Origin of the sequence: Spiroplasma endosymbiont of Polydrusus cervinus, assembly GCF_964019755.1 — a bacterium.
GTDB lineage: Bacteria > Bacillota_I > Bacilli_A > Mycoplasmatales > Mycoplasmataceae > Spiroplasma.
On the sequence record NZ_OZ026469.1, the window covers coordinates 980,415 to 1,038,085 of the forward strand.

Consider the following 57,671-nt stretch of genomic DNA (forward strand, 5'->3'; position numbering starts at 1 on the left):
TTATTTTTCATTCATTGTTTCATAAAATTAATTTCAATGTTAACTCATTCATTTAATTTATTCCAATTGATACTTTCAAGAATTAATTTTCCCATTTTACGTGTTCCAGTAAATTTATCTCATACTTGAATATCTGTAAATTGACATATTCCCATTTTTTCAAATCATTCCTGCCTTGTTCCCGGCAAAATAATGTCTATATAAATATTTTTCTTTTCACAATTATTTTTAAAACTTGTTTTTTGTGCTTCACTATATTTAGTTTGTTGTTTATTTCAATTATCTTCTAATAACTTCATTTTTTCAAATCTTTTTTGTTTTACTATTTCAAAACCTTTGCCATTGTTTGTTATTTCTTTTATGCCATTAACATAGTAAAAATTATATTTTGTAAATTCAGGGTTAACATTTTCGGGTATTTTAATTCTAAAATTATGCCGTATTAATTTATCAACGGCACCATTGATATATTTTTGATATTTTCCAATCGGTGGTGATGACTTAAATTTATATTCTTTTTCCATATTTTATTCCTCCTTATTTTGGAAATTTTTACCCTTTAAAATTTGTTAAATTTAAAAAGCCAAAAGTCCACTCATTATATCTTTTGGCTTTGCCAAAATATTTCAAAAATTTCATTTTTATTTTGTCTAATTAATTGTCTTTTTTTGGAAATTTATTACCATTAAAATATTTTAAATTTTCTTGGTATATTTGTTTTTTCTCGGCTTTTTTAATTAAACATTGTTTATTCAACGCCAACAAAAAAGGGTGCAGTTTTTCTCAATTAACCTCACCCTCAATTTTTCAATCTTTATTTTTAATATAAAAGTTTTGATTTCTAAAAATTGTAATAAAACAATAATCTTTGTTATATTGTAATTTAAAATATTTATTATTTATATTAATACTTGCATAAGGATACAATAAATCTTTTATCCTTAACTCAATTCATTTACTACCTTTATTATCATAATAAGGTTTTGTTAAAATTAAATTACTTGTCATAAGTTGATAACTTATATATTTTTCTGTTTCTTTCATTTTGATAGTTCCTTTCTTTTTAGTTTTTTATTTTAATTATCTTTTTTTCCAAATCCGGCTTTTTCTTTTTTGTTTGCTTGTATTTCAATCCGATATCTTTCAAATCCTGAAACAAAAAATAGTCCTTGTCCTTTTACACTACGAGCAATATAGTCTTTTTCTGCCGATGTTAATCCCCCATAACTTTTATATAAATTAATTACTTTTTCTAAGTCATTGGGTTTTAACCCCATAATAAATGAATATTGACTATTATTTATAATTGCTGTTGTTTTCTTTAAAACGGTTTCATTTTCTACAAAATCAGCGATATTTTGCGTTGCCACAACCAAAGCACCATTATATTTCCGAATCCTTTTTGTCATTTGGTACATAAAATTTAAAGCCACTGGATTATCTTTATCAATTGCTAAATGAGCTTCATCAACAATTATCACTATTTCATTATCATCTTTGAAACGATTTTCTTTTACTTCTTTTTTGATAATATTTAGCATTAAAATTAATTGTGCTGCGTTTGTTTTTTTGTCATCTAAGTCAAACAAATTATAAACATCATAAACAACAAAATTATTTTTAAATTTTATCGTTGTATGTCCATTTCAAAGTGCTTGATATTTTCCATCATTTAAAAAATCTGTGGTAATTAAATCCATAAACTCTTTTAAAAGTTGATTTTTATTATTTTTATATTCTTTTTCTAATAAGTCATAAAAATCACTCATAATTGGAAAATCAATGTTATTAATTTTGTTAATTTCGCTATTATTTGTAATGTTAAATTGGTGATATAATAATTTTAAATATTTTGTTAATAAATTAATTTCTCGCCCGTTAAAATCGGGATAAAGCGTTTTAAATCACTGCTCTAAAAATCGTAAATGATTTGATAATGGCGATGAATTAGCATTTTCCACATCATCAATAAAATTATTATCTAAAATTTGTAAGGGGTTTATTTTTCCGATCGAAGCATCTCCTGCATCAATTCAATTTCCATCATAATATTTGCATAATTCTTGGTATTCTCGTTCAGGGTCAATAACAATAACTTTACGACCCATCTTGATATGATGATTTATCATTTTTTTCATTGTAAATGATTTTCCCATTCCGGCTGTACCGAGAATAAACATATTATGGTTTGTTCTTTTGCTCGTAATTTTAAATTGATCTCACAACACAACATTACCCATATTATTCGTTCCTAATCACGCACCTTTTTTATCATATAAACCACTATCAATAAATGGAAATGATGCTGCTAGGGTACTTGTTGGCATTTCTCGGCCATATTTTTTTATTATGATTTTATTGTTATATGGTATAAATCCTTTTAAACCATTAAATTGTTGATATCACAATGGATTAACTTTAATATCCATTTCTTTTAATGCTTTTGTTAATCGTACTTGTGCTTGTGATAATGTTTTTTTATTTGTTCCATAATTTAAAAATAAAATATTAACATTTTTCAATAATTCACCGCCACCATTAACCTCATCAATTAAATGATAGTATGTTTCTAGTTCATAGTTATTTTCATTTGTATTAACATATGATTTTGTCATTACTTGTCTTGTTTGGGTTGTTTGAATAGCACTGTTTATTGCTTTTTTTGTTTCATCATAATTTAGAGGATTTATATTTCAAATGATAGTTTGTTCGTTTGAAAATAAACATGCCCCTCATAAATCATTAATAAATAAAGGATAGTCCTGAATGGTATTAATTGAATAATATAAATCATTTGCTATAAAATAATTTTTTTTAATATTTAGGTAGTTAAATTGCAATAATTTTGCTAAATTATCTTTATTTTTATTAAAATCTGTTTTATTTAATGGTTTTTCATGTGGATTTCACATTAATTTTAAGATTTTTGTTATTTCATAATTAGATAAAATATTACAATTAATTTTTCCTTTATATAATTTATCTTCTAAAAATAATATTTTTTCGTTTAAATCTTGTTCACTATTTCCGTACACAAAAAGAAAAAAACATTTTTCAGTTTTAATTTCATCGTTTATTTTAATTAATTCTTTTTTTAAAAAATTAATATTATTTTTAATTTGTTTTGTAATTTTTACAAATTGATTAAAACTAATTTCTTTGTCTTTATAACGGATTTGCGTTTTATTAATTTGTTTTTGTAAATATTTAATGTTATCATCAAAATTTAATGGTAATTCTAACTTTAATAAAGTTATTGGAAAATTAGCAAATTTAAAAATATCTTGTAAATCTCTTAATCTTATTATTTGCTCTTCACCGCTTAATAAAGTAATGTCAAATCCTTTTATTTGAATTCCTCCAATTAGAGTCTTTTTTAAAGTACCTTTTAAAATTCCGTGAGTTGTAATAAAGTTATTGGTAATAACTTTATTATATGGTACCAGTAAGCTGGTTTTGTTTTTACTATATTTCTTACAACTAAATAAGTAATTAATTTTATAATATAAGCATTGTCACCCCTTTAAATTAGTTTTTTTATTTGTAATAATTAGTGGTAAACTAATTAAAATCATTATTGATGATGATAATAATTTTATTCATAGTTTTCATTGAAAACCAAATATAAACATAATTGTTAATCCAACTCAAACGGCAATTATTAAAACATCTGTTATTGTTATATTGCGTCAAAATCGGTATTTGGCGTCTTTTAGTTTTTTTGGTATTACATTTTTCATATTTTGCGCCTCTTTCTTTTAAATTAAAAACGACATTTAAAATGCCGTTTTAAAAACTATTTTCATATTTATAATATTTTTATATTTTAATAAAATAACTTTCAGCGCCTAATTTACCCCTTAAAATGCGTAATAAGGGTATTAAATAAAAGGGGAATAAACAGATATTATTTATTGTTTTTTTATTTCCTTTTTGTTTTTACTTTTTTTATTTTCTATTTTGCCCCCAATTTTTTTATTTAATTGATTTTTAATGATAATTCAAGTTATAAACCCACCAACTATCCCACAACTAATCAAAGTCATAAAAAATAAATTAACTGGTTTTTTTAAAAACTTTTTTCAACCACTTTCATTATTTTCATTAGGTTTGTTAGGATCTGGTTGTTTATTTGGTTTTTCTGGTTTATTTGGATTATTATTTTCTCCATTCCCGTTATTTCCGTTATTTCCATTTGGATTATTGGGATCAATTGGTTTATTGATAATGTTAAGTATAATACCCTCTGTTGGGGGAATTTCATTTGGTTTGTTGGGGGCATTTTCTGTTATTGGGTTGTTTATTAATTTATATGAAGCATTCCCAATAACTTTTAAACTATTATCCAAAGCATAAATAGTAATTTTTAACTCAGCACCTTTATTTTCTTGAATCTTTTTCATAAATTCCTGTAATTCATTATCATTAATATTAATCTTTTTTCCGTTTACTCCTTGCAATGATATTTGATAATCAATATCTTGTTTTAAGATTTCATCTAATTTATTAATTTTAAAACCTTGTTTAATATATTCCATAATATAATTATTAAAAATATTATCTTTTGTTTTATCTTTAAAATTATATTCTTGATTTTGATATTTAATTTTACTTAAATCAATTACTTTATTTTCATCATAATTTAAGTTGTTAATAACTTTAAATTGGTTTGTTTCCCCAATTAGTATCATTGATGTATTTAGTGCTTTTATTTTTATCATTATTTCTTTTGTTTGTTCTTGTTGATTAGTTATTAGTTCATTTAAATCATCATCAATTAATTTTTGTCATTGCTGATTTTTATATATTTGAATAATATAATCTTTGTTTATTGTTGCTAATAAACTAAGTTTATTTATTTCTTGTCAAACATATTTGTTAATTTTATCTCTAATAGTTTTAATATCTTTGGCATTCATTTTTAAAGCACTAATATTTAAATCATTTAATGCCTTAAAATTATTGATACTTTCATTGATTGCTAAATGATTGCGAATATCTGAAACATAATCTCGCCAATATGATAACACTGCTTCATAATTTAATTTTGCTAAATCATTGTCTGTGTTTCACTTTTTATAGTTAATCATGTAATCTTTTAGATGTCTTCCTTGTGTTGTATTTCAAAAATCACTCGCATCTTTACTATCAACTGAATTTAAAAAATACTGATAATTTGAACTTTTATTTTTATCAACATAGATAAATTTGTGTTGATAAAATGGCGGTTGGGTATTACCATTTAAATCATTAAAGCGTTTTTGTTGAATAATAAAATGAAATCACCCAGCACTAGTGTTAACATCACCAGTTTTGTTTTTTTCTAATTGATAGCCATTTTCGAATTTAGTATTTAACTTTTCATTTGATAAATAACGAGTAAATTTTTCAATGTTGTCATTATTGTAAAAGTTTTCAAAACCAGCTCCGACTGCACTTGCTTCTGCTAAATAACCGATATCATAATCATTAATATTACTAGTTTTTATTAAATTTCCATCTTTGTCAATTGGATCTAATGGAAAAGGGGTGTTAGATTGATGTTGAACTCAGATTAATTGCTTTTTCGTCCCTGTTTCTTTATTAATTTCTTTATCATAATTAGGGTTTTTGATTGATTTATTTTCATTGCTAGGGTCTTTGATAAATTCATTTGTTAGTTTTTCATAGTCAATATTCTTTGGCCCTCATCCCATTAATTTTAATTGCAATGATGGGGTAATTGTTTCAATTAAAATTGTTAACTTAAAATTACCACCAACATCTCCCCCAATTTTAGGGTTTGGTCGGTGAATAATTTCAATTTCATATTTATTAACTTTTTCTTTATCATCAAAAGTATGTGTGTATAAACCATTAACAGCGTTTAAATTAACCCCATTTATTTTAACAATATCATAATCAGGATCATTATTATTTTCCTTTGGTTCGATATATTGAAAAAATGTTGTTGTATGATATTTTATTATTCCTTTATTGTATTTATTTTCCCTTCCCTCACCGTTATTAATAACTTCTTCGATATCATTAATCATTGTAACCCCATTTTTATCACTAATTTTTCCTGGTGTTATTAAAATTCGTTCTTGTAATTTACTTTTTCAATATTTTGCACTTAATGAAAAATTGAGTTTTGTTTTAAAAACTCAATTTTCTCATTGTTCTGTTAAATGATTAAAAATATTAAAACTTGTTTTAAGATAATAATTATTATTTTCTGTTATTAAAGCATAATTTGGTTTAATAAGTTTTTTTCATTCAATTATGCTTCCTTTTTTGCTTAAAACATTAAATATTTTATTATCTAAGATAGTTTTAATTGCATTTCAATTACTTTCATCTAAAATATTGGTTGATGTATCACTTTGATAAATAATTGTTTGTTTTAACTCGTTTTCTATTCTATTTTTGGCATTAGCAATATTATAATCGCTATTAAAATTTAAAGGTGTTTTAAATTCTCATATTTCAGAACTGCCATTTTGATAATTTTCAATATTAAAACTTGTTTTAAGATAATAATTATTGTTCCTTTTTTCTAATTGATAATTTGGGTTTAAAAATTCAATTCATTCCTGTGTATTATTATTATCATTTAGTGCTTTTCTGATTTTGCTATCCATTTGCTCTTTAATTTGATTTCAATTATTAGCACTTTGCGGGTTATTATCAATATTAGAATAATAACTAAGCTCTTTATTTAATTCGCTTATTAAACTACTTTTCATCTCATTAAAACTAAAACTCGTATTAAAAATCAATTTATTAACTTTTAATCAGGTTTTAGCTCATGTATTATGAGAATTTCATCCGTTTGTGGCTCTTGCATAAACCAAAAAATCAATTTTAATGCGCTCATCATTATTTTCTAATTGGTATCTTACATCTGCTCATCCTCATTCTGCATTTTGGGTATAACCTTGATAGTGATGAAAAATTTGGGATGTTTTGGCCATGCCACTTATTTGACTTAGATTGATATAATAGTAAGCATTATAATCAACCCTATCTGCTTGGTTATGATCAACATAACCCTCAAAATCTATTTGAATTTGTTTATACTTATTTTTAAAATCATTTCAACTACTTGCATAATCTAAAATATTAACATAATAGTATCCTGATTCTACTTTTTCTGTATAATCACCACTCCAAGTACCGCCAGTTTCGACATCAATATTATTATCTCAATTAATATTTTTCGTAAAACTTGGGGCTGTTGGGTTAAAACTTTTCTTTGCATTTTTATTTATAATTTGTTCTTGTTTTGCAATCGAAAAATTATCATTGAGGGATGATTTAAAAATAAGTGGTTCACTTATACCAATTGTGGCTGTTAATAACAATGGTACCAATATAGTTTTTTTCATATCATATAACCTCCTTTCTGTTTTAAAAAAATATATGTTTGTGTATTACTGAAATATAAAACCACGCAGATAAATTACCCCGCGGTAGATATTATGCAAATTCATTTTCTGAATTTATGAAATCTGGAATAACAAAAATTAGTAATTTTGAAATAACGGACCATAATGGTTAAGCTGGCTAACTATTAATGATAATTTAAATTCATTGACAAACTTTGTAAAAATTATTCAACAGCTTTAACAAAGTTTCTTTAATTTTGTAGAAAACTCTTGATATTTATAGAATATACCTAATTTTAGGTATATTTTTAATATATAGAGGTAAAAAATTGATGGAAAAAATAATTAAAGAATTAAAAAACAGTTTTACAGATGATCAATTTTTAGAATTTGCTGAAAAAATAAAAAAAGAAGAAGAGCTAATCAAAAAACAAAAACGTTTAAATGAAATTGATCAGAAATTTAGAGATAAAGGCATTATATGTCCTAATTGCAAATCTTTTCATTGTTAGGACAATCTAGCAAAATAATTTCTTGTTTTATTAAAACAACACCAAAAACCGCTTGGTATAATCGACAAAAACTAATCCAATCAAAACAATTAGAAAATACTCAATTAAAATTTAAAAAATTAAGTGGTCAAATCCAAATGGATGAAACTTTTATTAAAGAAATCCATAAAGGTAATTTTAAAGATAAATTTGATAAACGAAAAACTCATCTTGATCCATTTTCAACTAATACCAAATGTTGTATTCAAATGGCAGTTGATATCAATAATAATATTTTTGTTCAATCCACCAATACCAAACGATTACAAAAACAATGAATTATTAAAAATATGAATAAGCAATTAATTAAAGAAAAATCATTGATTTTTTCTGACATGCAACCATTATATTTATTAGTAGCAAAACAAACAAATTCTACTCTATATTCTACCAAAACTAGTATAAATCCTGATACTAGTTATCGAAAGTTAAGTAAGATTAGTAAATTACAATCTAGTCTTAAAGAAGCCTTAATTCATTATCATGGTTTAGGTTTCACTAATATTCAAAATTATTTAAATCTATGAAAATGAAAATACCAGCATAAAGGTTTAACACCAAAACAACAATCAACGGTATTATATTTCAACGTTTAAAAATTTAAAGCAAAATCATATTCTTACACAAAATTAGTTTTTAAATTGTCATATTGATGATTTTTTTTATTTCATCAAGAGTTTTCTACAAAATTAAAGCAAAGTTTTATTTTAATTACTTTTCCACTAACTATCTTATCATTTTTTTAAATGATGTCCGGTACATCCTAATCTAATTATTTGAAATATTTTATTTTTATTGCAATTATCACACATATTTTATTCCTCCTTTCTATTTTTAAAAATTATATATAGCTTTTTATTTTATAAAATATATGATCTATAAGATAAAAAAACATCAGCCGAATTGGCATAATAACAAATCATATTAACCATTCACTCGTATTGTAATTTTTAATTAAATATATTGAATTTGTTGCGAAAAAGTATATTCCAATTAAAAAATTGCCAACTCGAAAAACACATATTAAAAATATGAATTTTTTTTTTATTTTATTTCAAAGTTGGATATATTAATCCAATTCACAATCCAATTACTAACAAAAATAACACAAAACAACTTATACTAAAATATAATATTATTCGACAAGTTTTTTTGTATTTCGTTAACTCAATTTGTTTTTTCATTTTTTGCAATTTAATACCAAGAAACTTCCATAAACAAACAAACAAGCCGATTACGGCGATTGTTCCCATCATTCCAATTATTGTATTTAACATCATTTACACTTCCTTTCTTTTTTTATCTCTTATTTGTGGTAAATAACTTGTAAAGTATTCGTTTCAAAATGCTCATATTTTTGTTTGCATACTTTGTTTTGCTAATAACCAATATGCAAATCCCTCTGCCAATAACTCCTCATCATCACTCAATCCATAATTACTGTTAGCAAATATCCTTAACACTTTTTCTTTGTCTAGTTCTGCAAACTTATTTAAGTTATTAATTTTCTGTCCTAAAAATTGCTTTAAATAAAAAATATGATTGATTTTAAATGCTTCTCAATCATAAAAATAAAAGATATGTCCTAATTCACGGATTAAAATATGCAGAAAATTATTGGTTGTAAATTGTCCTTTGTGTCATTCACTATTTATTGTTTTTTCAAACGCACAAGATAAAACCTTTTTGTTTAGCAAAATAGTTTGGTGATTATTTGTTTGTCCCCAAACATTATCATCCCCATCAATCACATTTTCAATTTCTATTTTCCTTAAAATTGAATTAATCATTGTTTTATTTCAAATATTTGAAATAAAATTATAAAATAATAAGATAAGTTGTTTTAAATTATCTTGGTATTTTTGACAAATATTATTAAGTAAATTTTGTCAGTAATTTTGTTGTTCTATTTTTAGATAACTTTGTAGTTGTTCATAAGTACTAAATTCTGTTTTAAATTTAATTGCTAAATTATTATCTGCTTTGCTTAAAAAAACATTTGTTAACCGTTTGATAGTATCTGTCTTATATTGATTAAAGAAAGTTCCTTTATAACCTCGTTTTTGCATTAAAATAGGGTGGGATAAGTATCTTTTTTCTAAATCAATATTTGTTTCTAAATTAATTTTTAAATTATTTTTAAAATTATTTGGCTGTAAATGTGGTTTGTTGGTATCAATATTACCACAACCAATCAACGTCATTGTGTTTGCACATGACAACGAAAATATTACCAACAAACTAAGTAATTTTTTCATCCATTTTTTATCATCCTTTCTATTTTGCCAAAATAAAAAATGGCAATTTAATTAAATTGCCATTTTAAATATTTATTTATTAAAAATATTTTTCTAATATATCACAACAATCAGCCAAACTGGTTATACTTGTTCCAAATAAACTAATTGTACCTAAAATACTTAATATTTTTTTCATAAGTTTTCTTATTTTATACTACAGAGATAGTTACATCTGTTCTTATTTTGCTTTCTATTTCTGATGAAATAAGTGCTTTTCCATTAAAAGTTATACTATTATCTTCATTAATAATAATTTCATCTGGTAATAAACTATAATTTTGCAATATTTGTATTGCTTCTTTAATTGAAAATGTAACCATTTGTTCTTCATTAGAAGAACTAACTATTTTAGCAGTAACTGTCCCCATAACTTTTTGTTTTAAATTTAATATATTTTTATATTTATTAATTATTAATGGAGAATAATTAATTTGTAATTTTTCATTTGAGTTAAGTTCAAATTTATCACTAGACTCATTTAAATAATGTATAACTGTTTCTTGTTCTTGTTTATTTATATTTGATAAATCAAAATTATTTGATAATTCATTAATAATCTCATTATTTTCACTAACATTTGGATTTACAAATTCCACCAACTTCATTTCATCATCATAATTTATACTTCAACCATTTAATTTGTTTTCATTGTTTTTGTTAATTAGTCCTATTACAATTTGAAATGTTAATTTATATTTTGAATTATATACACAAACGGGTATATTAAATGATCTTACATTTGTAGTCTTATTAATAAATTCTTTATTAGAACATATACTTTTTTTATTAATAGATTTTGATAATGAATTTATTTTTTTTGTTACTTCAACATTTGAAAAAATTAAATTATTAGTATTAATATCTTTTATTTCTTTAAATTTTAAATTAGGATTTTCATCTCGAAATTTAAAAAATATTGCCTTTTTAATTAATTCATTTAAGTTAATAACATTAACCTCATCTTTATTTTTAATTATAAAATTAAAAATAAATTCATCAAAATATTTCTTGTTTTTTGATTTAATTGTAACTGATGTGTTTGTTTTGTTAATAACTTCTAATTGTGATATGTCTATATCGGGGTTTAAATAATTTAATTCATTTAAAATTGCATTATCAGAATTATCATTAATTTGTCCTAAATTTGAATCTAAACGGTACTCACTATATTCATAAACATTACCATCTGCGGATCCAAAATATAACTTATTATTGAAAACTACACCAGAAGATTCATTTCATGAATCTGTTGTAAATATAATTCTTTTTTGTCCTGTTACTGGATCATACTCATAAAAATTTTTATCTCCTGAACAAAAATATAATTTATTATTAAATATTACCCCAAAAGTTCGAATTTTTTCATTTGCTGTCATGACAACTTTTTGTTGTCCTGTTACTGGATCATATTCATAAATATTATAATCATCTGAACCAAAATACAATTTATTTTTGAAATCAATTCCGCCCCCATGAATTTCACCGTCTGTTCTAATAACAACTTTTTGTTGTCCTGTTACTGGATCATATTCATAAACATTTTTATCTGTTGCACCAAAATAAACTTTATTATTGAAAACTACACCAGAAGTTTGGACAGCCCCCTCTGCTATAATAACGATTTTTTGTTTTCTTGTTACTGGATCATATTCATAAACATTTTTATCTGTTGCACCAAAATATAACTTATTATTGAAAACTACACCAGAAAATCAAATTTCCCCCTCTGTTCTAATAACGATTTTTTGTTGTCCCGTTACTGGATCATACTCATAAACATTTTTATCTCCTGAACCAAAATATAACTTATTGTTTAAGCTTACACCAATGCCAAGAGATCTTATCCAATTACTTGCTGTCATGACAATTTTTTGTTGTTCTGTTACTGGATCATACTCATAAACATTATGATCATCTGAACCAAAATATAACTTATTATTGAAAACCACACCAGAAGATCAAATTTCCCCCTCTGTTCTAATAACGATTTTTTGTTGTACCGTTACTGGATCATACTCATAAACATTATGATCACTCGAACCAAAATAAACTTTATTATTTAATATTATTCCAGCAGATCTAATTATTCAATTTGCTTTAATTACAACTTTTGTTTTAATTATATTTTAATTATTGCTTCTTTTTTGTCTTTTATTTATTTTTGATTTTGTTTCTTTTTGATAAGGACTGGCAGCAATTGTTGTTGGTATAGTAGTTCCACTAATTGTTAATATACTTAATATACTTAAAAGTTTTTTCATTTTTATTTGTTTCCTTCTTTTAATTTTAGTTCTATTTCTAAAATTTCTTTTTTTAAGCGTAAATTTTCATTTTCAAGGGTTAAGTCAGGTTTCTTTTCTTGTTGTGTTTGTATTTCTTTTGCTTTCAATGATTCTAATTCTCTTTTTAATTTTGCAATTTCTGATTTTTGTTTAGTAATATTTTCTTCGTAGTATTTTATTAATTTATGTGTTGTTTTAGATGGTTTATCTATTTTATTTCATTTTGTTTTATTTTCACTTTTTCTTCATATTTCATAATATTCTATTTCTTGTTTATAAAGAACAAATTTACTTTCATCTTCTTCTAATTCTTTTTCGCGGATTTGAATGCGATATTTGAGAAATGGAATTGCTCCGCTTTTATATTCGTCGTATCATTCTCACGCTTGATCTCATCTTATTTGATTATATTCAAATCTTCTGGAATGTAAATTTCCAATACCATCAACTGGTTTTAATCATCGATATTTAGCGGTTGTTGGGACACTACGACCAAACTTTTCTAACACTCACATGACATTATTTTTGTCATCATCATTTAATCTATCAATGCTTAGCGGAATATTGATGGATGAACCCCCCCCGAGTGCATCAATAATTGCAGCATGAATTTCTCGCAAATGTTCTTTATTTTGCATTCTGGCAACGCATTCTCAGTTGACTTCGCCACCTAATAATCGTCATAATCCCATGATTTATCAATCCTTTTAATTAGATTATACACATATTTATTGTTTTTGTCAGGTGTTTTTTAAATTATGACTTTTTCTTTTCTGCTTTTTTGGTTGCTTGTTCTGTTCATTTTTTGTTTCTAGTATTTTGTTTTGTAATATGACTACCAATATTTTTATTAAATTTATCTTCTTTTTTATAAACTTTTTTAACTGGTTTATTATGTTTTGCTTGTTGCTTATTTTGTGGATTAACAAAAACAAAACTATTATTTGGAATGTTTAATTTATTTTTGACTTTACTTACTTTACCTAGTTTTTTATTTAAAGACTCAGTTTTTCAATCACTTAAATCTTTTGTATTTCTTTTGTTTTCTTGATTTCCTTTGCTAGTCAATTGTGGATTAAATCTTTTACCAATTGCTTTGAATGGTGTTGCAACTCCAATTCCAATTTGGCGGAAGAATCCTTTTGTTCCACCGCCGCGAGCAGCCCCCACTAGTTTACTTGTGGCAAGTGTTGTGACTCCAAGTCCGAAGCCTGCTAACCCGACAATCCCAGCACGCGAACTCATTCCCTCGGTAGCGTGTCAGAAATGGCGAAAGTCAAGTGGTTTTTCTTGGCGAGATTGACTGTTTGATGTTTCATTATCCCCTCAATCACCATCGCCATAACCCATCGCATTCATGGTTTTATCTGCCATACTAGTACCACCCATTGCCATTGCTCGTTTGGCTCTTTTACTTTTGGCAAATCCGAATGCTTTTCCTGCCATTTTAGCAGCCCCCATTGCCATCATTCCACCAGCAACAGTTGATTTCATTGAACTCATACCTTCCCGAACACCAGCTGCTTCACCAATTAAGTTGGCAACAACATCCGAAAACGCCATTACTGCCAATCCGCCACCACACATCATCAGAATAACAAACAATGATTTTCCAATTCCCTCAATGCCTAATCCTGCTAAATTAGTGCTTAAAATTGTTTGAATTGTTGTCATAAAAATAAAATATCCTGTTAAAGTGGCAGTTGATGCTAGAAATTTTGCAATTACCATATCTTTTCAAATAAATGCTCCTTTACCATTGTCAATAGTCATGGCAACCATTACTCATGGTGAAATAATAAATAAGAAAAACAATTCGATTATTTTTTGTACCAAAACAATTCCAATCATAAACATTGCAAATAACATAAATCATACTCCAAAAACTTCGGCAATCATATTAAAATCACCAATATTATCAGGATAGGAATAATTGCTTGGTATATTATCGCCACCACCATCTCAATTGGCATTTCCAATATTGTATAGGTAATTGGCAATATTTCCGTTTTCACCCCCAAACCCCGATGTAATCATTTTGGCAATGTTGGCCATTGCAAAATTTGCCAAAAAGAAAAATATTGGAATGAAAAAAATAAAAACAAACGCTTTACTACCATTTTGTAAAGCAACAATAAATTTTGTTTTTGTTTCGGTAGCATCTTGAAACAAAATTTTAATCATGGTAATTGTAAAAATTAAAGCAAATAAACAAACAGCACTAATTACAAAATATCAGAATGCCATTGGGATATTTTGAAAACTAAATTCTTGTTTTGATCCAAACATTAAATCACCAACCACACCGCCCGTTAAATAATTTAGGACGGTGTTAAATGATGCGATTAATTGCAATGGCCCTTGTACAAAAATTGATCATATTAATTTATACAGTGCATTAACTATCATTTTTTATCACTTCCTTTCATTTTTATATAAACTATCCGCCAATCGCGGGATTATATCCTTTATAAGCTTGCAGAAAAACATTAATTATGGCAATTACTACCAAAGAAGCAATAATTCTGACAATTGGTCATTTTAAAGCACCTAGATCATTTGCTCGCGCCTCTGGATTATCGGCATTTCGCATTATTGAAATTAAAATAATAATTAATTTTCAACCTGCAAATATAACTTGCAATGTTAGAATAACTCCCAAAACAATATTAGTTCACATTATGGCAACATCAATTATTCCGCTAAAATCTGCTGTGTTGTTTGCTTTCACATTTTCGTCCTCCTTTGTTATTTTAAAAATTTTCTTTTGTTAAATTTATTAATTTTTTTATAAAAATTATTTTTCTTCTTTTGATAATATTGTTGTTGATTATTAAAGTAATTTTTAATATTGTTTTTCTTAGCCATTTTTGTCTTTCCTTTCGAAAGGTAGAAAAAATAAACGCAATAATAAATCACCTAATATCAGATCACAATCAATTCCAAGGGAAATTAAAAACAAAATAGGGGAAATTACTAGCAACAAAATTCCGATTATAATTGTCAAAGGATATAAAATCCATTTTCATCAAACTTTTCTCTTATTTTGCATCTTTAATTTTTCCTTTCTATTTGAAACATTGCTGTAAAAATTCTTTCTAGCACATCCACAACAATACTATTGCCAGCTTGTTTATAAAGTTGGGTTTCTGAAACAACTTTGCTTGCTTTATCAAAGTCTTTATTACTAAATCCCATTAATAATCAACATTCTTTTGGAGTTAATACTCGCAAAAAATATTCTTTTTCATTAATTAAAAAAGATAGTATTTTACTACTATCTTGTTGTTGTAATTTATGTTTATCAACGATGATTTTATTGATATTACTTGCTGCGATTGTTCCCATATAGTTATTTTCTGTTTTTCAAAACCGATTATATGAACCATTAACTAGTAAACCATCTTTTGCTCGTGGTAAAACAATAAAATTTCTATAATTTTTAATTGGAGTTGCAATTTTTGCTGATTTTGAATTTGTAGTTAATGTATCTAGATATGTATTTTCATTACTAGCATCATATACTCTACTTTCTTGTTGATAAGAATTAAAGTCTATTTCCATTTTGCCACGAGCATTAAATTTTATATCATTGGGAATTGCAATAATTCCAGCGTTTCCTCATCGCATTTGTTTTGTTGTAATTGTATAAGCACATTGTTCAATAATTTTAAGTTTATTGTTTTCAATTGCTTTTTTCATTGATTCTTGTCTAATAAAATATTTTTCATTTACATTATTTTCTAAAATATCTTTTACCAAAAATTTTAAATTACAAGGTTGGGGATATTGAAATGTAAAATCTTGCTTTAATGTTGAAATCATAAACAATCTTTTCCGATTTTGGGGAACTCCATAATCTTTGGCATTCATTGTAAAATATTGGTTATAATATCCTAATTCACCAAGTTGATTTTGAAGATTTTGAAATCCGACAAAAAACTTTTTATTTAATAAATTTGGTACATTTTCCATTAAAAGATATTTTGGTTTAGTTGGCATTGTTTTTATTAAATCAACAACCTTGTAAGCTAAACCACTTCGCTTGCCATTTAATCCTCGCCCATTATTATTGGCATTTGATATGTCTTGGCATGGAAATGATCAAGTTATTAAATCAGCATACGGTAAAGTTTCTAGTTTAGTAATATCTCCTAAATTTTGTGTGTCATAATCATTAAATATTGCTCGATATGATTTTTCAGCGTATTTATCGTTATCACAAAATGCAATTACTTTGTGGTTAATTCCAATCTTTTCTAAAGCTTTTCTTTGACTTCCAATCCCAGCAAATAATTCAATTATTTTAAGCATAACAAACCATCGTTCTTCTAATTTTTCTTTTATCTAAAATGATTCATGGATTGGGATGCCTATAAGAACAAAAAAATAATATTTGGGTATTGTTTTCATTATAAATATGATGGACATATTTACACAACGGACAATTTATCATTTCTGCACCTCTTTCTAAAAAAACAAGATATTAGTTATCTTGTTTTTGTGTTATTTTTATTATTTTTGTTTTGTTTTTTATTTTCAATTAGTTCTCAAATACAAAATAACAAATCAAATATTATTTTTCCAATAAAAAGAATATCCACAACAACAAGGATAATGTATATAATTAAACGGAAAAAAGCAATCTGTATTCCTCATTCGTTATACTTAAAACTAGATGATGGCCATATTTTAAAATAAAAAACAAAAATGTTGTTGTTATTGTTATCAATAAACTCGTTAAACAAATTTTAAAAATATCATTTTTTCCTCCTTTTTTAAAAAATTTTTTCACATTAAATTTATTCCTTTCTTTTAAAATTTATATATAATTTATTTAGATTTATATTTTAGTATTTTATTAAAATCAAATTAATGGGGTAAAAATGAAAAAAAGTACTAAGCATTTGTTTGTTTGAATTTTATATTGTATTTTCATATTTTCGAGTTTTATTATTATTGCTGTGCCTTTGTTTTCTATCTTATTTTCTTTATTATTATTAATTTCAAATTTTTTAATTAAATTAGAAAATCAAAATTGATTATTATATACTATTTCAATAGGAATTCCATTTTTTTTCAATATATTGTTGGTTTATAGTAAAGAGTAATTTTGGAATAATAATTGCTAATAAATTTTGAATATTAAATAATCATAAAATATTAACTATTAAACATTTAGATATGTATATAGAATTAAAAAATAAAATAAAAAATCAATGTATAGAATATGAAATTAATATTGAAAATCATTATTTTTTAAATAAAATAGATAAAATTATAACTAACTATTTAAATTTTTTGAAATAAAGTAATTACTTATCTTGTTTTATTTTTTTGTTGTCTATAAATTCTGAAATTTCACTCAAAGTAAATACTATAAACAAACCAACAAAAGCAGAATTATAACAACAGAAACAAATATATATTGAAAAAATTAATAAGTTTTCACTTGAATATCATTCTCTACATAAAATTAAAACTGTGGTCATTAAAACACACATTATAATTGATATGCAACTAAAAAATAATCTTAATTTATTAATTTTATATTTTTTCACATTAAATCATTCCTTTCTTAATTGTTTTTAATTTCATCTAAAATAATTTTTGTATTTTTAAACTTTGTTTGAATTTTTTCTAAATCTTTCTGATCAAAATCACTATTTTTAATTTCGTTTAGTAAATTTAAAGCACTATTTAAGTTGTTAATTTGGTTTTCTAACAACTTAATTGCTTGTTGTTTTTGTTCCTCAGTAAATTTGTTTTCTTTTTGACATAGTAAAATTTGATATTCACAATTATTTAGTTCAGACATTTTAATAAATTTTTCTGCTTGTGTTTGTTTTAGTTCTGTTTGATAATCTGTTTCGTTTTCATAATCATTTTTACTATTTTCAAATTCTTTAATTATTTCATCATATTCTTTGGTTTCTGCTGTAATTTCTTGTTTTAATTTTTCATAGTAAAAAACATCTTTTATTATTGGTTTATTCGGTTTTGTTGGTGGTAAGTATGGTTTGTTGTTATTTGCAATATTACCACAACTAATCAAATTCACCGTGTTTGTATACGATAACAAAAATATTGATAACAAACTAATTATTTTTTTCATATTTGTTGTATCCTAAATAAAAACCATTATCTCAATAATTGGGGTTATCAATATTTTCTAAATCTTCTAGTAATTGTTTTAATTGTTCTGATGTTAATTTTTGTTGTGTTGTTTTGTTATCATAATGATTGTTATATTCATTTAGTAAATCATTATTAGCATAATTTTTGCTTTGTAAATTAAACTGTTTTTCATTTTCTTGTTTTAATTTTTCAAAATATAAAATTAAATTTTTTCCCACAATATTACCATTTTTATTATTAACCCTACTATGAACCATATAATTTTTATTTTCATCAATTTCTAAACTAAAATAATTTTGATAACTTGATAAACCTAAACAATTTTTATCTAAAACAACGCAATCTTTTTGTTTGTTTATTAAAATGTGTGTTTTATTATTTATTTCTTGTGAAATTATATTTTGGTTTAAATAAATTTTTTTTATCATATTTAATACCTCACTTTATTTTTTACATTTTTGGCATTTATAGAATTTATTAAGCGTTAATCATTCTGAATTTAAAATAGCGAACTCTTGTTCACATCTAATACAGTCAATAATTATATTTCCATTTAATTTTGCTTTTGGTTTTGAATAATCTTTTTTATGATAATCACCTCGCTTTTTTGCTTTTAATTTTATTTTTCCTAAAATTAATATCCAATAGTAGTTTAAAAATAAATAATTAATTAAACCATAGAACCGCTTCATAACGAACTGGTTCTATATTTTTGTCTGGATCTTTTTTCAATTAATATCAGATAAATGATTTACCACTATATAACCAAATTTATCTTCAACATAATTTTCTATAATTTCATTTCACGATTTTTCTTGTAATTCTTTAAACTTTTTTATTAAATATTCATCAATATCTTTTATATTATCTATCATTCCGCTTGATCAACAATATTCCGTTCAATATTGTTCTAAACTAAATTTATATCAAAAGTTTTCTTTTTCTTAATGATCGGTATTTTTTGAAATTAAATCCGTTATTTTATAATGATCTTTTATATTATCTGAATCTTTTATAACTAAATACATGTTTTATCCTTCTTACTAGGTAATCTGTCATATAATGAATTATCTTTTAAATTAATTATTCTTTCTCATCCACAAGTTCGACACTTATTGTCAAAAGGAAATTCTTCACCTCTACAATTAATACAATATTTATATACTGTAAAATTTTCTTTATATAATTGTGTTTGTTGTAATTCATATTTATCACATACAAGAATTTCTCATTCTTTTTCTAAATTTTTAATTTGTTTATCTTTTTCAACAAGTTCTTTTTTAAGTTTTTCATTTTCTTCTTTAATTTTATCAAATTTAATTGATTCTGTTATATTCATTATTTGAAACCCTCATTTCCAATATAATTATTTTTTGAAAAAAAATAATTATTACTGTATCATAAATCTTTACAATCGTCGTCTATTTTATAAAATATTAAGTTTAAAAAAATAAAATTTTAATATTCAGTATAATAAACATCTTCAAATCATTCTGTTTTTTCACGATGGTTAACTTTGTGAAACTGATTTGGTGTTCCACATTTTTTGCATTTAATAAAAGTATTTTCAGACATACTTTTTCATCTCCTTTATTTTTTATTTATCAAAAATAAAAAACCAACTAATTTTAATAAATAGTTGGTTTAATTTTTTTATCTTATTTGATTTAAGATATTTTCAATATTGTTAACTTTGTCAATTAAAGCTTCCATAATTTGTTCTAAATTGCTTAAATTGTTTTCTGTTGTTGTTTTAATTTCGTTAATTAAATCACTAATTGTATTTTTGATATTATTTTCGAGCATATATATTTTCCTTTCCTCATTTATTTTTTTGTTATATAAAATAGAGAGTAAACAATTGTCTTACTCTCTCTCTTTTCTTTTTGTTTATCATTAGTTATTTGTTAAATAACTTTATTGCTTTTTCTCATTTAGGTAGAGTTTCCCTTAGGCATTGGTTTGGTTAATCACTTGCGACTACTCTTCTGCCCCGTGTAGTAATAATTTAATTAGTTGATTAACCTTATCAGATATCCTCCCACTTCGTTTATTTTTTAGTGTTCCAGCTTGACCACTTTGTGAAATTTCTTACATCTATATATATTTCCTAATTTTTGATATTAATAATTTTCCATTTATTTTGTTCAAAAATTAATTTTTTAATAATTTGATGATTATTTTGGCATTGCAAAGTTAAAAATCAAAGTTTAGCATTTATTTTTTGTTTATTAATAAATTCTAACCTTGCTAAACAATGCCGAGCATATTTTTTACAATATCAACCACCTTTTCTATTTTTGGTTAATTTTGTAAAGTACTCATTGATATAACACTGACATTTATTAATTGATATTGTCTTATTTGCTAATTTAATTTTTAACTCTTTTCAACAGAGTTCTTTTAAAGACACTTTCAAAACCTCCTTATAAATAGTAAGATTTCTAAATTTTTTTATTGTGGAACACTTACCATTTGACCATTGCAGGTTAAAGATTTATCCCCAAACCACGATAACTCTTTTATATTGCCTAAAAGAATTGCCTCCATTATGTCGTAGCGGTACGGCCACCCCTATATTGTTTATCCTCGCTTGCTTGGTTTAACGACATTCCAAGTAGGAGAGTTTTATTCGGTTGGTTTTGCTATTATTTTTTTAAACTAAGCAAGGTTAACGACAATTTTAACCTAATTAAAAAAGACTTATTTTATCTCAGTCTTTTTCTTAGTAGTTTTTTTAAAATTCTCACCAAACGATTTCTTTATGCGGTCAAATTGAAATTAAAATGGCCAATCTTTAAATTATTAATAAACCTTTTAATTTGTTGTAATTTTTGAATATGTGGTAATGTTAATTTAATATTTCCTTTTGGATATTTTTCTTTTAATTCTTGTGGTAATCGTTTTTTAATATAATCTCTTAAATGACTAGGTAATCATTTTCTTAATCAATAACGCCAAAATAAAGTTCCTGCATTAGACACAGCATTACTTAATAATTTTCAAATTTCAACTGGAACACTAGGATAAACATATGGACCATAAAATTTCGGATGTTTTGCTGTTTTTGTATATATTAAAATAGTTAAATTACCTGTTAAAGTTAACTTATTTGTTATATTAAACATACCACTATTAAGCCAACTACTATTTAAAGGTTGTCAATTAGTATTTAGATAATTTTCTTTTTTAAATTGTTCTCTATTTTTAATATTGTTATCTTTTTCTAATTTATTTAATATTTGCTGTATTTCTTTTTTATGATCTTTTTTAATTAAATTTAAATAAGTATAAGGATTTAATCACTGATAAATATCTTCAATTTTATTTGTAATCTTTTGAAAAGGATTAGCATAATATGAAGCAAACTTATTAACCTTATTAATTAAATTAACAAACTTATTTATTAAAGGTTTATTTCCTAAATTTTCTGTTAATAAAGTTAAAATTCGTAATATTAATAAATTCATTGTTTATTAAGAATTTTTAATTACTACTTCAATTGACTTTGTTTTACCAGTTGCTTTGTTTTTACCTTCAATTAAAACTTCAACAATTTTATCATTTGTAATATCAATTGGTCAGTCTTCACCTTTAGGATTAATAGAATAATCAAAATCATTTTCAGTTAAAGAACTATCTACTGTTTTAACTGCTTTTAAAACAACATCTTTAAATTGTGGTTTTAATTCTTCTGGTGTTGTACTTGCTGTGTTTGCAACATGAATGATTGGTTTGTCTATTTTATTAATTTTACTAATATCTATTTTAGCAACGTCTGGTGTTAAAATTGCATTAGATTTTGTTGTATTTATTGGTGTAGAAATTTCATAATCAACCGGCACTCTAAATGTTTTATTTAAATTACTTTTAGCAGTATTTATTTCTTCTTGTGTTGGTTATTTTTCTAAAATAATCTTACATGTTTTTGGATATAAAATTGTTGGTGTTGCATATTGTACTTTACCAATTCATTTAGGGTTAGCAGTATCATTATCTAAAACTTGTTGAATAGTATCCATATTAATTGGATATGCTCATACTTGTTTATTAATAAGTAGACCATTTACATTAGTAAAATTATAACCCTTATCTCGGTTAACTTGTCCTTTTGTATATGTTTTTTCTAAATGAAAACTTTTCGATACCGGAATACCCATTGCGGTATTTTCATATAATTCACCATTAACCATTGCTTTTAATTGAGCTTGTGAACCAATTACTTTTAAATAAGCAGGTGTTAATCCTAAATAGGCTCTTCGACCTAAAACCATAAAAATTTTATCGGTTGGCAAACCAAAATATAGATTACTAATTTGATTAGTTAATTCAATCAAAGTTTCATTTAATGTAAAGAATGCTTTATTTGCTTCATCAGCACTATCGGCTGTATAACTACGAAATGGAATTACTTCATATTGACCATCTGCTAAACAATAATCATAAATAGCTTGAATTAATTCACATTCTAAGTTAACAAATTTATTCTGTACAATACTAGAAATAGCGTTAGCAATAACACCATTTTTAATATTTTGTTCTATCATTGCTAAGTCAAATGCTTCATTCATTAATTTTAAATTAAATCTTTTATTAATAGGCACCGGAATTCTTGTTAATCCCATAGTTTGAGTTGCCCCACCATTTGGTAATGAATAATCATCTTGTCATACCACACGATGAGTTAAATTATATAACGCTTGTCCTGCATTAGGTAATCAAGCAACTTGTTCAGCAGTTGCAGTTGCATATTGCATAATACTTGCATGCTCATTCATTAATGGTCCTCTTAGCATAGCATTAACCATATCAACATAGGCTTTTTGACCTGTTGTATTACCTTGTAATGTAAAATGTGCTTGTGGCAAATTAATTGTTGCCATAATATTTCACTCCCTTATTATCTAAGGTTTTTAAGTGTATAATCAGTTAATTTTTTAATTTCCTCAGGAGTATATGCTCCTTTTTCTTTAATAGTTTCAATTTCATCATTCTTATTTTCAACCGAATTTTCAATCATTTCTTTAATAAAATTAGTGGGTGAAACTGATTATTGTTCTTGCACAAACAAATCAGGTTTTAATTCTTTTAAAGTTTGCATTTTTTCAGATAAAGAACTACCACTAACTTTTTCTAAATTAGTTTTAATATCTTCAATTTTAGTAGATGGAACATCTTTAAAGGCTTTTAATTCATCTAATTCATTAGATAATTTAATAAAGTCTTCTTTTGATATAACATCTTCGCGTTTTTGCACACTTTCTCTAATTTGTTTTGCTTCATTATTAAACTGATTTAAGATATTTTCCGCAATCCCTTCACTTAAACCTTATTCGATTAATTGTTCTTTTATAAGTGCCATTTTTATAAACTCCTCTTTTTTTTATTCTTGTTCGATTAACAAGTCAGCATAACTCTTTTTTACGGAAAAAGATTAAACCTATGAATTAATTATATACTATTATTTTACCAATACAATACTTTTTATACATAAATACTAAACTTAATATATTTTATTACCATTTTAGGTCTTAAAACGCGTGATAATGGTTATTTAACAAAATAAAATTTTTAAAATAATTCATAATTTTGCTTGTATATATATATATATATATATATAATGTCAATAGAAATTGAAAAAGGGAGAAATATAAGTATGAAAAAATTACTAAGTTTATTAAGCATATTAACAATTAGTGGAACTGGTGTGCCAATAATGATTGCTGATATTCCTTATCAAAAAAATACTATTAAAGATTTATCTGAATTAAATTGAACAGGTTTAAATATAAATAAAAATAAAAGAGACACAAAAAACAATCAAACTAAACATATATTTAAAACTAATGGAGCTGACAGACCAACTGAAAAACAAATAAAAAATAAAGTAAAAGAATTAAATCCGCAATTAAATATTAATAACATTAATGTTACAAAAATTACTGAAAATAGCGCGGTAATCACTCTAACTGGTTTTAGTAATACGAAAACAATTAATTTTATAATTGATAAATCTGTTGATTTAAATACTATAATTCCAAATAATACTAGTTTAGGTCAAATAATTGATAATGAGGAGGGTAAACAAAATATTGTAAATATAAGTGAAATACAAATTAAAGATAAATTAAAAAAATTATTTCCGTCATTAAACATTTCAAAAATTAATATTAAACTACTTAGTACACATTCTTCTAAAATTACTTCAAATGATATAAACGTTTATACTGGTGAAACAGATGTTAAATATACCTTACCACTAGGTTTTTATATAAAAAATAATAATTTGGGTGTAATAAAAACTAATGGTCTAAGTATACCAACAGATAATCAAATTAAAGATAAAATAAAAGAATTATACCCTATAATGTTAAAAAGTAGCTTTTTAAATTTTTTGAACATTAATATTATAAATTCTACAAATGCAAAAATTAGTTGTAGACCAAATAATGATACTGTTTCTGATATATTAGATATCAATTTTACAGTTGATAAATCTGTATTACTAAGTACAGTTATTAATAATAATACTTTAGGCGAATTTAAAACTAATAATTTATCTAACCCAACAGGACAACAAATCAAAAATAAAGTAAAAGAATTAAATCCACGGGTAGATATTGATAAAATAAAAGTTGAAAATATTAATAATAACAAAGCAACTATTAATTCTTCTGATTTAACTGTTTATATTGGAAATATAGATGTTAATTATTCTATTTCAATAGATTCACTTAATTGATAATAAAAAAATAATTAAATGAAAAAAATATTAGTCTCCTTAATAACAATCACTTTAATTGGAATAAGTACAGCCAGTTTAGTTGCTTGTAATAATGTAGCAGAATATACACCCGAAGAATTAGCAAAACTAAAAGAAGAAAATCAAATAGACACAACGAATGAAACTGTTAAAAAAAATTTAGAATGAATAGCACCACAAGAAAAACCATTCAATCAAGTTGATGATAAATGATATTTTGTTGTATGGCGTGTAAATAAAAATGATGATTGAAAAATTATTAAATTTTTAAATGATACTTTTTTATCTGATGAGCAAACAAAAGAAATAGATTTAAAAAATAATTATGAATTATTTTTATATAAAGCCCCATATTTTCCAATAGATTTAGTGATTGGTAAAATTAATAATATTGTTTCTATCGTCCAATGACGAGAATATATAAAAAATAAAACTTACTTTAAATCAATATACCGTTGAAATTTAGAAGAAAATAATTTACCTTATTTAGTAATTGATAATAAAGGTAATATAAAAGTTAAGGATGAATAGAAAAAAAGAGATTTAACAATCTCTTTTTTTATTTTTTTATCTTGGTTTAATTGTAATTTTAACTGGGTTAATACTTTTGTTTATAATTCCCAATACATTCGGATTAGAAACATCTATTACAATTTCTTTATCATTACCGAAATTAATTTTAGTATTTGGTCTTCCTATTAATTTAGCAATCAATACTTTTGAAAATCTAATTTTTAATTTTACATCATTAGTATAATATGCTTGTAAATATGTTTCTTTAATTTTATCGTTATCATTATTATATAGTTTTGTTATTTGTAATAAAAAGTAAATTTTTCAAAGCCCCAAAGGAGGTTTATTTTTAGGTTCATAAGTGTTTTCATAATATTTTTCTGGTAATCCATTAGTTTTAAAAGTATCAAGCGTTTTAATATCATTAGTTATTTCTTTTGTATCTATTGTAACGGTATTTGGGAAATTAACTTTATCAGTTTGTGAATAATTACTTTCTAATAAATTTAAATCTTCTAACAAGCATATTGTTTTATTACAATTTGTATATCCAGTTAATAATTTAACATCTCTATTAGGAATAAAATTATCTATATCACATGGTCCACACTCAACTTGTAAATTACCTAAATTACTTATTTCAATAGTTTTATACGCGTCTTGAAATTTACTGATATTTTTAATTGTTGGGTCAATTTGTTTTAAATCAATTTCAACCCCATAATAACCTTTATATTCTGTTGTATTATCAAATAAATTAACATCATCAAATGGTGATGGTGCAAGTTGACATTTTGGAGTTGCAGTAATTTTAGTTTTTAATGGTTGTACTACACCAGCGGGCATAATATCTTTTGTATAAGTTTTATAGTTATATGGAGCTGGTGGTAAAACATATTCAGGGTAATTAAATGTTGGTATTTCATAATCGTGCGGTAATAAGAAACTATTTTTATAATTAGTTGTCATATCTCGTAAATAATTATTTAATGTACTTTTTGTTTTACCTCTAAAACTTCATACTGATAATCTTAAATAATCTTCTTCATTATTTGTATATGGGTTATCAGCATAAAAGATAATTTCAAAATTACCTTTATATAATGCTTGGATTGAAAACATATCAATTATATAACTACAATTTATCCCATCGGGTGTTTGTAAGAATTCACAATCATTATCTTCTTCACCGTCACTAACTGGTGTTTGAGCATCTACTGCTGTTGTAAGTTCATTAATTAAATAAATTCGGTTAGTTTTTTGATTTAATTGTTTTAGATTATATGTTGAATAAACTATATTATTTGTTGGTTTACCATCCTTAGTTAAAACAGTACCTACTAATTTATCAGTTAATAAAGTAGTAAACCCAAAGCTAGTGGCATTTGCTCCAAAAATAGCACCAACTTTATCATTACCTTGTTCTCTAAATATTTCAAATGGTAAATAACCTTTACCTTTTGAGTTTTCAGATCAAAAAGCATAATTATAAAAACTATAAATATTAGCACTCATAAAACCATTTAATCATTGAAAATTAGGTCATGATTTTTCATTTTGATTAATTACTCAACCCCAGGGAATACCAAAAGAAATAAAGTTTAAAAATTTACCAACCCCGCCAGGTATCGTAAAAGGATTAAAAACTAATTTTTGTGTATAGTTTAAAGGTAATATTGTAATTTGACGATTAATAAAATTATTCATATTTAAAATATCTCAAACATTACATGCACCCATTTTATTATATTCAATTTGAACACTACCAACAGTATTACCAAATTCATCTTTTCTTCTAAAATATGATGATGCTTGGGTACTAATTATATTATCAACTGTACCACCGTTTGTTTTTATTTTGTTTGGTGGTTTTATTTTTCAATATTTAGACCAGTAAAACTTAGAATCTTTATCTTCTTTATGAACATATCTACCAACAGTAGAATTAGATTCTGATGTAGTAAAAGGGTCCGTTATAACGATACCTTCACTATTTTTCTGTTTTCAAAAGCCATACCTACTTTCCATATCTTTTTTTCAACTTTCATAACCAGTTATCATTGTTGGTTGAATCCCTTGAATGTTATATCAACTTACTTCTGGTGATGCATAAGTATTGACTTTATCGGGTGGACAAGGAAACATATTATACATTAATAAATCTCGGGAATTCATTACTTTTTTATTAAACTGACCTTTAATAATTGGTCGCCCAATAACAGGCATATCAAAAAAGATCGGATTACCATAAAATTTAACAGCCATCGCTCTAACACCGGGGTCTTTTAGTAAAACATTATCTAATTCAATGGTTGATGTATTTGTCTTTTCATTATAAATTATTTTAGGAAAACAATAACCTTCGCCAGGGGCACTTGTTTGAATAAATTGTCGTACTGATAAACCGCTATTACTAATTTTGTCATTAATACTTGAAAATGTAATTTCTTGTCATAAAAAACTACCATCATACGGTGAATAATAATTAATAACACTTGATGGATATAATCATTGTCTATCTTGCGGTGCAATATTTATATTACCACCACCAATATTTAAATCATGGTCATTAAAAACAGTATAAAAATTATAATAATCATTAATATTTAATTTATTGACGTCCTCATCTAAAATTAATAAAGTATATTGTCTTTCGGTTGATTGCTGTGTAAATACTTGCTCAAATTTGGCTTCACCAAATTGAATTGAACTTCTATCATCAATCATATAGGCATCTCAATATTTACCAACTTTAACTTCTTTTGTATAAAAGTTATCGGCTTTATTATCATTATTAATAAAATAACTTAATTTATATTGCTTTAAGTATTCTAACATTCTATTAATATCATAAATGTTTTCACCATCAATTAATTTTCAATAAACATTGCTATTTTCATCTTTTAATTTTATAGCGAGCGGTGTCTCATTATTTGCTCATATCGTTGAGTTAACTGGTTGATTTTTAAAATCACTAATCGTTAAGATATTAATTTCTTCACCTTTGTGTTTTTGGACTATTTTTAAATTATCTTGTCATTGAGCAATCGTACTTTCCATGTTATCAAATATTCTTGAATAACTACCATAATCACTTGGCTTTGCATTATTAGGTTTTCAACCTGTTTCAGTATCAGGAATATATGAACTATAAACATTAAAAGGAAATGCCATTCAATGCCTGTTATCTTTTATGTTTTCTCTGATATCTATTAAAGTATCATTGGCTTGTCTTCTTAATTCTTCTATAACCCCGGGGTTAATTCTACTCATTTTTTAATTCTCCTTAATTTCTGTTCTACCTTGCAAGGCATTTTGATTATTACCAGTTTCATCATATTCTAGTAATTTATTATTATGTTCGATTTCTTTGGCTTGCATTTTATCTTGTCATTGTTCTACTTTTTCAAAATATTTAGTTGCTTCTAATTCATCAACATTATCATATTCCGTTATTGCTCTTATTGGCTCCATTGTACCATTCTCTAATCTGGCAGTAATTAATTCATTTTGTCGCATTTGGTCAACTAAACTAGCACTAATAAAATCAAATCCATAAGGGCGTTCACCATTTCCATCTCATAAATCATAATATTTTAAAACAGTATCAAACATCTTAGTATAATATTGCTTACGATATGCTTGTAAATATGCTTGTTTTTCTAAGTCTTTTGTTTTAGTTAATAATGACTGTGTTTTATTCTGGTCATTATCTGATTTATCACCAAAAGGACTAGAAAAATGACATGCTAAATATACTTGCTCAATAATTGATTTTTGATCTTCGGTATATGTTTCTAATGTTGGTGCACCTTGTACTACTTGTAAAGATTGTGATGATGTCCCATCTGCTGTCGTTTGACCTGATTGAATAAAAATATCATCAAATACATTAGACTGCACCCAAAAAAGTAAGTAAAGAAAAAAAGTCTTTGCTAACTTTAGACTGCATCCTGTTTAGTAAGTATTAATAAAAAGGTTTACAAACTTTCATTTATTATATATTTTTCTTTTTGGTTTGAATATCATTTATTTCATTTTTTAACATCATTAATATATTCATTATGAGATTTATAATTTTTATTATGGATTGTTCCTTTTTTAAGTAATGAATGAAAACTTTCAATAATAATGTTGTCTGCACAATGATAATTTTTACCCATTGAAATTATAATTTTGTTATCTAAACATTTACTATTGTAATCTTTAGATGTATATTGATATCCGTGATCTGAATGAATTATTATTTTATTTAAATCTTTTTTTATTTTTTTAATTTTATTAATTGCATCATTTAAATTATCAATTACAAGTTTGTTATTATTAAATTTTGATCATTTTACATCAATAATTTCTTTAGTATATCCATCAAGTATTGTTGATTGATAATGTTTTTTACCATTTCAAATTAAATAAGTTACATCAGTAAATAAAATTGAAAATCTTTCTTTAATATCATTAAAATTACGATTTACTAAATCAGGATATTTAATTATATTTTTATTTCTATTTTGTTTTATTAATATTTTTCTACGCATACGCTTTACATATTCAGCTTGAATATTATTTTCTTTCATAATTCGCAATACTTTCTTAGCATTATAAATAATGCCATAATCTTCTTTTAAATATTTGGTAATTCGACGATAACCAAATTGTTTTAAATTTTCTTCATAGACTTTTACAATATTTTTTAATGATTCGCTATCCTTACCATTACTTGAATAATTTTTATATTTATCTCAATAACTACGCTTTAAATCTGTTATATCAAGTAATAAATTTAGTGGATATTTATTAATGTTTTCTTTGATAAAAGATACAATTTTTCTTTTATTTAATTGTAAAAGTCATGAAGCTTTTTTAGTAATTCATACCTAACTTTGTAATAGTTTAAATCTCTTTTTTCAAATGATTCTTTTGGACCTTTATTGGTGTTTAAAATTCCTTTCTTAAAATTTTCATACCATGAAGCAACAGTTTTTTTATTAATTTGATATTTTTTTGCAATAAAACTTATACTATTATTTTTAACCTCGTGTACTATCATTTTTCGAAAATATGCTGTATATTTATTAAATTTTTGTCCTTTTCTTGCCATATAAAAATGCACCTCCTTTAAAGTTTAGCAAAGACTTTTTTTCTTTACTTACTTTTTTGGGTGCATTCTATACACTAATGAGGTTTTAACAAAATTTAAAGATATGATTGTAAGTAATAATTTAATGGGTAAAATGAAAGGAATAATAACAGACCGCGGGAAAGAATTTAGTAAGTGAAGAGAAATGGAAATATTTGCTGAAACACAAGTATATTTTTGTGACCCTGCTTCACCACAACAAAAACCATTAATTGAATATATGAATGGTGAATTTAGACATTGATTTAAAAAAGGAACTGATTTTAATAATGTTAGTCAACAAGAAATAGATTGAGTAGTTGATGTTATAAATGATAAACTTCGACCGTATTTAAACTGAGTAAGTGCAAAAGAAATATTTTTACAAAATATTAAGTAAATTTTTATTAATTAAATTTAATAAATTATTTTTTAGTGTGTCAAAATATGTTCAAAATAATAACAATTTATAAATAATTTATTTTTTTTAAAAAATAGTTGCATTTATTTTAAATAATGTTATTATCAATTTAACAAGAGATACAAATTTGGAGCTTGTATCTACACAATGCCCTTTTTTTATTTTTTTAATTTTATTAATTGCATCATTTAAATTATCAATTACAAGTTTGTTATTATTAAATTTTGATCATTTTACATCAATAATTTCTTTAGTATATCCATCAAGTATTGTTAATTGATAATGTTTTTTACCATTTCAAATTAAATAAGTTACATCAGTAAATAAAATTGAAAATATTTCTTTAATATCATTAAAATTATGATTTACTAAATCAGGATATTTAATTATATTTTTATTTCTATTTTGTTTTATTAATATTTTTCTACGCATACGCTTTACATATTCAGCTTGAATATTATTTTCTTTCATAATTCGCAATACTTTCTTAGCATTATAAACAATGCCATAATCTTCTTTTAAATATTTGGTAATTCGACGATAACCAAATTGTTTTAAATTTTCTTCATAGACTTTTACAATATTTTTTAATGATTCGCTATCCTTACCATTACTTGAATAATTTTTATATTTATCTCAATAACTACGCTTTAAATCTGTTATATCAAGTAATAAATTTAGTGGATATTTATTAATGTTTTCTTTGATAAAAGATACAATTTTTCTTTTATTTAATTGTAAAAGTCATGAAGATTTTTTAGTAATTCATACCTAACTTTGTAATAGTTTAAATCTCTTTTTTCAAATGATTCTTTTGGACCTTTATTGGTGTTTAAAATTCCTTTCTTAAAATTTTCATACCATGAAGCAACAGTTTTTTTATTAATTTGATATTTTTTTGCAATAAAACTTATACTATTATTTTTAACCTCTCGTACTATCATTTTTCGAAAATATGCTGTATATTTATTAAATTTTTGTCCTTTTCTTGCCATATAAAAATGCACCTCCTTTAAAGTTTAGCAAAGATTTTTTTCTTTACTTACTTTTTTGGGTGCAGTCTAGTCTATAGTCTATAACCTGCTTTTTTATTAGAGTTTTTGTTATTTTAAATTTTGTAAAATTGATTCAATACTATTAGCATTATCTAATGAATGATCAAAAATAAATTCTAAATCAGGACAACGATAAATTTCTAATTTATGCGCTAATTTACTACGGATTTCATTTTTATAATTTTGCACAATAGGATTAAGCTCTGCTTCTGCTTTATTTAATAATGATGAATAATAAACCTTGGCATGGCCTAAATCATTTGATAATTTTACCGCATGCACTGATAAAGTATTTAAAATCTCATCGCGAATTTCGCGTTGCATAATAATTGTTAAATCACGAGCAATCAAAGATTGTATTCTTTCAACTTTAATTTTATTTGCCATTGTCTCACCTTTTTTCTAACTTATTAATATTATAGCAAAGCATTTCCTAAAAACAAATAATTTTATTACGAAACAAAATTATTTTAAAACAAAAAAGGACCCAATGGATTAGTTAGATAATATAACTAAAAAATAATTTTTATGATAATATGTAAATATATCACGGAGGGATTATGAAATGTTGAAATTATCGAATTTGATACAAAGATTATCTTTGATATTATAAAGTAATAATTGCTATCTTAGCTTTTGCTTTTTTAACTTATGGTTTTTATATGGATATTTTTAAAGAATTTTGATATGTTAAAGGAAGAAATTTTACCAGTTTACAAAATTATGATATCTTATTAAGTTTTTATTCAGTGCAAGTTAATATTATAACGATTGTTTGATTAGTATTAGCCATTTTTAATCATCATCGTGAACAAAAAAGTTTATTTTTCTCCACCAATGCAAAATTGAGTATTCTAAATTGAAACTTATTAATATTTTTTATCTTTTGAATTGGCATTATCATTGGTTATAAAAACGGAGCAGTAATAATTGCCGATTATAGTAAAGCTCAAATTAGTTGTACAATTGTTACTCATTTTATTATGCCAATTCTCTTTTTTGGTTATACCTTCTTATCATTTGGTGATCATTATTTGAGTTGAACAAAAGAATTTTTGCAAAAAGACTGCTGAGTTAGTTTAAGTTATCCATTTTTTTATTTAATGTATGTTATTGTCCGAGCAGCCGCTTGAATACAAGATGGAAATATCGATTGGGCTTATCCTTATCCATTCTTAAATATTCATAATAAACCAATGATTCCGGGCGCATCGCGAGCACAAGCAGCATGCTTTATTGCTTTTATCTTCATTATTGTTTTCACTATTTTTCACGTTGGGTTACAAAGTCTTAATAATGCAATGTATCGGGTTTTTAACCATTATCAAGACAAAACACTATGATATGAAAAAGGCTACCAAAGCAAAAATAAAAATAAAAAAACAAATCAATAAAATAGTGATTAAATAAATAACTTTATTTAATCACTATTTTCGTTTTGCAGTGGTTATAAAATTGATTATCACCGTTAAATATTCCGTTGGGCTATGATATATGCCCCGCACATGATCACAATCAAATACAATCCGGCGACTAATTTTCTGTTTTTAATATTTCCGTTTATTTTGATAAGCTTCGCGGCCCATTACATATGGTGTGGCATGATCACGTTTATTTAAAATGTATTATGTAAATTCAAGCAGCAAATTCTGTCTCTTGTTAGTATGATAATAACATCATTTAAAATAAATGCAACTATTTTTTTAAAAAAATTAAAATATTTGTAAATTTAGTCTATTTTAAGCATATTTAAGCACACTGAAAAATAATTTATTAAATTTTTAAAATAAAATTATCTAAAATTATTTAAAAATAATTCTTTAGATGTTCTTTAATTTAAACAAGGCCTTAATTTTTCATTTATAACATTAATTACTCAATCTATTTCTTGTTGAGTAACATTATTAAAATCCGTTCCCTTAAGGTATCGTTTCCTAAATTCACGGTTCATTCTTTCAATTAAGGGTTTTTGTTTTGGTGAACCTGGGTCACAATAATAAACATTAGAACCAGTAATCTTTTCCATTTCTTCAAACTTACTAAATTCTTTTCCTCTATCAGTTATAATTCCTTTAATTTTTCCAACTAAACCATTAATTCTAACTAATTCTTCAAGTTTTTCTAAAACTTCATTAGCAGTATTTTCTTCTAATTTCATTGCAAAATAATTTTTACTATTTTGTTCAACTAATACTAAACAACTAGATTGATGGTCTTTACCAACTACCGTATCCATTTCAAATCAACCAACATCAGTCTCTTTATTTTCAATATCTCATATTGACCTAAATCTTTCATTTAATTTACCACGATTATCAGGTCTTTTCTTTGTTCTATTTCTTCTGCCACCATTTAATAAATTTTTCTTTAACAAACCCAAAAGACCTAAATAAATTCATTTATAAAATGTTTTAAGGCAGGAAGGAAATTTGACACTAAACTTTATTAAAAATCGCTGAATAATTTCTGCTGGTGAATCACAAAAAATATTAAATCGTAAATTTAAAAATTCTTGTTGTTCTTCTGTAAATGTAGGTAGTTTTTTAATAGATTTTTTACGCTTTTGTTTATAATCTTTTTGCGCTTCATATGGATTATAATCTTCTATATTTTTAAATCTATTAATTTCTCTTTTAACAGTATTAACTGCACGACCCGCTTGTCTTGATATTTTAGATAAATTAAGTATGCCATTTTTCTTTTTACAAGTATCAGATAAAAATAAATCTTTAAACAAATATCGCTCATCAAATTTTACATGTGTATAGTATTGCATTTTTCTGTCTCCAATCTTTTAATTTATTTATAACATTAAATTAAAAAAATGAAATTATTATATTGACAAATATTTTTATAGGTATATAATTTAAACAATAAACAGTAAGTAAATTCTGTCTCTTAAAGCTGTTTATAAAAAATAAAGTAATTAAGTTTACTTTTTTTTATTTTTATATAAAATATAAATAATAAAAAAGAACCAACTCGGTTCTTTTATACATTTCTATTTACTCTTTTATTTAATCATATTCATTAAATAATAGCAATTTTAATATGCAAAAAGGAGTAAAAAATGAAAGAATTTAATCCAAAAACAGCAAGTTTGGCAACTTTTTATCGTAAAATAGAGCAATTTTGAGAAAATAAATCACCTAATAAACCATATACTTTAAATGATTTATTCAATGGATTCAACCTTTCTCGCAAGTGAAGATATGATACTTATGCGAGCAACAAGATAGTTCCTTTGATTGAACGACAAGTTGATAAAATTGAAAGTGAACTTATTAAACAAATGGTTAAAACGCCTGATGGGGTAAAAACATATTGACAACGAGCATTTAATTATAAATATTCCTTACAAGAAAAAGAACTTGAAAAAGAATTAAACTTAAATAATCAACAACCAATAATTGTTAATTTACAAACGGATATTAGAGATATTAAAAAATAAAGTGATAATAATGCTTAATCATTTTACTTATTTATTAGAAACGTCTTATTGGTTATTACAAAATAGTAGTATTGGTAATAAATATCCCTTTGCTAAAAAGTTTGAATTAGTAAGTGAAATTAATCAAATTGGGACACGATATAGTGGTAAGACTATATCAAATATTAAAATGTTTGGTGAATTATTAAAAATTAGTTTATTAATTAGAGAACCAATTTGTATAATTGCTAGTATGTATTGGAGTAAAGATTTAAAAGATAGTGTCTTTCAAAATATATGAAATATGTTAGATGAAAATAATATACCTTATAGTATTAATTTATCAAATTTTACTTTTACTTTATCAAATGGTAGCAAAATATATTGTAAAGGTTTACATTCACCAAGTCGAAAAGAAAAATTAAAAGCATTTGCTGATTTGAATAAATATAAATTAGTAATTGATTGAAGAGAAGAATGTGACCAATTTCAACAAAAAGATTTAAGTGATTTAGAATTTGCTATTCGTGGTTATAAAAATAAAATAACAATTAATACGTGTAATCCTGAAAGTTTAAAAAGATATATTGTTGGCTATTGTAATGAATTATTAGCTTTTAATGAAGAAATAATGCGTAGTAAATATGAACAAATTAAATATATTGAAAAATGAAATATGAAAATTATTATTCATTATTCTAGTTGAAGACTTAATTATAAATTACCACAAGATAAAGTTAATGAACAATTAAGATTAGAACAATTAGATATTGAAAGAGCAAGAGTATGGAGTTGAGGATTGCCCGGTAATACTAGTGGTTCAATTTTTGCAAGATATATTGATATTATGCAAGCAACAGATATTATTCAACCAACGAAATTATTAGGTGGTGTTGATATTGCTAATGCTACTAGTCTAAAAGGACACACTACTGCCGCTAGTTTTTGACTATATAATTCATTTGATAAAAAAGCATATAAAGTCACAGAATATACTCATTCAAATGCTACACAGCAATTTAAAACTGAATTAGAACAGGTAAAATATATTTTAGAGTTTTATAATAATCAATTAAATCAATATTTTAATTTAATACAACAAGGTATATCAATAAATGTTGATGATAGTGCTTATTCAACATTACAAAGTTTAAATCGAGAAAAATATAATTATTCTTTTGGTCAATATATGACATTTAAACCAGCACAAAAACAAAAATTTAAAATACGACATCGTATTGAGGAATTTACAATGTTAATAAATACAAACCAATTAAAATGATTATGAGAAAAATGTCCTGTAAGTAAAACACAATATGAATTAATTCAATGAGAAGATAAGTCAGATGCCAGAGAAGAAAGAATGTTAGATTTATATGATGATACATTTGATAGTGATTTTTATGCTTTACACTTTGAATTAATACCAATGGTTAAACATAATAGTTCAGCAGATTATAAATTATGACAACAAAGGGAGTGAATGACTTAATGAAAAAATATATTTATGTAATACATGATGAGCGTGTATTAAATGCAAAAAGACCTTATATGTCTGTTTGTGGACAAGTTAAAAAAAGACTTTGTCAAGAATTAAAAAAAGATAATATCGCAATATGTAAATTAAGTTTATATAACGAATATATTAAAAAATATCAAAAAATTAAAGTATGTGTACAAGTTTTAGCAAATGAGCCAAATTTATTAACAGTAAATATTATTAATTATGCACTTATCTTAAAATTAAAGAAGCAAAATAATCATGAATAATACTTTCCCCAGTTTACCAAACTTAAATGATATTAATAGTGTTTTAAAATTTTATAACTATGATTGAACAATTAATTTAGCAAATATTATTGCTCGCCATCAAATGCGATTAATAAATGGTAAAGATATTTTATTTAAATCGCATCGTAAAGACATTTTAGAAAAATTAAACTGATGATATGAAACTTATAAAATAAAAGAAAAATTAGATAAAAATGAATTAACAGCAAGTTTAATGGGTAAAACTATTTTTGGTTTATTAGAAACTAGTGATGGAAATATTGATTTATGAATTAACCCTTTTAACTTTACATCTCGTGTAAGTAAAATAAACGAAATTGAACAAGATGCTGATATTTGATTAAATTATCACCAATCAGACAGTGAATTTATTTTAAATTTAATTTGTACCAAAGATAAAATAGTTATTAAAGGTTGGCCAAAAAATAACGAAATAGTTGTTGGACAAAGCAAAACACAAATTGAAGATAATGTTAGACCTGTATTAATACAAGAATTTAAAAACAAATTAGGTATTGTACCTTTTTGAGAAATGATTAATGAGCCCAATCCATTATTCTTATCAACATCAACTACTTTAAATCCTTGACCTACTATGACAAATTGTTATAAATTACAATTTGATTTAGAAGATAGTTTTAATATTAAATCAAAAGAAAGATAAGCAAATCGTACCCATTGATATGGTCAATTAGATGAAAGTTTAATGAATGCCTATAACAACGGTAATAAAAAAGCATTACAAGATGTATTTGATGATATTTTTGTTCAATCAAGTTCATCAACAGTAGATGGTCAATTATCACAATCTTTACAAGTAGTACAAGGGACACCAACCTTAGAAACATATACAGAAGACCAAAAATTAATTATTGAACAAGTATATTTAGCCTGTCATTTTTCTAGTCCATTTGGGGATAAATCAGATAATGACCAAAATAAAACACAATCATTATTAACTAAAACAAAAGATTTAGAAAAACAAGCATATTTACAGGCATATCGTAAACAATATTATACAAAAATGTTTGATGTTGTTTTAAAATATTACGGTTTATGAGATGGGAATGGTGAACGCCCTTATGGGTTTGATTTTGTTAGTGCTAGTTTAGTAGACCAAATGCGACAAAATGAATTAATTACTACTAGATTAGATAATCGCACAATGGAGCCAATAAGAGCAATAACTGAATATGATAATGTTGATGAATTAGAAGCAACTAAATATTATGAAAAAATTGAAAAATACTGAGAAAAAATAGACACAAAAGAAATCGAACATAATAATAAATTAATGGAATATGATGAAACTAGTAATAATCAAAATGCCTTACAAGGTAGAACAGAAATAAAGGAGAATTAACAAATGAGTAGAATTAACCCAGGGGTTATAGAAGAATTAAGAAGACAAGCCCACGATACTTTAATAGATATCAGAGAAAACATAAAAGATAACAGACATTGAATGGTATTTCCATTTAATGTTTATAGTTCATATATACCTGATACTGAAACAGGTTGAAAACCTAATAATGCAAAGCCAAGTGATTATGGTAGTTATTCAAGAATATTTGATAATATGGAAAGCACTATTGCTCAATGACAAGATAGTTTAAAAATAGTTCAAAAAGATAAAGGTGAAGAAATTAATATCTTAACGATTGATGATTTTAGTAAACAACCAATTAATTCAACAATATGAGCCAATAACGAAACACCTTTTGCAATAAAATTAAAAGATGAAAATAGCAATGTTTATTGAAAATTAATTGATGGTGAAAACATTTATGATATTAATAGAATGTTAGAATACTTAAAGCAATATAAATTAAGTTATTTTATTAATAATGATAATAAAGCCGATAACTTTTATACAAAAGAGGTTAAAGTTGGTAAATATTGAGATGTTTATATGATTGATGATAGAAGTTCAATTCAATTTGGTGAAGCAAAGTTTGAACAAGTATTTACTCAACAATCAACTGAAAGACAATATACTTTATTAATTTTAGATGAAGATGTAAATAAATTAAATATTAATGATTATTATAATTTTTATACTGTATTTAATGACCGTGGATTAAATATTGGTGGTGGTAATATTAATTCTGCACCTCAAGATAGACAGTGATTATATCCCTCAAATGTTATTAATTATTATTCGCCTTATGATGGTAGTTTTTTATGACAAGAAATTACTTTTTCAAGTATTAATGACAAAATTAGTAATAGTGGTTTATCTGTTAGACAATTTATTCAAACAAGTGCCCCGGGCGAGGGTTATTGTTTTCCTAAAATAACTTATGATGAAAAGACAAATACATCAACTATTGAATTAGATGATATGTTATTAAAAGATCCTGGTGTTAGGGCAATGGCAGTTAAATTTTATGGTAATCCGATCTTTTTTGATATGCCTGTTATTGGGCGACCAATTATTAAAGGTCAATTTAATCAAAAAGTAATGAATTCACACGATTTATTAATGTATAACATGTATCCTTGTCCACCCGATAAAATAAACACTTATGTTTCACCAGAAGTAAGTTGATATAACATTCAAGGTATTCAACCAACAATGATAACTGGTTATGAAAGTTGAAAAAAAGATATGGAAAGTAGGTATGACTTTTGAAAACAAAAAAATAGTGAGGGTATTGTTATAACAGATCCCGCTACTACATCAGTAACTAATCCTACTGTTGGTAGATATGTTAATGAAGAATATAATAATTCTGAATTTTACTGGTCTAAATATTGAAAAATAACACCACCAAACAAAATAAAAACAAACGGTGGTACAGTTGATAATATAATTAGTACCCAAGCATCATCATATTTTAGAAGAAAAGATGAATTTGGTAATACTGTTGGTAGTGTTCAAATTGAATATAATAAAATGGGTGCATGTAATGTTTGAGATATTTTAAATATGAATAATTTTATTAATCGTCAAATTACAATATTACCTTTAAACTATACACAAAAATTAGTTTTTAATCCTTTTACGATACCTGGTGGGATTGGTAAATTTTTAAACTTTATTTCTTTTGGTATTCCCTGGGGTTGAGTAATTAATCAAAATGAAAAATCATGACCTAATTTTCAATGACTTAATGGTTTTATGAGTGCTAATGTTTATAGTTTTTATAATGATGCTTTTTGAAATGGTGAGGCAAAAGGTAATGGTTATTTACCATTTGAAATATTTAGAGAACAAGGGAATGATAAAGTTGGTGCTATTTTTGGTGCAAATGCTACTAGTTTTGGTTTTAATACTTTATTAACAGATAAAATACAAGGTACTATTTTAACTAAAGATGGTTCACCAACAAGTGAATTAGTATATTCAACATATAATTTAAAACAATTAAATCAAAAAACTAATCGAGTTTATTTAATTAATGAATGTACAAGAGCAGTAGATGCTCAAACACCAGTTAGTGGTAGTGAAGAAGATAATGATTGTGAATTCTTACAAACACCTGATGGAACAAATTATAGTTATATTATTGATATGTTTTCAATACAAGCATTATATAAAGGCAATTTTTAAATTATCTTTTATGCTTATAACCCATATACAAATAATGAAGAAGATTATTTACGATTATCAGTATGGAGTTTCAGAGGTAAAACAAAAAGTACCTTAAATAATTATTTACGCGATATGACAACTAATTATAAAACTAGTTTCTTATTACCACATGATTATGAAATACCAACCTTTAATTATCCACAATATGTTTTGCCACCAAAACCATCAAATCAAAGTAATTGAAAATTAATTGATAAAAATAATTCAATTAATAATGATAAATTTGATAATGAATTTAGTAAAGAAAATGATAAATGATATCTATTTAATAATAAAAATGATTTATATCTTAATTATTTAGTAAAAAATAACGGTAATATAAAAAGGTTCAAAAATAATATTTGAACTCTTAATACATATAATAATGATTATGCATATTTTAACACAGCAAATATAAAATCAATTTATCGATAAGATAGTAACGGTAAGCCTGAAAAATCAACAATAAACAAAGATACTGGTGAAGTTATTGATTGAAAATAAACAAAAGAAACCAAATTGGTTTCTTTTACTTTACTTAATAACGCAAAAAAATCTAATTAATTAGGTTTTTTAATAATTTTGTTTAATTTATTTATTTATTTTTATTTATAATTTTTATAAAAAAATTGATTTTATTAGATTTTTAATGTCAGCAAATATTTTATACAAAATTAAAATAATCTTATATAAATTAATTTTCTAATTTAAAATAGTATAATTATTAATTAATAATTTCAAAATTAAAAATATTCTTGTATAATACAAAAATAGAATATAAAAAAATTATTAATTGATTTTATTGAATTATATTATAAATTTTAGTAATAAGAAAATTATTTTTTTTGTTTATTTTCAATCAATAACTTCACCAGTATCTTTGTTTATTGTTGATTTTTCAGGCTTACCGTTACTATCTCATCGATAAATTGATTTTATATTTGCTGTGTTAAAATATGCATAATCATTATTATATGTATTAAGAGTTCAAATATTATTTTTGAACCTTTTTATATTACCGTTATTTTTTACTAAATAATTAAGATATAAATCATTTTTATTATTAAATAGATATCATTTATCATTTTCTTCACTAAATTCATTATCAAATTTATCATTATTAATTGAATTATTTTTATCAATTAATTTTCAATTACCATTCTCTGGTGGTAGTTCTGGTTTAAAATTAGGTTCTTTTTTGCTATCTTTTTTATTTTCTCCGTTAGTAACTTTATCACAAGAAACTAAACTTGTTGTGCTTGTTCCAATTAAAGTGATTGCTGCTAAAATACTTAATATTTTTTTCATATTTATCCTTTCTTTTTTATATAGTTGTGTTTGATAATTTAATTAAAAATGAAAATAAAATTTGCTTATTTTCATTTATTTATGTTTAATAATTGTTTTAATTTACTTATTACTATTAAATTAATTATTTCTAATATCAATATTAATTTGTGTTTCATATGAATTTTGTTTTTTTTCAGTATTTTCTATTGTTTTATTTATACTTTTTAAAAATTGATCTTGGTCTAATGAAACATATTTAACAGGAATTTTTTTAAATTCCTTTCTACAAATCTCTAGTGCTGTCTTAAGTTTATTAATTTGAATTTTATTTTTATTTATTATAGATCTTAAATCTTTATATATATAAACTCCTGAACTTACAAGACTTGTTCCAAAATACACATTATCATTATCATCTACAGTTATTGATCTTGACACAGGTATTTTAGTTATTTTTGTTATATTATTTTTTTCTTGATTAAATATAAAACCACCTGCTTTATTATCGTTATTTTCTCCTCAAACTGAAAAATAAATTTTATTATTTGAATTAACTGAAATTGAAATAACACTTCCATTACAACTAATATGTTTAATAATTTTTAAATCTTTTAATATATAAATATTATTGGTTCCACCGATATAAACAGAATTATCTTTATTATTAAATCATATAAATCATACACCTTGCGCAGGAATATCAAGCGACAGAGCAATTGTTTCACCCTTTTTAATAATAAACACACTTTATTAGCACTTAAAAAACCTAAATACAAATTATCATCTCTATCAATTGCTCGGGCAACAATATCAATATTAACATTATTATATCTTGTTAATACATTATTTTCCCATTTAAATAACCCTCTTGAATAAATAGAAAAATAACAAACGTTGTTGATATCTGTAACAACTCAACGAACACTTCCTTCTGTTCCATCAATTTTTGTTGCATTTTGTTCATTTGATTTTAATAAATAAAATCCTTTATCTGTAGCAAAATACATATCATTATTAATTTTATTAAAAGTAATTGACCAAACATTTGTATTTGGTATTCCATCAATTTTTGTTATATTATTTTCTTTTAAATTATAAACAAATGCCCCGGCATTTACAGTTCCTAAATAAAGTTCATCATAATTTTTTTCATTAAAACATACAAAATAAATATTATAACCCAATAATTTTTCTATTTTTTCAATATAAAAATCATCGTCAATACTTTTTTTGCTTCTTTTTAAATTTCCTAAATTATTTTTTTGTAAAGAATTAATTTTACTATTTTCTAGATTAATTTTTTCTTCTTTTTGATAAGGACTAGCAGCAATTGTTGTTGGTACAGCAGTTCCACTAATAGTTAATACACTTAATAAACTAAGTAATTTTTTCATACTTGTTTTTCTCCGTTTCTTAATCTCTAAACTTTTTATCAAGATTTAATTTCATTATATATATATATATATATATATATATACAAACAAAATTATCACTTATTTTAATAAATTTATCTTTCCAAATAATTCCTATTACGTTTTTTAACCGCTAAATTAATAATAAAATATATTAAGTTTAGTATTAGTTTATAAAAAGTATTGTATTTATAAACTATTGATATATAATTAATTTATAGGTTTAATCTTTTTCCGTAAAAAAGAGTTACGCTGACTTGTTAATCTGACAAGGATAAAAAAAGAGGAGTTTATAAAAATGGCACTTACAAAAGAACAATTAATCGAACAAGGTTTAAGTGAAGAGATTGCAGAAAATATCTTAAATCAGTTTAATAATGAAGCAAAGCAAATTAGAGAAAGTGTGCAAAAACGCGAAGATGTTATTTCAAAAGAAGACTTTATTAAATTATCTACTGAATTAGATGAATTAAAGGCTTTTAAAGATGTTCCATCTACTAAAATTGAAGATATTAAAACTAATTTAGATAAAGTTAGTGGTAATTCTTTATCTGAAAAAATGCAAACTTTAAAAGAATTAAAACCTGATTTGTTTGTGCAAGAACAACCATCAGTTTCACCAACTAATTTTATTAAAGAAATGATTGAAAATTCGGTTGAAAATAAGAATGATGAAATTGAAACTATTAAAGAAAAAGGAGCATATACTCCGGAAGAAATTAAAAAATTAACTGATTATACACTTAAAAACCTTAGATAATAAGGAGTGAATATTATGGCAACAATTAATTTGCCACAAGTACCTTTTACATTACAAGGTAATACAACAGGCCAAAAAGCGTATGTTGATATGGTTAATGCTTTATTGCGCGGACCTTTATATAATGAATATGCAAGCATTATGCAATATGCAACAGCAACAGCCGAACAAGTTGCTTGACTGCCTAATGCAGGACAAGCATTATATAATTTAACTCATCGTGTGGTATGACAAGATGATTATGCATTACCAAATGGTGGAGCAACTCAAACTATGGGATTAACAAGAATTCCAGTTCCGATTGATAAAAGATTTAATTTAAAATTAATGAATGAGGCTTTTGATTTAGCATTAATAGAACAAAATATTAAAAATGGTGTTATTGCTAACGCTATTTCTAGTGTTGTCCAGAATAAATTTGTTAATTTAGAATGTGAATTAATTCAGGCTATTTATGATTATTGTTTAGCAGATGATCAATATGAAGTAATTCCATTTCGTAGTTATACAGCAGAAAAAGCAGATGACGCAAATAAAGCATTCTTTACATTAAATGAAACTTTAATTGAATTAACTAATCAAATTAGTAATCTATATTTTGGTTTGCCAACCGATAAAATGTTTATGGTTTTAGGACGAAGAGCCTATTTAGGATTAACACCGGCTTATTTAAAAGTAATTGGTTCACAAGCTCAATTAAAAGCAATGGTTAATGGTGAATTATATGAAAATACCGCAATGGGTATTCCGGTATCAAAAAGTTTTCATTTAGAAAAAACATATACAAAAGGACAAGTTAACCGAGATAAAGGTTATAATTTTACTAATATAAATGGTTTACTTATTAATAAACACGTATGAGCATATCCAATTAATATGGATACTATTCAACAAGTTTTAGATAATGATACTGCTAACCCTAAATGAATTGGTAAAGTACAATATGCAACACCAACTATTTTATATCCAAAAACATGTAAAATTATTTTAGAAAAAGCACCTACACAAGAAGAAATTAATCAAGCAATTAATAACTTAAATAAAACTTATCGTGTTCCTATTGATTATATTAGAACAATAATTACACAACATAATTTAGGAAAAATTATAATGTCAGGAGAAACTCCTAGTGTTTCTGAATTAGAAACAGCAATTAAAGCAAAAAACATTAATTATCAAAATGGTGATGCAATATTTACTAATATAACAGCTACTGGTGCATTAGCAACCGCTAACCCTAATAAATATAGTGAAACCGTTAATTTAACTTATTCAAAATAAGTAATATGTAATTATGAATTTATTAATATTACGAGCTTTAACTTTATTAGCAGAAAATTTAGGAAATAAATATTTAATAAATAAGTTTGTTAATTTAATTAATAAGGTTAATAAGTTTGCTTCATATTATGCTAATTCTTTTCAAAAGATTACAAATAAAGTTGAAGATATTTATCAATGATTAAATCCGTTTACTTATTTAAATTTAATTAAAAAAGGTCATAAAAAAGAAATTCAACAAATATTAAGTAAATTAGAAAAAGATAACAATATTAAAAATAGAGAACAATTTAAAAAAGAAAATTATCTAAACACTAATTGACAACCTTTAAATAGTAGTTGGCTTAATAGTGGTATGTTTAATATAACAAATAAGTTAACTTTAACAGGCAATTTAACTATTTTAATATATACAAAAACAGCAAAACACCCGAATTTTTATGGTCCATATGTTTATCCTAGTGTTCCAGTTGAAATTTGAAAATTATTAAGTAATGCAGCATCTAATGCTGGAACTTTATTTTGGCGTTATTGATTAAGAAAATGATTACCTAGTCATTTAAGAGATTATATTAAAAAACGATTACCACAAGAATTAAAAGAAAAATATCCAAAAGGAAATATCAAATTAACATTACCACATATTCAAAAATTACAACAAATTAAAAGGTTTATTAATAATTTAAAGATTGGACACTTTAATTTTAATTTTGCTGGTGAAATTAATAATAAAAAATGGTATCGAGAGCGAAAAAGCGATGTTAAAAATATTAAGAATTTATATAAAACACCAGTTAAAAGTATGTTTTATAAAACTAATCAAACTATTAAAAAAATTAAAAAAGTACAAAGAAAAGTTAATAGTTATAAACTATCTAATTTAAGAAATAAATATCGAAATCAATTAAGGGGTGTTTTATATGGAAAATAATTTAAGTAATTTGTTATTTATAACAGTTGAAGGTGTTAAAGCAAGTAAACTTTGACAACCTATTAATGATCGTAAGCAATCTGCTTATAATGATAATTTAATTTATAATGCTATTTTAAAAACTAGTTTATGAATGGATAGATTATCAGGTGGCACAATTTCAGATAAGATTAATAAAAAAGATTTATTTCCCTGAGTGAAAAAAGATAATACTGGTTTAATTGAATATGATAAATGATTAAGTTATATTCAATCTGCTTGTTTATTAGCAGTTATGAATTGATATTTACCAAAAGGAGTTAATGATTTAACTGGTAGTGCTTCATTTTCGCAAGGTGGAGTTGCTTATTCACAAACTAATGACCCCGAAGCAAATGAAAATATTACTAGAGATGTTAAAAATGCTTTAAAATTAGCTGGTGAAATAATTGATATTATATCTAGTAAAACGGTTGATAGACCATATAATTATCATTTAGGGAATTATGCTCATCCTTGAGAAGAAGAATATAAATATATTACGAAAAAAACATTTTATGAAACTTTATTATTTTATTTAAAAGAACGAGTACAAACCGATAATACTATTAATATTACTCATCCAGAAATTATTGATTATAGCAAAATTGATTATAACGAATATATTAAGCTTATTGTTCCGTTTGATAAGATACTATTTATTATGATAACGGGGTTTGAAAATCCCAAAAAAGTTCTGATATTAAGATTGATAATAAAACTATCATTAAAAATGATAATGATGAAATTGTAGTTTCAGATTTTAAACAAGATAAATTAATAAGCGGATCAAATATTAAAACTATTAATGGTAATTCACTACTAGATAGTGGTGATATTTCTATTAATGGTAATGATTGAGAATTAATTAATTATACAAAAGCAAACGAAAAATTAACATTTAAAATTCCAGATTATGATTTAACAAAATATTATTATAAAATATCAATTTCAATAACAGATTATGCATCTGCTAATAAATTTGTAACATATTATTTTGAAACAATATCACAAAAATCAATATTTACATTTTTAGCAGATAATTCTTATAAAAGAATAACAATTAACCAAAATGGTTCAATTTCAAATGATACAAATAATATTGTTATTAAATATTTAACAATTAAAAGAAAAAAAATAAATTAGAAAGGATTTTAATTAATGAAACAAGATAAAACAACTTGATTAAAGGGTGCATTACCTTGAAATTGATTTAAAAAAGACCCTATTCCAACTTATAATTGAACTCATAAAGATATTAGAGAATGAGAAAGAAAATATAAAATTCGTAGCTGAGTAGTTAGTTTTTATACTTTAATATTTTTAGCATTAAATTGTTGATTAGAATATGGAATGATTGATGCAATTAAAGGTAAAATTGATTGATATAATTATGGTCAATATTGAGGTAATGGAATCGCTATTTTATTAACACCTTTATTTACCCATGGAATTCAAGGAATATTTGTTGCTAGTAGTAAACCAAAAGTAGATATGAAAATTGATATTCCACGATTAAAAATATCTAAAATGGGATTAGTATTTACAATTTTACCTTTAATTACTTTAATAATTTCTTTAATTATTATTTGAATTGATAAATAAAAATGAAAAAAAGACCATTTAAGATATTGTTTAGATTGTCGGATTAATCCGCGTGTTATTCAACCACGAATAGCAAAACAGTGAAATAATTTAGATGGTATAACAGAAGAAATATTTAAAAATATACAAGATGAAAATATTAAAAAACAAAAGCAAGAAAATAATAAAAAATTAAATATAAATAATAATTATGAAACCAATAATTAAATTTTATTAAAATAGACTATATATAGGGGTGGTAGATATTTTTGGGTGGTTATATATAGCTTAATTTATAAATTATTTTGTTCCGAAAGAATAGATGGCCACTGTTTGAGTAAGAATAAGAAAGGAAATATAAAAATGGAAATTAGTAATGAATTAGTAATTACTTTACTTGTATTAGCTGGTGCTGGTGGAATGGATAGTCTTGGGATTCTAGGCTTATCTGCTAAAAAAGTTAAAAAATATAAAGCAGAAATTAGAGAATTAAAAACTGCTGTTATTGCCCACGAAAAACATTTACGAGGGCCCGATTATGCAACAGAATTAGCCCTTAAAACAGGTCAAATTAAAAACGTTAAAAAACAAGTTAAAGTAAACGACAAAAAACAAGCACAAAAAGATTCTATTAAAAAATTAACAAATAGTATTTAAAAAAAATAACCAATTAAGGTTATTTTTTATTTTTCTTTGTTGTGACTTATATAAAAATTAATAAGATATTCTATTCGTTGAGAATAGGTATCAAAGTTAGATAATTGATTTCAAACTTTTTCTTCATTTTTATTTAAGTAAATATTAACATTTCGAATTTTACAAGAATAATATTTTCCTGTTTTTTGATTATATGATTCTTTCATAATATTAACCTTTATAATTAGCAATAATAATTGCATCTCTTAAATGATGAGATATTTTCTCATTATTATAAAATCAACCTTTACCATATTGATAAGTTAAATTATTATCTTTATCAAATTTTCATATACAACTGTCATTATATTTACTTAAATTTTCCATATTTTTAACAATTGATTTAGTATGTTTTGGTGATACTCAATTAATAATGTTGCGTACTTTTTCTGTATTGTATTTAACTGTTCCAATTACTTTTAATAAATCATCCCTATCTTTACTTGGATTAGCAGATGTATATAAACAATCCTCAATATTAATAATTGCATCTTGTATTAATTTATATAAAATATTATCAGTTTGTTTAATTCAATCATAATGTATATATTCCATTTTATCTATTAATTTATTGTCTTCATAAACAACAATAGCACTGGTACCGGTTCCTGATGGGTCAATACCTATTTTTATCAAGTGGTTCATTGCTCATCATTGTTAACTACTGGTACTACATTAGAAATATCATCTTTTTTAACTATATTATTGTTTGTGTCCGCTATTTCTCTATAAAATGGGGTATTTATATTATTTGATAAGGGTTCGTCACTTATCTGACCCTGATTTTTGGCGACAGTAATATCATTAAAGGGTATATAATCAAAATTACCATCTTCTTTAATTTCTTTTTCATCTAAATCAATGTCAGTAATATCTATACCTAATTCTTGTGCTAATTTACGATATAATTTTGCTTCAACCATTTCTTTTGGTCATTTATTTCAAGGCGAATATTCACTATTTTCACTTGGACTACTATTTTTTAAACGGTTAATGTCTGCTTTTCTTAATAAAATACCTTTTGTTTCGCCAGTTAAACGATTAATTCCAAAAGCATAAGCGCCAATAATATTTTCATATTGACTTGTATTTGTCATAAAATCTATTTCGTGTAATTTTGGTTTTTGTAAATCGGTATCTCATACAAATTTTTCACTTTTATAAATAATTCCTCTTTTTAACATTCAATTTTCTTGTTCCATTCTTTTTTGAAACACACTACTATCAATAATGGTTGTTAATTTATTTTTGAATGGAATAATATTAAAATCTTTTCCAAAAATTAAACCTTTATTACTTAAATTAATAATTCCTAAGGCTGTAATTTTTCCATTATCAGCATTACCAATCAAATTAATATAACTTTGATTATTTTTTAATTTTAGTTCTTGTAAAGCAATTAAATTATCTTGTAAATATTTAGCATTAACATTTAATTCATATGCTTTAATTGCTGTCGCTACTAATTCTTTTATTCCCATTTGATTATTCATAATTATTTCTCTCCTTTATTTATTTTGAATTTAATTCCATTAACACCAATAGTATTAATATCTTTATTGCTATCTCATTGTTCTTTGATTTCATTTTTAACAACTTGTTCATCAACAATTAAATATTTTTTAATAAGATTAATAAGTTCTAATTTATCGGAATTTTGTAAAAAATCATCATTAATACCTAATATTTCAATATCTTTAATTAATAATTTTTCTTTAATAAAATTAATTCCAACTTTTTTTAATTGTTTTGGGTCAAGTGATTTATCAATTTATTCAATTTCTTTCATTACACGAACTTGCTCATCTTCAATTTGATCAATATTCAGACCCATATCTTCACTTAAATTATTTGCTTGTTCTATTAGTTCTTGTTTTTTTAGTTCTTGTTCTTTAAATAATTCATTTTGTTTTTGTATTCGCACTTGATTAATGTTATTTTTAATTTCAATTTTATGATTTTCAATTGATTTTTCAAAATTAATAATATTAGTACGAATTCGATTTAAATCATCTTTGAAAGCTTTTATTAATTCCAATGGTTCTCTAAAAACAAAATCAATTTTACTAATAACACTTGGTATATCTTTTAAGCGTACATCTTCATAATTCGTGGCTACTCAATGATTTCGATGGCGAAGAATAAATTCTGCTAAATCTTGACCGTTATTATCAAATCATTCTTTAATTGGTAATGCTTTTAAACTTAATTCTTTAAAATCATTTCCTTTTAAATAAAATGGATAAGTAATATTTTTAATTTGATTATTTAATGTTAAATCTGCCATTATTAAATTTCCTCCAAATTCATATCCATAATTAAATTATCAATATATTCATAAGCACTTTCTTCTGAATAACATTCTTCTAATGCTATATTAAATAAATCTTCTTCGGTATAAGCTTTGCCATCTTTATCTTTTCACATATTATTCATAATTTATCACCTCGTAATCTGCTTCTTCATCTTCTAAATAATCAGTTATTAAACCTTTAACTTCATCAATTTCATATCATTTTAAATTTAAGTCAAAATCCGTTGACAATAAAACATTACCTACATGTCTTTCTTCATTACCAAATTTAAGATATAAATTTAATTCTCAACTCATATCATAATCACTATCAATTTGTGCATAAATAATATCTTTATTACTAATTTTTAATGCTTTATTATTAATTCATTTTTCATTTAAGTAATCACTAATACAATATGACATTTTCTTATTCCTCCTAATTCTTTTTATTGTTTAATGCTCAATATTCATCAGTAATATCATCCGTTGAAACTGGATATAATCTTAAAATTAATTCATTTAATTTTGTTGTTATTTTTTTATTTAACTTTTTTATAATTACCTCCATTAATTTATTTGTTTTATTTTTTTCTCAATTTGTAATATTTTTCAACCATCTGATGCTAAATCTAAAATATCGTTAATTTTGTAATGTTGCATATAAGAAGCAATAACATCTCATTTATCTTCAAATAAATTTAAGTACATTTTTGCTCATTCTAAACACTGTAAATAATAATGATTTTTATGATGAGAAATACGACAATTAACAGGTTGACAATTCACTCAATCAAATAATATTGTTATTTCATTTCAAGTTTTATTAATATACAAACTTTTATATTCCATTGTTTTTCCTCCTATTTTTAATTCGCTGGCACTCACTCCCACCAAGTGAAAGTGCCAAAGCGATAATTAGTTATATAAGTATTTATCTATTTATTTACTACGCCATCCGCTTCACTGAGGGTGAGCGGTGGCGATAATATATTTAATATTTATTTATTATTAGATAATAGACAGTTGTTTTTTATTGTTTACGCCAGAGAATTCTCTCTTCATCCGCACCATTTCAGGTCAAAACGTTCAGTTTTTAAAATAAATTCACTTGCACCTTGAAGAGCCTAGTGCTGACTTTGTGGTTTTTAAACCGCTGCCATCCTCGATGGGACACAATATCTATCGCAAATTTATTTATAAAGTGACCATCTCTATATTTATTGTCGTTTGATGTTGACCTTGCACTTATCACGACTATCGCTTAGTTTAAATATAACCAGCGCCGATTTACATGTTTCCTCATACAACTATTTCAGTACTTGCCTCGGCTGGCTGTGGGAATGAGCTTAAACTCATGTTCTTATGGAAGCACTTAATTATTTAAAATAACCGTCCCACTATGTATTAAGTTGTTTTATAAAATCAAAGTTTAAAAGAACCAGTTTTATCATCAAAGATAATTTTTGAATTTTCTAGTTTTTGATAAAATCGCTTTTGTTTTTTATCTTTTGTTCGATTTAATAAATCTTTATGTTTTTCACAAGTTCATAAAACTCTATTTGATACAAATTCTTCGGTAATGAATGATATTGATTTATAGCAATTATCAACATCACATATTGTTTGTTGCGTATTAATTTCCATTACTTACTCCTTCCTTTAATATTAAGTTTTTTCATTTATTAGCCAAATTAATTAACTAAAACAGAGAAAGGACAGCATCTTAAAATTGGAGAAAAAAAGGTACACTTTGTAAAAATTTATAAGATATTTAATAAATGTGTAATACAACTTAAAGAGGGTATCAAAAAGTTGTAAAAAAATTTCTATTTTAAGAATTTAAGATGCCGTCCTTTCTCTGAATCAATAAATTAATTAGCAATTATTGTTTTATAAATAAAAAAACAACCCTTTTATTTAACAAGAGTTGTTTTTTGCCGCTTCATCGTACATGATACAAAATATATAACACTGGTAATTTCGCTAATGGTTCTAAATTTTCCCCTGGATTAATTTATTCTGGATCATAACCCCAGGTTTCAATCGCATAGCATCGAATGGCATAATAATGTTCATAATAATTAACTTTTTTTAACATATAATAACGATATAAAACATTCAAATTACTAATTGTTGAATTTAATACAGTACTGTTAATTAATTTATTTTTTTCAAAAGCAAACCTTAAATATTCTATAATAATAAAAGCCCCCATCGATCAACCATAAAAATTAAGTTCTTTTAATTTTGGGTCAATTTTAGCTTGTAAAAAATCAACAACGGCCGCTATCATATTTCTCATAATAACCCCCCATTGTAGTCATTTTAGTCGTTGACTCGCCATGATTGCCGTTGGTCAAAAACAAGAATATTATAACCTAAGCGCAAATAAATTAAACCAAAAAATATTGCGCAAAACTTATGCGAATTTAAACCATGGACAACAACAAGTTATTTTTTATTGTTATAATTTTTTACTCAGGAGTGAATTGAAACTCCTTTTAACATAACATCTTCATAACCAGGAATATCATATTCTTCAATATCTCATTTCTGGTCTAATTCATCTGGCGTTAAGGCCATTGTTTCAAGATGCAATCGTTTTGTTAAATCCATAATATATTTTTTACAATATGCTTTTTAAATCATTATCCGTTTTCTTCCATCAACTATGATGCGTTAATAAAAAGCGCTTATCATGAAAGTGATAAAAGATCTTAATATAAATTGCCTTATTATGCATATACTCTGGTAATTGATCATCATCAACAATTCGATAACTGTGGTCAGTAACTAAATCTTGTTCTGATGTTAATGCAAAAGGTTCTTCATTCTGATGTTTTTTAGCCCTAATGTTATTGTAAATTCTCTTTTGTAAAAGCATACATACGGTAATAAATCTTTGAATTTGTAAATTGTAAATACCAAATCATAAAAAGTTAACTATTAATTTAGTTAACTTTTTAAGTTAATTATAGGAGGTTGAAATTATGCAAATAAAGCACTATTTAATTTTGCGGTCTTAGTGAAAAAGTATGGTAAAGATATTGTTATTAATACTGTCAATAAGATTACAAATGATATTGAAATTAAAAAGTAAAGAATAAATTATCCCGCGTAATTTACAATCTTCAATTAACTTTCAGTTACTTCCAACTGGTGGTTGTTGTGGTTTGGGTTCTGGTTTATTACTCGCCGTTTTCACTATTATTTGGTTTTTCGCAACTAATTAACGATGTTGTACACTTGTTGCTGTTAATCCGATTACTCCTAAAATACTTAAAATTTTATAATTATTGCACATAAATTATAAAATTTTAAGTATTTTAGGAGGTAGGGTATGAAAAAATATGAAAGATTAGATTTTAATGAAAGAGTAAATTTGGAAAAATTAAAAGATAATGAATTATTTAAAAAGAAAAATGAAACAATTAATATTCGAAAAATTGCTAAGCAAATGAATAGAGATTATAGAACTATTTGGCAAGAGTTAAATATGTTTGATAATATTAATGATTATAATGCTGCAAAAGCACAAAAAATACATGATAAAAATAAAAAACAATGTCGTAAATATTCAATGTTAAATTCACAAGAATTAAGTCATTTTTCTAATGAATATAATAATTTTGGTCGTTCGCTACAAAATATTATTACTTCGTATGAATTACAATATAATGTAAAATTTGGTGTATGTTTTAAAACAATGTATAAATATATTAAATTAGGTTATTTTAATTTAAAAAAAGAAATGTTATATTTTAAAAATAAAAAAAGAAAAACAAAAAATGGGGAACAAAATGATAATCGTGGAAAATTACTTAATATTAGAGATTATAACCAATTTTTAAATGATTATGGAAATGATTTAAGTTTTAGTGGAATTTGAGAAATGGATACTCTTGATTGTGGTAATTTTTATTTGTTAGTTTTAGTAAATCGTAAATCAAAAATACTTTTTTATCATATTTTATTTAGTAAAAAGGCAAGTATTGTATTAACAATTTTAATGAAAATGATTAAACAAATTGGTATTAGTAAATTTAGTTGTATTTTAATCGATAGAGAAAAAGAATTTTATAGATGAAAAACAATAGAAAAAAATTTTAAAATAAGAGTTTATTTTTGTGATCCTGGTAAACTTCGCCAGAAAGCATTAGTAGAAAGAATAAATAGATATATAAGGAGTTGATTAGGTCAAAATGAGCCATTAATTAATACTCGTAGTAGATTAAAATCTATTTTAGATATATTAAATACCACAATTAGACCTTGCTTGGAAAATTTTACATCAAGACAATATTTTAAAAAAATTTTTTTAAATTAAATTAGTGTTTGTTAAGATTAGTAAAATTTATTTTTTGTTGTATTTAATTTTATAATTTTAAAAATAAATATTAAAAACAATATTTTTAATTTAATATTTTTGTGATTATTGTTTTTTATTTTTAATTTGTTATAATTTTATTAACTTTTTATGATTTAGTTTTACAGTATACAAAAGGAAGTGATGGACAGTGAAAAAAGTTATGGTTGGCTTATCTGGCGGTGTTGATTCGTCAGTTAGTTTATATTTATTACAACAAGCAGGTTATAATGTTGAAGGTCTTTTTATGCGAAATTGAGACAGTCAATTAAATAATGATATTTTAGGCAATAAAGCAATTAATAATAGAATTTGTCCGCAAGAACTTGATTATAATGATGCTGTTCAAGTTAGCAAAACATTACAAGTACCCTTGCATCGGGTTGATTTTATTAAAGAATATTGGGAGTATGTTTTTAAACATTTTATTAGTGAATATGAAAAAGGACGAACTCCTAATCCTGATATTTTATGCAATAAATATATTAAATTTGATTATTTTTTAAAGTATGCCATTAATAATTATGATGCTGATTTTATTGCAATGGGGCATTATGCCCAAGTTCGTTATAGTGAAACATTAAAAGAATATCAATTATTACGGGGAATTGATAATGATAAAGATCAAACTTATTTTTTAAGTCAGTTGAATCAACAACAATTATCAAAAACATTTTTTCCATTGGGAAATTTAACAAAAAAAGAAGTGCGGGCAATTGCCGCGGCGCTGAATTTAAGTACAGCTAATAAAAAAGATTCAACTGGGATTTGTTTTATTGGGGAGCGTGATTTTAAAAACTTTTTGCAAAATTATATTCCAAATCAAATTGGAAATATTGTTGATATTGAGACAGAGGAAGTTGTTGGAAAACATAATGGGATTATGTATTATACAATTGGGCAACGGCGCGGTTTAAATTTAGGTGGAATGAGTGAGCCGTATTTTGTTGCTGGGAAAAATGTTACGAAGAATATTTTATATGTTGCAAAAAGTAGTAAAGAAAAATGATTATATTCAACTAGTTGCACCATTACTGATGTTAATTGAATTAATACTTTGCCAGCAAAAGAATTTGATTGTACAGCTAAATTCCGTTATCGTCAAAAAGATATTCCAGTTAAAGTAACAGTTTTAAGTGATGATAAATGTCTTGTTCAATTTGCAACAAAAGTAAAAGCAATTACGCCTGGGCAAGCAGCTGTTTTTTATCAAGACGAAGTGTGTCTTGGTGGGAGCGTTATTAATGATTTTTATTTAAATAATGAAAAATTATGTTATTTATAGGGACGGACTGCGAACATGGCAGGAAAAATACGGGGTTATTTAAAATTAATTTTTTTTATTTTTAATTTGTTATAATTTTATTAACTTTTTATGATTTAGTTTTACAGTATACAATTTTTAACCTTTTCTTGCCATATAAAAATGCACCCCCTATAAAAATTTAGCAAAATATTTTTTTATTTTACTTACTTTTTGGGGTGCAGTCTTCTTAAGCATTCTTTTTATTTTTTATTTAGAATTACTGGAATGATTAATGGATTACGACGTTTATAGCGATAGATAAACGGTGATAATGATTGTTTAATAGCATTTTTAAGAGTTCCAAAAGTTGGTTTTTGTGTTTTTAAAACTTCATTAACTGCTTCAGTTGTTAAACGAATTGATTCATTAATAATATTTCCAGATTCTTTTACATAAAAACTTCCTCTTGAAATAATTCGTG

At 24.4% G+C, this 57,671-nt stretch carries 66 protein-coding genes and 3 pseudogenes (2 of these 69 cut by a window edge); 21 read left to right on the top strand and 48 right to left on the bottom strand.

The features are described from left to right. The 4 genes from AACK78_RS06260 to AACK78_RS06275 form a co-directional block, all read right to left on the bottom strand. Window positions 1–524 carry the start of a plasmid recombination protein gene (locus tag AACK78_RS06260; protein ID WP_338955149.1) on the bottom strand. It extends 688 nt beyond the left edge of the window, so 524 of the gene's 1,212 nt are visible here — the first part of the coding sequence; it begins with the start codon at window positions 522–524; the stop codon falls past the left edge of the window. A 130-nt stretch (window positions 525–654) separates the two neighbouring features. Further along, complete coding sequence (locus tag AACK78_RS06265) at window positions 655–1,044, bottom strand: hypothetical protein (RefSeq protein ID WP_338955147.1); 390 nt, start codon at window positions 1,042–1,044, stop codon at window positions 655–657. Window positions 1,045–1,076: 32 nt separating this feature from the next. Next, a complete protein-coding gene (locus AACK78_RS06270) occupies window positions 1,077–3,740 on the bottom strand; it encodes an Mbov_0397 family ICE element conjugal transfer ATPase (protein ID WP_338955157.1) in 2,664 nt (887 codons plus the stop codon). 171 nt (window positions 3,741–3,911) lie between these two features. Then, entirely contained in the window at window positions 3,912–7,370 is a 3,459-nt protein-coding gene (locus tag AACK78_RS06275) for an Mbov_0399 family ICE element protein (protein ID WP_338955158.1), read from the bottom strand. 332 nt (window positions 7,371–7,702) lie between these two features. On the opposite strand from AACK78_RS06275, the gene AACK78_RS06280 reads away from it, so the two are divergent. Continuing rightward, the gene (locus tag AACK78_RS06280) at window positions 7,703–7,882 is read left to right on the top strand and encodes a hypothetical protein (RefSeq protein WP_338955141.1); all 180 of its coding nucleotides are present in this window, start codon (window positions 7,703–7,705) and stop codon (window positions 7,880–7,882) included. Further along, window positions 7,876–8,517, top strand: coding sequence for a transposase (locus tag AACK78_RS06285; RefSeq protein WP_338955139.1), 642 nt, complete (start codon window positions 7,876–7,878; stop codon window positions 8,515–8,517). The genes AACK78_RS06280 and AACK78_RS06285 overlap by 7 nt, the downstream gene beginning before the upstream one ends. A 453-nt stretch (window positions 8,518–8,970) precedes the next feature. Here the strand turns inward: AACK78_RS06285 and AACK78_RS06290 are convergent, their stop codons facing one another. From AACK78_RS06290 to AACK78_RS06380, 19 genes are all read right to left on the bottom strand, one after another. After that, window positions 8,971–9,198 carry a hypothetical protein gene (locus AACK78_RS06290; protein WP_338955137.1) on the bottom strand — a complete coding sequence of 76 codons (228 nt, stop codon included), beginning with the start codon at window positions 9,196–9,198 and terminating at the stop codon, window positions 8,971–8,973. A 3-nt stretch (window positions 9,199–9,201) separates the two neighbouring features. Beyond that, window positions 9,202–10,179 (bottom strand): hypothetical protein, encoded by a 978-nt coding sequence (locus tag AACK78_RS06295; RefSeq protein ID WP_338955134.1) that lies wholly within the window; start codon window positions 10,177–10,179, stop codon window positions 9,202–9,204. A 191-nt stretch (window positions 10,180–10,370) separates the two neighbouring features. Then, a complete protein-coding gene (locus AACK78_RS06300) occupies window positions 10,371–12,170 on the bottom strand; it encodes a hypothetical protein (RefSeq protein WP_338955160.1) in 1,800 nt (599 codons plus the stop codon). Window positions 12,171–12,347: 177 nt separating this feature from the next. Beyond that, window positions 12,348–12,482, bottom strand: a complete 135-nt coding sequence (locus AACK78_RS06305; RefSeq protein ID WP_338955162.1) for a hypothetical protein — start codon at window positions 12,480–12,482, stop codon at window positions 12,348–12,350. 2 nt (window positions 12,483–12,484) lie between these two features. Continuing rightward, on the bottom strand, window positions 12,485–13,195 hold the full coding sequence (locus AACK78_RS06310; protein WP_338955164.1) for a hypothetical protein: 711 nt from the start codon (window positions 13,193–13,195) through the stop codon (window positions 12,485–12,487). Window positions 13,196–13,259: 64 nt separating this feature from the next. Further along, window positions 13,260–14,912, bottom strand: a complete 1,653-nt coding sequence (locus AACK78_RS06315; RefSeq protein ID WP_338955166.1) for an Mbov_0396 family ICE element transmembrane protein — start codon at window positions 14,910–14,912, stop codon at window positions 13,260–13,262. Window positions 14,913–14,943: 31 nt separating this feature from the next. Further along, complete coding sequence (locus AACK78_RS06320) at window positions 14,944–15,234, bottom strand: Mbov_0395 family pilin-like conjugal transfer protein (RefSeq protein ID WP_338955168.1); 291 nt, start codon at window positions 15,232–15,234, stop codon at window positions 14,944–14,946. A gap of 323 nt (window positions 15,235–15,557) precedes the next feature. Continuing rightward, a complete protein-coding gene (gene dcm / locus AACK78_RS06325) occupies window positions 15,558–16,817 on the bottom strand; it encodes a DNA (cytosine-5-)-methyltransferase (RefSeq protein WP_338955125.1) in 1,260 nt (419 codons plus the stop codon). Between the two features lie 1,264 nt (window positions 16,818–18,081). Further along, entirely contained in the window at window positions 18,082–18,564 is a 483-nt protein-coding gene (locus AACK78_RS06330; RefSeq protein ID WP_338955170.1) for a hypothetical protein, read from the bottom strand. 37 nt (window positions 18,565–18,601) lie between these two features. After that, on the bottom strand, window positions 18,602–19,069 hold the full coding sequence (locus tag AACK78_RS06335) for a hypothetical protein (RefSeq protein ID WP_338955119.1): 468 nt from the start codon (window positions 19,067–19,069) through the stop codon (window positions 18,602–18,604). 15 nt (window positions 19,070–19,084) lie between these two features. Beyond that, entirely contained in the window at window positions 19,085–19,333 is a 249-nt protein-coding gene (locus AACK78_RS06340) for a hypothetical protein (protein ID WP_338955117.1), read from the bottom strand. A 12-nt stretch (window positions 19,334–19,345) separates the two neighbouring features. Then, window positions 19,346–19,516, bottom strand: coding sequence for a hypothetical protein (locus tag AACK78_RS06345; RefSeq protein ID WP_338955115.1), 171 nt, complete (start codon window positions 19,514–19,516; stop codon window positions 19,346–19,348). 143 nt (window positions 19,517–19,659) lie between these two features. After that, window positions 19,660–19,980 carry a hypothetical protein gene (locus tag AACK78_RS06350; protein ID WP_338955114.1) on the bottom strand — a complete coding sequence of 107 codons (321 nt, stop codon included), beginning with the start codon at window positions 19,978–19,980 and terminating at the stop codon, window positions 19,660–19,662. Between the two features lie 314 nt (window positions 19,981–20,294). After that, on the bottom strand, window positions 20,295–20,447 hold the full coding sequence (locus AACK78_RS06355; RefSeq protein ID WP_215825551.1) for a hypothetical protein: 153 nt from the start codon (window positions 20,445–20,447) through the stop codon (window positions 20,295–20,297). Window positions 20,448–20,751: 304 nt separating this feature from the next. Then, the gene (locus AACK78_RS06360) at window positions 20,752–21,054 is read right to left on the bottom strand and encodes a hypothetical protein (protein ID WP_338955110.1); all 303 of its coding nucleotides are present in this window, start codon (window positions 21,052–21,054) and stop codon (window positions 20,752–20,754) included. Between the two features lie 349 nt (window positions 21,055–21,403). Then, window positions 21,404–22,111, bottom strand: a complete 708-nt coding sequence (locus AACK78_RS06365; RefSeq protein WP_338955172.1) for a hypothetical protein — start codon at window positions 22,109–22,111, stop codon at window positions 21,404–21,406. A 6-nt stretch (window positions 22,112–22,117) separates the two neighbouring features. Then, window positions 22,118–22,486, bottom strand: a complete 369-nt coding sequence (locus AACK78_RS06370) for a hypothetical protein (protein WP_338955174.1) — start codon at window positions 22,484–22,486, stop codon at window positions 22,118–22,120. A 54-nt stretch (window positions 22,487–22,540) separates the two neighbouring features. After that, window positions 22,541–23,524, bottom strand: coding sequence for a hypothetical protein (locus AACK78_RS06375; protein WP_338955175.1), 984 nt, complete (start codon window positions 23,522–23,524; stop codon window positions 22,541–22,543). A 167-nt stretch (window positions 23,525–23,691) separates the two neighbouring features. After that, window positions 23,692–23,898, bottom strand: coding sequence for a hypothetical protein (locus AACK78_RS06380; protein ID WP_338955176.1), 207 nt, complete (start codon window positions 23,896–23,898; stop codon window positions 23,692–23,694). 399 nt (window positions 23,899–24,297) lie between these two features. On the opposite strand from AACK78_RS06380, the gene AACK78_RS06385 reads away from it, so the two are divergent. Together AACK78_RS06385 and AACK78_RS06390 are read left to right on the top strand one after the other, a co-directional pair. Further along, window positions 24,298–25,386, top strand: a complete 1,089-nt coding sequence (locus tag AACK78_RS06385; RefSeq protein ID WP_338955177.1) for a hypothetical protein — start codon at window positions 24,298–24,300, stop codon at window positions 25,384–25,386. Between the two features lie 15 nt (window positions 25,387–25,401). Beyond that, a complete protein-coding gene (locus tag AACK78_RS06390) occupies window positions 25,402–25,935 on the top strand; it encodes a hypothetical protein (RefSeq protein WP_338955179.1) in 534 nt (177 codons plus the stop codon). 36 nt (window positions 25,936–25,971) lie between these two features. On the opposite strand, the gene AACK78_RS06395 is transcribed toward AACK78_RS06390, so the two are convergent. The 5 genes and pseudogenes from AACK78_RS06395 to AACK78_RS06410 all read right to left on the bottom strand — a co-directional run bounded on the left by AACK78_RS06395 (window position 25,972) and on the right by AACK78_RS06410 (window position 31,018). Then, complete coding sequence (locus AACK78_RS06395) at window positions 25,972–29,190, bottom strand: hypothetical protein (protein ID WP_338955180.1); 3,219 nt, start codon at window positions 29,188–29,190, stop codon at window positions 25,972–25,974. A 3-nt stretch (window positions 29,191–29,193) separates the two neighbouring features. Then, window positions 29,194–29,820 (bottom strand): hypothetical protein, encoded by a 627-nt coding sequence (locus AACK78_RS06400; protein ID WP_338955181.1) that lies wholly within the window; start codon window positions 29,818–29,820, stop codon window positions 29,194–29,196. A 77-nt stretch (window positions 29,821–29,897) separates the two neighbouring features. Continuing rightward, window positions 29,898–30,494, bottom strand: a complete 597-nt coding sequence (locus AACK78_RS06405) for a DDE-type integrase/transposase/recombinase (RefSeq protein ID WP_338954388.1) — start codon at window positions 30,492–30,494, stop codon at window positions 29,898–29,900. A gap of 21 nt (window positions 30,495–30,515) precedes the next feature. Beyond that, window positions 30,516–30,788, bottom strand: a pseudogene (locus tag AACK78_RS07750) (hypothetical protein); the annotation flags it as partial. Continuing rightward, window positions 30,755–31,018 (bottom strand): transposase family protein, encoded by a 264-nt coding sequence (locus tag AACK78_RS06410; protein WP_338954456.1) that lies wholly within the window; start codon window positions 31,016–31,018, stop codon window positions 30,755–30,757. The pseudogene AACK78_RS07750 and the gene AACK78_RS06410, both read right to left, overlap by 34 nt. 79 nt (window positions 31,019–31,097) lie before the next feature. Here AACK78_RS06410 and AACK78_RS06415 point away from each other — a divergent pair. Next, a pseudogene (locus AACK78_RS06415) lies at window positions 31,098–31,436 on the top strand (IS30 family transposase); the annotation flags it as partial. A gap of 87 nt (window positions 31,437–31,523) precedes the next feature. On the opposite strand, the gene AACK78_RS06420 reads toward AACK78_RS06415, so the two are convergent. The 4 genes and pseudogenes from AACK78_RS06420 to rbfA form a co-directional block, all read right to left on the bottom strand. Further along, window positions 31,524–31,928 (bottom strand): hypothetical protein, encoded by a 405-nt coding sequence (locus AACK78_RS06420; RefSeq protein WP_338955183.1) that lies wholly within the window; start codon window positions 31,926–31,928, stop codon window positions 31,524–31,526. Window positions 31,929–31,949: 21 nt separating this feature from the next. After that, window positions 31,950–32,222: pseudogene (locus AACK78_RS07755) on the bottom strand (hypothetical protein); the annotation flags it as partial. Continuing rightward, window positions 32,189–32,452, bottom strand: coding sequence for a transposase family protein (locus AACK78_RS06425; protein ID WP_338955184.1), 264 nt, complete (start codon window positions 32,450–32,452; stop codon window positions 32,189–32,191). The gene AACK78_RS06425 and the pseudogene AACK78_RS07755, both read right to left, overlap by 34 nt. A 108-nt stretch (window positions 32,453–32,560) precedes the next feature. Beyond that, window positions 32,561–32,899 carry a 30S ribosome-binding factor RbfA gene (gene rbfA / locus AACK78_RS06430; protein ID WP_338955185.1) on the bottom strand — a complete coding sequence of 113 codons (339 nt, stop codon included), beginning with the start codon at window positions 32,897–32,899 and terminating at the stop codon, window positions 32,561–32,563. A gap of 173 nt (window positions 32,900–33,072) precedes the next feature. Between rbfA and AACK78_RS06435 the strand changes: the two genes are divergently transcribed. After that, entirely contained in the window at window positions 33,073–33,906 is an 834-nt protein-coding gene (locus tag AACK78_RS06435) for a hypothetical protein (RefSeq protein ID WP_338955186.1), read from the top strand. Window positions 33,907–34,343: 437 nt separating this feature from the next. Here the strand turns inward: AACK78_RS06435 and AACK78_RS06440 are convergent, their stop codons facing one another. Continuing rightward, a complete protein-coding gene (locus AACK78_RS06440; protein ID WP_338955188.1) occupies window positions 34,344–35,288 on the bottom strand; it encodes an IS30 family transposase in 945 nt (314 codons plus the stop codon). Window positions 35,289–35,582: 294 nt separating this feature from the next. On the opposite strand from AACK78_RS06440, the gene AACK78_RS06445 reads away from it, so the two are divergent. The 7 genes from AACK78_RS06445 (at window position 35,583) to AACK78_RS06475 (ending at window position 41,745) form a co-directional block, all read left to right on the top strand. Then, window positions 35,583–35,963: a hypothetical protein gene (locus AACK78_RS06445; RefSeq protein ID WP_338955189.1), complete on the top strand. Its 381-nt coding sequence runs from the start codon at window positions 35,583–35,585 to the stop codon at window positions 35,961–35,963. A 10-nt stretch (window positions 35,964–35,973) separates the two neighbouring features. Further along, entirely contained in the window at window positions 35,974–37,434 is a 1,461-nt protein-coding gene (locus tag AACK78_RS06450) for a PBSX family phage terminase large subunit (RefSeq protein ID WP_338955190.1), read from the top strand. Then, entirely contained in the window at window positions 37,434–37,712 is a 279-nt protein-coding gene (locus AACK78_RS06455) for a hypothetical protein (protein ID WP_338955191.1), read from the top strand. The genes AACK78_RS06450 and AACK78_RS06455 overlap by 1 nt, the downstream gene beginning before the upstream one ends. Further along, the gene (locus AACK78_RS06460) at window positions 37,705–38,397 is read left to right on the top strand and encodes a hypothetical protein (RefSeq protein ID WP_338955192.1); all 693 of its coding nucleotides are present in this window, start codon (window positions 37,705–37,707) and stop codon (window positions 38,395–38,397) included. Before AACK78_RS06455 ends, AACK78_RS06460 begins: the two co-directional genes overlap by 8 nt. A 42-nt stretch (window positions 38,398–38,439) precedes the next feature. After that, window positions 38,440–39,096 (top strand): hypothetical protein, encoded by a 657-nt coding sequence (locus AACK78_RS06465; RefSeq protein WP_338955194.1) that lies wholly within the window; start codon window positions 38,440–38,442, stop codon window positions 39,094–39,096. A gap of 3 nt (window positions 39,097–39,099) precedes the next feature. After that, window positions 39,100–41,289 (top strand): hypothetical protein, encoded by a 2,190-nt coding sequence (locus AACK78_RS06470; protein ID WP_338955195.1) that lies wholly within the window; start codon window positions 39,100–39,102, stop codon window positions 41,287–41,289. Between the two features lie 114 nt (window positions 41,290–41,403). Continuing rightward, window positions 41,404–41,745, top strand: coding sequence for a hypothetical protein (locus tag AACK78_RS06475; RefSeq protein WP_338955196.1), 342 nt, complete (start codon window positions 41,404–41,406; stop codon window positions 41,743–41,745). A 414-nt stretch (window positions 41,746–42,159) separates the two neighbouring features. On the opposite strand, the gene AACK78_RS06480 is transcribed toward AACK78_RS06475, so the two are convergent. Then, window positions 42,160–42,618 (bottom strand): lipoprotein, encoded by a 459-nt coding sequence (locus tag AACK78_RS06480; protein WP_338955197.1) that lies wholly within the window; start codon window positions 42,616–42,618, stop codon window positions 42,160–42,162. Between the two features lie 593 nt (window positions 42,619–43,211). Further along, entirely contained in the window at window positions 43,212–43,994 is a 783-nt protein-coding gene (locus tag AACK78_RS06485; RefSeq protein WP_338955198.1) for a hypothetical protein, read from the bottom strand. Window positions 43,995–44,310: 316 nt separating this feature from the next. Between AACK78_RS06485 and AACK78_RS06490 the strand changes: the two genes are divergently transcribed. From AACK78_RS06490 to AACK78_RS06515, 6 genes are all read left to right on the top strand, one after another. Continuing rightward, window positions 44,311–44,772 carry a hypothetical protein gene (locus AACK78_RS06490; RefSeq protein ID WP_338955199.1) on the top strand — a complete coding sequence of 154 codons (462 nt, stop codon included), beginning with the start codon at window positions 44,311–44,313 and terminating at the stop codon, window positions 44,770–44,772. 15 nt (window positions 44,773–44,787) lie between these two features. Then, window positions 44,788–46,053 carry a hypothetical protein gene (locus tag AACK78_RS06495; protein ID WP_338955200.1) on the top strand — a complete coding sequence of 422 codons (1,266 nt, stop codon included), beginning with the start codon at window positions 44,788–44,790 and terminating at the stop codon, window positions 46,051–46,053. A gap of 13 nt (window positions 46,054–46,066) precedes the next feature. After that, complete coding sequence (locus AACK78_RS06500; RefSeq protein WP_338955201.1) at window positions 46,067–46,984, top strand: hypothetical protein; 918 nt, start codon at window positions 46,067–46,069, stop codon at window positions 46,982–46,984. Then, entirely contained in the window at window positions 46,974–47,756 is a 783-nt protein-coding gene (locus tag AACK78_RS06505; RefSeq protein WP_338955202.1) for a hypothetical protein, read from the top strand. Before AACK78_RS06500 ends, AACK78_RS06505 begins: the two co-directional genes overlap by 11 nt. A gap of 407 nt (window positions 47,757–48,163) precedes the next feature. Continuing rightward, entirely contained in the window at window positions 48,164–48,607 is a 444-nt protein-coding gene (locus tag AACK78_RS06510) for a hypothetical protein (RefSeq protein ID WP_338955204.1), read from the top strand. A 252-nt stretch (window positions 48,608–48,859) separates the two neighbouring features. Beyond that, window positions 48,860–49,243, top strand: coding sequence for a hypothetical protein (locus AACK78_RS06515; RefSeq protein WP_338955206.1), 384 nt, complete (start codon window positions 48,860–48,862; stop codon window positions 49,241–49,243). Between the two features lie 26 nt (window positions 49,244–49,269). Here AACK78_RS06515 and AACK78_RS06520 read toward each other — a convergent pair whose 3' ends face one another. The 12 genes from AACK78_RS06520 to AACK78_RS06575 form a co-directional block, all read right to left on the bottom strand. After that, the gene (locus AACK78_RS06520) at window positions 49,270–49,449 is read right to left on the bottom strand and encodes a hypothetical protein (RefSeq protein WP_338954394.1); all 180 of its coding nucleotides are present in this window, start codon (window positions 49,447–49,449) and stop codon (window positions 49,270–49,272) included. Window positions 49,450–49,453: 4 nt separating this feature from the next. Continuing rightward, on the bottom strand, window positions 49,454–49,927 hold the full coding sequence (locus AACK78_RS06525; RefSeq protein WP_338955207.1) for a hypothetical protein: 474 nt from the start codon (window positions 49,925–49,927) through the stop codon (window positions 49,454–49,456). Further along, window positions 49,912–50,775, bottom strand: a complete 864-nt coding sequence (locus tag AACK78_RS06530) for a recombinase RecT (RefSeq protein ID WP_338955209.1) — start codon at window positions 50,773–50,775, stop codon at window positions 49,912–49,914. Before AACK78_RS06530 ends, AACK78_RS06525 begins: the two co-directional genes overlap by 16 nt. Window positions 50,776–51,053: 278 nt before the next feature. Further along, on the bottom strand, window positions 51,054–51,569 hold the full coding sequence (locus AACK78_RS06535) for a hypothetical protein (protein WP_338955211.1): 516 nt from the start codon (window positions 51,567–51,569) through the stop codon (window positions 51,054–51,056). 2 nt (window positions 51,570–51,571) lie between these two features. Further along, window positions 51,572–51,718, bottom strand: coding sequence for a hypothetical protein (locus AACK78_RS06540; protein WP_338954404.1), 147 nt, complete (start codon window positions 51,716–51,718; stop codon window positions 51,572–51,574). Next, window positions 51,711–52,001, bottom strand: a complete 291-nt coding sequence (locus AACK78_RS06545) for a hypothetical protein (protein WP_338954406.1) — start codon at window positions 51,999–52,001, stop codon at window positions 51,711–51,713. The genes AACK78_RS06540 and AACK78_RS06545 overlap by 8 nt, the downstream gene beginning before the upstream one ends. A gap of 13 nt (window positions 52,002–52,014) precedes the next feature. Next, window positions 52,015–52,146 carry a hypothetical protein gene (locus AACK78_RS06550; RefSeq protein ID WP_338954408.1) on the bottom strand — a complete coding sequence of 44 codons (132 nt, stop codon included), beginning with the start codon at window positions 52,144–52,146 and terminating at the stop codon, window positions 52,015–52,017. Further along, window positions 52,146–52,463, bottom strand: coding sequence for a hypothetical protein (locus AACK78_RS06555; protein ID WP_338955213.1), 318 nt, complete (start codon window positions 52,461–52,463; stop codon window positions 52,146–52,148). The genes AACK78_RS06550 and AACK78_RS06555 overlap by 1 nt, the downstream gene beginning before the upstream one ends. A gap of 519 nt (window positions 52,464–52,982) precedes the next feature. Continuing rightward, window positions 52,983–53,222, bottom strand: coding sequence for a hypothetical protein (locus tag AACK78_RS06560; RefSeq protein WP_338955214.1), 240 nt, complete (start codon window positions 53,220–53,222; stop codon window positions 52,983–52,985). Between the two features lie 370 nt (window positions 53,223–53,592). Further along, window positions 53,593–53,880 (bottom strand): hypothetical protein, encoded by a 288-nt coding sequence (locus AACK78_RS06565; protein WP_338955215.1) that lies wholly within the window; start codon window positions 53,878–53,880, stop codon window positions 53,593–53,595. Window positions 53,881–54,029: 149 nt separating this feature from the next. Then, window positions 54,030–54,194, bottom strand: a complete 165-nt coding sequence (locus AACK78_RS06570) for a hypothetical protein (RefSeq protein WP_338955217.1) — start codon at window positions 54,192–54,194, stop codon at window positions 54,030–54,032. Window positions 54,195–54,204: 10 nt separating this feature from the next. Beyond that, entirely contained in the window at window positions 54,205–54,462 is a 258-nt protein-coding gene (locus AACK78_RS06575) for a hypothetical protein (protein WP_338955218.1), read from the bottom strand. Window positions 54,463–54,918: 456 nt separating this feature from the next. On the opposite strand from AACK78_RS06575, the gene AACK78_RS06580 reads away from it, so the two are divergent. Together AACK78_RS06580 and mnmA are read left to right on the top strand one after the other, a co-directional pair. Continuing rightward, complete coding sequence (locus AACK78_RS06580) at window positions 54,919–55,905, top strand: IS30 family transposase (RefSeq protein ID WP_338955220.1); 987 nt, start codon at window positions 54,919–54,921, stop codon at window positions 55,903–55,905. A gap of 190 nt (window positions 55,906–56,095) precedes the next feature. Continuing rightward, window positions 56,096–57,229 carry a tRNA 2-thiouridine(34) synthase MnmA gene (gene mnmA / locus AACK78_RS06585; RefSeq protein WP_338955222.1) on the top strand — a complete coding sequence of 378 codons (1,134 nt, stop codon included), beginning with the start codon at window positions 56,096–56,098 and terminating at the stop codon, window positions 57,227–57,229. Window positions 57,230–57,450: 221 nt separating this feature from the next. On the opposite strand, the gene AACK78_RS06590 is transcribed toward mnmA, so the two are convergent. Continuing rightward, window positions 57,451–57,671: the final stretch of a ribonuclease J gene (locus tag AACK78_RS06590; protein WP_338955225.1), read on the bottom strand. It continues 1,540 nt past the right edge of the window; the window shows 221 of its 1,761 coding nt (coding positions 1,541–1,761); the start codon falls outside the window, past its right edge; the stop codon is at window positions 57,451–57,453.